Origin of the sequence: Acerihabitans arboris (genome assembly GCF_010131535.1) — a bacterium.
In the GTDB taxonomy this organism is placed as follows: domain Bacteria; phylum Pseudomonadota; class Gammaproteobacteria; order Enterobacterales; family Enterobacteriaceae; genus Acerihabitans; species Acerihabitans arboris.
Genome location: NZ_WUBS01000019.1, coordinates 55,707 through 113,377, shown reverse-complemented (window position 1 = coordinate 113,377; position 57,671 = coordinate 55,707). Strand labels below are relative to the sequence as shown.

Here is a 57,671-nt window from a genome sequence, read left to right as displayed (position 1 = left end):
TCAACGAGGCTTGGGAAAATGCCGCCAGCAGCTTATGGGTGGACTGGGTTTCAAAGATTACCTTGCCGGGTATGCGTTCCCCGCTCATACCGCTCTTGCCGCGGTAAATCGGGTGGAAATTGGTATAAGGCACCCAGGCGGAGTCAAAGTGAATCGAATGCACATCCAGCGTTTCTTTAATATATTGCGTGTTGTATAACAGCCCGTCATAGGTTGAATTGGTAATAACCGCATGCACCGGCCAAGTGGCATGGGGCGTTTGCGCCACTTTTAAGGCGATGCTTTCCCGGCTGAACTCGCGTTTGGGAATGCCGCCCAGGATGCCGTAGGCATTGCGGATCGGGCACAGGTAGATCGGCACGATGTCGCTCATCATCAGCAAGTGCGTCAGGGACTTGTGGCAGTTGCGATCGATCAGCACCGTGCTGCCGGAAGGCGCGGCATACATCCCCACCATCTTATTGGCGGTGGAGGTGCCGTTGGTCACCATATAGCTTTGCTCCGCGCCAAAGATGCGGGCGATAAACTCTTCCGCCTCAAGGTGCGGGCCGGAATGATCGAGCAGCGATCCCAGTTCGGTCACCGAGATCGAGACATCCGCTTTCAGGGTATTGGCGCCGAAAAAATCGTAGAACAGGCTGCCTACCGGGCTTTTTTGATAGGCGGTGCCGGCCATGTGGCCGGGGGTGCAAAAGGTGTATTTACCTTCTTTCACATAGTTGAACAGCGCTTTGGTAAACGGGGGAATAATAGCGTCGATGTATTCGTCGGTATATTGCCTTATGCGGATGCTGATATCGTCGGCTACCCCCAGCCCGTACTCAAAAAAGTACAGCACCATGCGCATCTCGTTCAGGCTGACGTCCAGCGACGAATGGGTGTTGATAAACGCGTAGAGCGGCAGGTATTCATTCAGTTCGTTGATCTCGATGCAGAGATCCATACTGTACTGATCCCAATCGAAAATCACCCCGCAAATACGGGGATTTTGCTCGATAAGCTTGACCAGATCGCCGCTCGAGGTGGGATAGACCAATTGAAAACCCTGGGTTTTCAGCGCTTCATCCAACTCCCGGATGGGTTCGTTTTTATAAAATACCCGCTCCGGACTTAATATTGCAATGATGTTCATTCAGCCGGTCCTTTTAGCCTAAGGCTGTTTCACTTGAAACGGTCGCTTAAAAAGTTCTCTCAAAATTCCCGCGGCATTTTTCCAGGAAATAACGCGGCCCATCAAGCCGCTACCTGTTAAGCATAGCCGACTTAGATGGCCGCCGTGCTCCACGCCAGCCATTGGCCGGGCGCGGCCCATGCAAAACACCCCGCGAGCAATACGCCCGCGGGGTGTTTGGGTATTAACAGCCCGACGATGGGGCCATAACGGCCGCCACAGGCCGCCGGGGCCGTGATGATATCAGCAGTAGCCGTAACTCATCAGACGCTGATAGCGCCGGTTCAGCAGCTCTTCCTCACTCATCTTGTCCAGCTCGGCCAGATCCGACAGCAGCTGCGTTTTTAATGACGCCGCGATAGCCAGGACATCACGATGCGCGCCGCCCAACGGCTCGGGAACGATGCTGTCGATAAGCTCCAGTTCCTTGAGACGCGGCGCGACAATGCCCATCGCCTCGGCGGCAATCGGCGCTTTATCGGCGCTTTTCCACAAAATGGACGCGCAGCCTTCCGGTGAGATCACCGAGTAGGTGCTGTATTGCAACATATTGACCTTATCACCGACGCCGATGGCCAAGGCGCCGCCGGAGCCGCCCTCGCCGATAACGGTACAGACGACCGGCACGCGCAACCCGGGCATTTCGCGCAGGTTGTGCGCGATGGCCTCGGACTGGCCGCGTTCTTCGGCGCCCACGCCCGGATAAGCGCCAGGGGTGTCGATAAAGGTCAGCAGCGGCAGGTTAAACCGGTCGGCCATTTCCATCAGCCGTAAGGCTTTGCGGTATCCTTCCGGCGCCGGCATGCCGAAGTTGCGCCGGATTTTTTCTTTGGTTTCGCGGCCCTTTTGATGGCCGATAATCATCACCGGCCGGCCGTCGAGGCGCGCCATGCCGCCGACGATGGCTTTGTCGTCGGCATAGGCGCGATCGCCGGCCAGTTCATCGAAGTCGGTGAAAATATGTTGGACATAATCCAGCGTGTATGGCCGGCGGGGGTGACGGGCCAGTTGGGCAATTTGCCAGGCCCCCAGATCGGAGAAAATTTTACGGGTCAACTCCACGCTTTTTTCACGCAGGCGCTGCACCTCTTCATCCAGATTAATATCTAATTTTTCGTCTTGACGGCTGACTGCGGTCAGCGAGTCAATTTTCGCTTCCAGCTCTGCAATCGGCTGTTCAAAATCAAGAAAATTCAGACTCATAGTATTCCTATATTAGTCAAATTCCAGTTCTACCTGTTCGTTGCCTACCAGGGTACGCAAATCATTCAGCAACCGGTCGGTCGGCGTGACACGCCATGTCGCGCCGAATCGCAACCTGGCGCGAGCATCTTCGCGTTGATAATAAAGATGCACTGGAATCGTCCCGGATCGATGTGGTTCCAACGATTGGCGGAGACGGTTTAAAAGCTGGTCATCAATTTGCCTGTCAGTCAGCGAGATAGCAAGACCTCGGGCATATTTTTCGCGTGCTTCGCTGATATCCATCAGTTCACGGGCGGTCATTTTAAGACCCCCGTTGAAGTCATCAAAGCTGACCTGTCCCAAAGCGATCAGGATACGGTCTTTTTCCAGCAAATGCTGGTATTTTTCCAGCGCGTCCGTGAACAGCATCACGTCCAGGCGGCCGGAACGATCGTCAAGGGTCAGCACCCCGATACGATTGCCCCGTTTGGTCACCATGATACGGGCGGAAAGCACCAGGCCGACCGCGGTAATCATCTTGCCGCGATCGGTGGGATGCATATCCTTCAGGCGTATGCCGCCGGCATAGCGCTCAATCTCGCGCAGATAACGCGTAATGGGATGGCCGGTCAGGTACAGCCCGAGGGTTTCGCGCTCACCGTCCAGCACCACATGTTCCGGCCAGGGCGGCACGGTGCTGTAGGACGCTTCCACCGCTTCCGGCGCGTCGGCCAGCACGCCGAACATGTCCCCCTGCCCGATGGCTTCCGCCCTGGCGTGCTGATCCGCCGCCTTGAGCGCATCGCCGAGGGAGTTCATCAACGCGGCGCGGTGCGGCCCGAGCCGGTCGAACGCCCCGGACATAATCAGCTTTTCCAGCATGCGGCGATTAAGCTTTTTAATATCGGTGCGGGCGCACAAATCAAACAGCTCTTTGAAATGGCCGTCCTGGTTGCGGGCGTCGATAATCGCCTCGATCGGCCCCTCGCCCACGCCTTTGATCGCCCCGATGCCGTAGACGATTTCACCTTCGTCATTGACGTGGAAATGATACTGCCCGCTGTTGATATCCGGCGGCAGCACCTTCAGGCCCATGCGCCAGCATTCATCCACCAGCCCGACCACCTTTTCGGTGTTGTCCATATCGGCGGTCATTACCGCCGCCATAAACTCGGCCGGATAATGCGCCTTGAGCCACAGCGTTTGGTAGGAGACCAGCGCATAGGCGGCGGAGTGGGATTTATTAAAACCGTAGCCGGCGAATTTTTCCACCAGATCGAAGATTTTCATCGACAGTTCGCCGTCGATACCGTTTTTTTCCGCCCCTTCCTTGAAAATGGAGCGCTGTTTCTCCATCTCCTCGAGTTTCTTTTTCCCCATGGCGCGGCGCAGCATATCCGCCCCGCCCAGGGTATAGCCGGACAGCACCTGGGCTATCTGCATCACCTGTTCCTGATAGAGGATAATGCCGTAGGTCGGCTCCAGCACCGTGCTCAGGGATTCATGCTGCCATTGGATATCCGGGTACGAGATCGCCTCGCGTCCGTGTTTGCGGTCGATAAAATTGTCCACCATGCCGGACTGCAGCGGACCGGGACGGAACAATGCCACCAGGGCGATCATATCCTCGAAGCAGTCGGGCTGCAGGCGCTTGATCAGATCCTTCATGCCGCGTGATTCCAGCTGGAATACCGCGGTGGTTTCCGAGCGCTGGAGCATATCGAAGCTTTTTTGGTCCTCGAGCGGGATGGCCGCGATATCCACCGGCTCCAGCCCGTGCCTGGCCCGGCGGGCGTTGATCATCTCCAGCGCCCAGTTAATGATGGTCAGGGTGCGCAGCCCCAGAAAGTCGAATTTCACCAGCCCGGTATATTCCACGTCGTTTTTATCGAACTGGGTGACCGGGTGATTGCCTTCGGCATCGCAATACAACGGGGCAAAGTCGGTGATCCTGGTCGGGGCGATAACCACCCCGCCGGCATGTTTACCGGCATTGCGGGTCACGCCTTCAAGCTTGCGCGCCATGTCGATCAGCGCCCTGACCTCTTCGTCGGCGTCGTAAATGGCCTGCAGCTGCGGTTCGGCGGCGAAGGCTTTTTCCAGCGTCATGCCCGGGTCGGGCGGCACCAGCTTGGAGATGCGGTCGACAAAACCATAGGGATGCCCCAGCACCCGGCCGACGTCGCGGATCACCGCTTTGGCCGCCATGGTGCCGAAGGTAATAATCTGCGATACCGCCTCGCGGCCGTAGGTTTCGGCCACGTGATCGATAACCAGGTCGCGTTTTTCCATGCAGAAATCGACGTCGAAGTCGGGCATCGAAACACGTTCCGGATTCAGGAAACGTTCGAACAGCAGATCGAACGCCAGCGGATCGAGATCGGTGATCTTCAGGGCGTAGGCCACCAGCGATCCCGCGCCCGATCCCCTCCCCGGACCTACCGGTACGCCGTTATCCTTCGACCACTGGATAAATTCCATCACGATCAGGAAGTAGCCGGGGAACCCCATCTGGTTGATCACCCCCAGCTCGATTTCCAGACGCTCATCATAGGGCGGCCGCTTCTCGACACGCACCTGCTCGTCCGGAAACAGGAATGCCAGCCGTTCCTCCAGTCCCTCATGGGAACGGGCCACCAGGAAATCCTCGGTGGACATATCGCCGGTGGGAAACTGCGGCAGGAAATATTCACCCAGCCGGATGGTGACATTGCAGCGCTTGGCAATCTCGACGCTGTTTTGCAGCGCCTCCGGCAGATCGGCAAACAGTTCGCACATCTGCTCTTCGCTACGCATAAACTGCTGCGGGCTGTAATTACGCGGCCGTTTGGGGTCGTCCAAGGTAAAGCCGTCATGGATCGCCACGCGGATCTCATGGGCGTCAAAATCGTCTTCGCTGATGAAACGCACATCGTTGGTGGCCACCACCGGCAGCCCGCGCTCGATGGCAATGGCCACGGCGGCGTGCAGGTAGCTTTCCTCATCCGCGCGGCCGGTGCGCGTCAGTTCCAGATAATAACGATCGGGAAAATACTGCTGATAAAACGCCAGGCACTGATCTGCCTGCGGCATATTGCCGCGGATAAGGAACTTGCCGACGTCGCCCTTGCGCCCGCCGGAAAGCAACAGCAGCCCTTCGTTATGCTTTATCAGCCAGTCCCGGTCGATTATCGGTCCGGCGGCGCCGTAGCCGCGCTGGTAGGCCTCGGAGATCAATAGCGTGAGATGCTGGTAGCCGACGTTGTCGGCCGCCAGGATGGTCAGTTCCGCCATCTCTTCGCCCAGCATATCGCTTTGCACCAGGACATCAGCGCCGACGATGGGCTTGACCCCGGCCCCGTGCGCGCTGCCGTAAAACTTCACCAGGCCGCACAGGTTCATGAAATCGGTAATCGCCAACGCCGGCATGTTCAGCGCCGCGGCTTTTTTAACCAGCGGGCCGATTTTGACCAGCCCATCGATCATGGAGTAGTCGCTGTGAACGCGAAGGTGAATAAAACGTGGTTCGGCCATTATCTTGCTACCAAAAGTTGGTTTTTGTGGTGAAGACCCGAATTCCGCCGGGGTACCGACCTTGTCATGCCAGTCCCAGTACCCGTTTTACCGGCGCGAAGCTTCGACGATGATGCACCGTGGCGCCGTGGAGCGCCAGTTTTTCCAGATGGAACGCCGTCGGATAACCTTTATGCCGGGCAAAGCCGTATTCAGGGAACTCGAGATCCAGCAAGGCCATCTCCCGGTCGCGCGACACCTTGGCCACGATGGACGCCGCGCTGATTTCCGCCACCCGGCTGTCGCCTTTGACCACCGCCAGCGCGGGCATGGACAACAGCGGGCAACGGTTGCCGTCTATTAACACATAGTCCGGCGGGATATTCAGCCCCAGGACCGCGCGCTGCATCGCCAGCAGGGTGGCATGGAAAATATTCAGCCGATCGATTTCCGCCGCTTCGGCGCGTCCCAGGCTCCAGGCCAGCGCCTTGTCGGTGATTTCGTCATATAGCGACTCGCGGCGTTTGGCGCTGAGCTTTTTAGAATCCGCCAGGCCGGCTATGGGGCGCGCCGGGTCAAGGATGACCGCCGCGGTCACCACCGCGCCGACCAGCGGGCCGCGTCCGACTTCATCAACGCCCGCGATGCGGGTCGCCAGTGGATAAATAAATAATTCCCTCATGATTTACCGCGACAGGACAGGTTGCGCGATGAGTTTCAGCACCGCCTGGGCGGCCTGCTCATCGGCGTTACAGCGAATCTGCCGATGCAGGTCGCGGAAAGTTTCTTTTAGCGTCTGGCTGTGAAAATCATTTTTTAACAAGGGCGCCAGCGCCGCGGCCAGCTTGTCCGGCACGCAATCTTCCTGCAGCAGCTCCTTGACCAGCTCACGCCCCGCCAGCAGATTGGGCAGCGAGACATAAGGCGTCTTCACCAGGCGCCGCGCCAGCCAGAAGGTGAAAGGTTTCATCCGGTACCCCACCACCATCGGACATTTGGCCAGCATGCACTCCAGGGCGGCGGTGCCGGAGGCCAGCAGGGCCGCGTCGCTGGCCACCATCGCCTCGCGCGCCCGGCCGTCGAGCAGGCGCACCCGAAGATCGGGCGCCACCCGGTCCTTGATGGCGCCAAACTGCGCGCGGCGGCGGGCGTTAACCAACGGCACCACGATGTCAAGGCCGGGATATTGGGCGCTTAGCAGCAGGGCGGTATTAAGGAAATCGGCGCTGAGCATCTCGACTTCCGCGCCGCGGCTGCCGGGCAGCAGGGCCAGGCAACGGGCATCCGGCGCAATGCCCAGATGTTGCCGGGCCGCCGCCTTATCCGGGTCCAGCGGCATGGCGTCGGCCAGGCTATGGCCGATAAACTGGCAGGGCACGTTGAACCGGTCGTAAAAGGCTTTTTCAAACGGCAGGAACGCCAGCACGTTGTCGGTGGCCCGGCCGATTTTAAACACCCGTTTCTGGCGCCAGGCCCATACCGACGGACTGACGTAATGGATGGTGCGGATACCGCGCTGCTTGAGCCGGCCTTCCAGGGTAATATTAAAATCCGGCGCGTCGATACCGACAAATACCGCCGGGCGCAGCGCGCTGAAGCGGCGGGTGAGATCGCGGCGGATTTTCAACAGCCGCGGCAGCCGCCCGACCACCTCGACGATCCCCATCACCGCCAGCTCTTCCATTTCGTACCAGGTTTCACAGCCCTCGGCCTGCATGCGCGGGCCGGCAACGCCGACAAAACGGGCGTCGGGCAGGTGCCGCCTGAGGGCGCGAATCAAACCCGCGCCAAGGACATCCCCTGATGCTTCGCCGGCCACCAGGCCGATAACCACCGGAGAGGCCTGCATGATCAGCGGATAATGCCCCGTTGCGAACGGGCCAGGAAATCGGTAAAGGCCGCGACCACCGGATGCTCGATCGCCATGGCGTCGAGTTCGGGTTTCACTTCGTCAAGGGTCTTTCCGCTGCGGTAAATAAGCTTATACGCGGCGCGAATGGCGTGCTGGGCTTCCTTGTCGAACCCCCGGCGCTTCAGGCCTTCGATATTGACGCCGAACGGAGTGGCGTGATTGCCCTGGGCAATGACGAACGGCGGCACGTCCTGGGCCACCCCCGAGCAACCGCCGACCATGACATGGGCGCCGATGCTGCAGAACTGATGCACCGCGGTCAGGCCGCCGATAATGGCGTAATCACCCACCGTCACATGCCCGCCAAGGGTGGCGTTGTTGGCCAATATACAGCGATCGCCGATGACGCAGTCATGGGCGATATGGGCATTGATCATCAATAAATTATCGTTGCCGATTTTGGTCACTTCCCCGCCCTGGGCGGTGCCGCGATGCACGGTCACGCTTTCGCGGATGCTGTTGCGGTCGCCGATTTCCACGCGGGTGGGCTCACCGGCGTATTTCAAATCCTGGTTGACTTCGCCTATGGAGGCGAATTGGTAAATCAGGTTATCTTCACCGATTTTGGTGATGCCGTTGATGACGATATGCGACTTGAGCACCGTACGGGCGCCGATTTCGACCCGCGGGCCGATAAAGCAAAACGGCCCGACCTGTACGCCGGCATGAATTATGGCGCCGTCTTCAACTATGGCGCTGGGATGGATAAAGGCGGATTGATCAATCACGTTTTCAGGACTCCCGACGACGGGCGCACATCATCGACGCTTCGCAAGCGATCTCGCCGTCCACCTTGGCAACCCCTTGGAAACGAGCAACTCCGCGGCGCTCTTTGATAAATTCGACTTCAAGGATCATTTGATCGCCGGGTTGCACCGGACGTTTGAAGCGCGCGTGATCCACTGCTGCAAAATAGTATAGCTCACCCGGTTCCAGCTTACCGACGCTCTTAAAGGCCAGGATACCCGTTGCCTGCGCCATTGCTTCCAGGATTAACACACCGGGGAAAATGGGTTTGCCGGGGAAGTGTCCCTGGAAAAACGGCTCGTTGAAAGAAACGTTTTTCACCGCGCGCAGGAATTTCCCCTTCTCGAAATCCAGCACCCGGTCCACCAGCAAAAAAGGAAAACGGTGAGGCAATAATTCTAATATCTCTTCTATCTGCAGAGTATGAGCATGAGTGTCAGTAGTCAAAATACTCTTCCTGTCTAAAAAAACGATGGCATTAACAACACGGCCTGCAACAATCCCATGGAGGATAATTTAGCAGGCCGCAAATAAAAAATGTCTTCATCAGGCTCAATGTGCCTGAACGCGCATAATTATCACTATCTGGCGAAGGCGATTAGTTTTTTGCCGAGTTTCGCTCGATAGCTTTCAACCGCTTGCTGATCTCGCTGATATTCATCACTAATGCTGCGGTCTTACGCCATACTTTATTCGGCTGCAACGGAATACCCGAAGAGTATACGCCTGGTTCAGTGATTGGCCTCATCACCATTCCCATGCCGGTGATCGTCACTTTGTCGCATATTTCCATATGGCCGTTGATAACGCTGGCGCCGCCGATCATGCAATAGCGGCCGATTTTCAGGCTGCCGGCCATGATGACGCCGCCGGCGACCGCGGTATTGTCGCCAATTATGACGTTATGCGCAATCTGGCACTGGTTATCGATGATAACCCCGTTGCCGATAACGGTGTCGTCCAACGCGCCGCGATCGATGGTGGTGCAGGCGCCAATCTCAACCCGATCGCCGATTTGCACCGTGCCCAGCTGCGGGATTTTTATCCAGTTGCCGCGATCGTTGGCGTAACCGAAACCATCGGCGCCGATAACGGTGCCCGACTGTATCAGGCACTTTTCACCGATACGGACTTCATGATAGACGGTGACGTTGGCCCATAACTGGGTACCCGCCCCGATTTTGGTATTTTTACCGATAAAACAGCCCGGGCCGATAACCACGTTATCGCCCAATACCACGCCGGATTCGATAACCGCGTTGGCCCCGACGGCCACCTGGCTGCCCAACCGCGCGGCGGCGGAAATCACTGCGCTGGGGGCGATATCTTGCGCGGCGGCGGGGGTGGTGTTCATCAGCTGCGCCATATAGGCGTAAGTCAGGTAGGGATTTTTGACCACCAGCGCGGCGCATTGGCAGTAGGGCAGGTCGGCTTCGGTAAGGACTACCGCGCCGGCCTGGCATGAAGTAAGTTTTTCACGAAAACGGCTATCAGCCAGAAACGTGATTTGGTCCGCCTTGGCGGAGCCCATGGAGGCAATGCCGGTGATGACGAGTGAGCCATCACCGTGCAATTGTGCATCCAACTGCTGCGCTAAATCAGCAAGTCGAATTGATGACATGACTTATTTAACCTGTTTTAACACATCGGCAGTAATGTCATTGGCAGAACCGGCATACGCCACGGCGTTGGCATCAATGACGATGTCATAGCCTTGCTTGGTGGCGACGGCTTTCACCGCATCCTGGATACGGCTCAGGATTTTATTGCGTTCTTCACCCTGACGGCGACGATTATCTTGTTCAAAAGCCTGTGCCTTACCGGAGAAGTCTTCACGTTGAGCCATCACGTCTTTCTCCAGACGGCTGCGGTCGGCGGCTTTCATGGTAGAGCCGTCACGTTGCAGACGCTGCATCTTAGTCTGCAAATCTCGTTCCTGGGCTTGCAGGTCCGTTGCACGGCCTTTGAACTCATTTTCGAGTTGTTTAGCGACAACAGCGCGCTGAGGAGACTGCTGAAAGATATTGGCAATATTGACAACAGCAATTTTATCAGCAGCTTGCACGCTGGCTGAGGCAGCCAATGCTAATCCGAGGCCCGCGGCATACAACCACTTTTTCACTATAAACTCCTTAACACTACATTTAAGTTTGAAAACATTTCAACGCGGCAGGAACAGATTCCAGTGCCGGCGGCATGGCCGCCGATACTCCTATTCAGGCCCTGTTCGCTGCCTTGCCAGGTGCCTGCGCTGTGAATCTAGGTAATGTTACCACGTTTTACCGATATTAAACTGGAACTGCTCCGCCTTGTCACCGTCATATTTTTTGACCGGCTGGGCATAGGAGAAGACCAATGGCCCGAGCGGCGACATCCACTGCAGGGCAAAACCGCTTGAAATACGGATATTGCCCGGGTTGCTGTAGTCGGGTATGCCGTATGCCCGCGTCTGGTCGGTGTTTTCCCATGACGTATCCCAAACGGTGCCGCTATCCACGAACAGCGAGGTGCGCACCGAGTTGGCATATTTCGGGCTGATAAACGGCGTCGGCACGATAAGCTCGGCGCTCAGCAACGCCATGGCGTTGCCGCCCACGGCGTCGCTGGATTTATCCAGCGGACAACCGCTTAACGAGGACTCGCTGCCGCCGCACTTATAATACGCCGCTTTCGGTCCGATGGTATTGGACCGGAAACCGCGCACGGTGCTGGAACCGCCGGCGTAGAAGTTATCGTAGAACGGCATTTCCTTGTCGCCGATGCCGTCGGCGTAGCCGGCGCGGCCCCGGCCCATCAGCACCCAATTGCCGGAATCGGTCAGCGGCAGGTAGCTGGTGGTATCAAAGGTCACCTTGTAGTATTCGTTATCCGAACCCGGCACGGTGACCTTACCGGTCAGGCTGGCGCTCGTACCCGAGGTGGGGAAATAACCCCGATCGAGATTGCTGTAGCTCCACCCGGTGGTCAGGAAGAAATCATTGGCGCTGAAATCAGCATCGTCGTCTTTATTTTCCCCGGCCACGACCTTCGGTTGGAAGCCGGTGGATTCCAGGTAACGCCACATGGCAATCTGCGGATACATATTCGACAGATCGTTATGGACATAATCCATACCCAGGCGCAGTGAGCTGGTTTCACTGATCGGGAAGCCGAGCGTGGTGCCCAGGCCATAACTCTTGTTGGTGTAATCCGACAGATCGGCGTTATCGGCGTCAAAGTTATTATAGAAAATACGCCCGCCCAGACTGACGCCGTCCACGGTGAAGTAGGGGTCGGTCATGGAGAGTTCGGCGTAGGTCTGATAGTCGTTCTTGGTGCCGCTGAAACCAACGGAATTACCGGTGCCCAGCCAGTTGTCCTGCTGTATGCCGAACTGGAAGCTGACGCCGCTCTCGGTGCCGAAGCCGACGCCGAAGTTGATGCTGCCGGTGTTGCGCTCTTTCACCTTATAGGTGACGTCCACCATATCGTCGGTACCGGCGACGCGCTGCGTATCCACGTCGACCGTTTCAAAATACCCCAGGCGGTTCAGGCGTTCCTTACCCTGGTCGACCAGGTTGCTGCCAAGCCAGGCGCCTTCCATCTGGCGCATCTCGCGGCGCAGCACCACGTCCTTGGTAATGTCGTTGCCTTCGAACTTCACATGCCTGACGTAATAACGGTTGCCCGCGTCTACGCTGATATGCAGCTTGACGGTTTTATCGGCATCGTTGATTTCCGGTTGGGTGACCACGCGCGGATACGCATAGCCGTAGCGACCCAGCAGTTGCTTGATGTCGTTTTCCATTTTGGTGACTTTGGCGCCGCTGTAGAGTTCGCCCGGCTTGACACGCGCCAGGGCATCGATTTCAGCGGAATGGCCGGCCAGGTTACCGTTGACCACGGTGCCGGACAGCTTGTACTGGGCGCCTTCGGTAATGTTCAGGGTAATATAGATACCCTTCTTATCCGGCGTCAGGCTCACCTGGGTCGAGTCGATATTAAAACGGGCATAGCCCCGGTCCAGGTAGAAGCTGCGCAGGGTCTCGAGATCGCCCGCCAGTTTCTGTTTCTGGTATTTGCGATCGCCCACCACGTTCCACCACGGCACTTCATCCCGCAGTTGGAAGCGCGACACCAGTTCATCGGTACTGAAGGCATGGTTGCCGACAATGTTGATCTGCTGGATCTTGGCGGAAACGCCTTCGGTAAACACCAGTTTCAAATCTACCCGGTTACGCGGCAACGGCGTGACAACGGCTTTCACCGACGCGCTGTATTTGCCGACGCTGTAGTAGAAATCCTCAAGCCCTTTCTCGATGTTGGAAATCGTGGTGCGGTCCAACGCTTCGCCGACGCGCACGCCGGAAGCCTCGAGATTCTGCTTGAGCATATCCTCCTTCACCGCCTTGTTGCCGGAGAAGGTGATACTGGCAATAGTGGGGCGTTCCTTAACCTGGACGAGCAGTGTGTCTCCATCACGCAGCACCCGGACATCCTCGAAGTTCCCGGTGGCAAATAAGGCGCGGATAGTATTGCCGATATCTTCATCACTGGCCGTGTCTCCGACACGAACCGGCATACTGAGTAACGCCGCACCGACGGCGACCCGTTGCAGTCCTTCGAAATGAATGTCCTTCACTACGAACCCGTCTGCACCGTATACGGTGGCGCTGCTAAGAAGCAGCGACGCTATGAGCAACTTTTTCATCGCCATCGTGGTTATGCGTTCTTCCTAACATAATCCCCGGCGCTAGAGCCGGGAGAAATCATTGAAAAGAGCAAGGCCCATTAACAACACCAGCAAAATCGAACCGATGCGATAACTGAAATCCTGCACTCGTTCGGAAACCGGCCCACCCTTAAGCTTTTCTATCGCCAGGAAGAGCAAGTGACCACCATCTAACACCGGTAACGGGAACAGGTTGATAATACCCAGGTTAACGCTGATCAGCGCCAGGAACATCAGGTAATAAATCAAACCATATTCCGCTGACATCCCCGCGCCCTGGGCTATTGAAATCGGCCCGCTCAGGTTGTTCAGCTTAACATCTCCCGTTACCAGTTTGCCCAGCATACTGACCGTCAATTTCATCAGTTGCCAGGTTTTTTCGCCAGCCTGCGTAACAGCGGGAAACAGGCCGTACTGGCGTATCGTTTTATATTCCTCGGGCAACGGCGTCACTTTCGGCACCACACCCGCGAAGCCTTCCACTTCGCCTTTACCTACCGACTTCTCGTCGGGAACCAATGTGACCGGCAGGCTTTCACCCTGCCGGTCAATTTCCAACGCCAGCGGTTTGCCGGGATTATCCCGCACCCGCATGACAAAGTTCTGCCAGCGGCCGATGGGTTGACCATCGACTTTAACGATCCTGTCGCCGGCTTGCAAACCGGCTTTCGCCGCCGCCGACGCGTTTTGCACCTCGGCCAGCACCGGTTCTATCTGCGGACCACGGGGAATAATCCCCAGCGCAATGATAGGATCCTGCTTATCCGGTTCAAAATTCCACGCGCGCAAATCGAGAATCTTCCGTTCTACATGGGAAGAACCGAAGGGCGCGACGCCGACGCTGGTCTGGCTGTCGCCGATCTTGCCGATCAGCTCAAGCCGCACCGAATCCCAGTCAGGCGTTTCGATGCCGTCAACCGACTTAAGTTCCATGCCGGGCGAAATTTCCGCCTGCGCGACGATAGAATTGGGCGTGACCTCACCGATAACCGGGCGAAAACTCGGCACGCCGATTAAAAATACCAGCCAGTAGGCAAACACCGCAAAAATAAAGTTGGCGATGGGGCCGGCGCTAATGATGGCGGCGCGCTGCCAGACCTTTTTGTGGTTAAATGCCTCGTGCCGGCGTTCGGGCGCCACGGTATCCACCCGTTCGTCCAGCATTTTCACATAGCCCCCGAGGGGGATTGCCGCGATGACATATTCGGTGCCGCGTTTATCCCGATGCCGCCACAGCGCGCGGCCGAATCCGATGGAGAATCGCTCCACCGTCACGCCGCAGCGGCGGGCCACCCAAAAATGGCCGAATTCGTGCACGGTGATCAATATACCCAACGCAACGATAAACGCGGCGAGACTCCAGAGAAAGTGCAACATGATAACTCCTGGCCCCTCGATTAAATAGCTCTAAAAATCAGCAGCATTAAACAGGCGAAAACCGGCACCGCGGCGGTCAGGCTATCGATGCGATCCAAAATGCCCCCGTGCCCCGGAATCAGGTGCCCGCTATCTTTAATGCCGGCCTCGCGCTTGAACATACTTTCGGTTAAATCGCCCAGCACCGACGCCAGCGCCGCAATGACCGAACAGGCCAGCAGGCTTAACGGCAACGCATCCAGCGGGGCGTATTTGCCGAACAGCCAGGAGATGACGGCCGATGTCACCAGGCCGCCTATCAGGCCTTCCCAGGTTTTGCCGGGCGAAACCTTCGGCGCCAGTTTATGCTTGCCCAACGCGCGGCCAAAGAGATAGGCGCCGGAATCCGCCCCCCATACCAACAGCATCACATACAACAGCCACCAGGCGCCGGTAAAATGATTCACCGAGTAATGATATTGGCGCAGGGTGAGCATACCCCAAAAAAACGGCATGATGGTCAGTATGCCGAACAGCAGCCGCAGCGTGCATGAATGGCGCCAGAACGCGGCGGAGCGCGGGTAGAACAGCACCAGCACCAACGCGACGGCCCACCAGGCCAGCGAGGCTCCCAGCGCGTATTTCACGATGGCGGCCGAGGCGAACGGGTGGTAATCCGGAATCGTGAACATCATCAACGCCAGCAGCAGCCCGCAGAGGATGGACAGCCAGATGCGCTGGCTGCGGGTCGCCAGGCCGGCAAGCTGCCCCCACTCCCACGCCGCCAGCATGCAAACCGCAAGCGTAACCAGCGCGAATCCCACCGGGGGAAGTAAAAAGAGCGCGGCGATAACCACGGGTATCAGGATAAAGGCGGTAATCAAGCGAGACTTCAGCAAAAATCCCCCCTAGGACGCGTTGGCATCATTAGGCGTAGTTCCCCCGAAGCGCCGCTCCCGTTGAGCAAAAGCATTCAGCGCACCTTCAAAAACGTCTTCGTCGAAATCCGGCCACAGCACATCGGTAAAATAGAGTTCGGCATAGGCTATCTGCCATAATAAAAAATTACTGATGCGATGTTCTCCGCCGGTGCGAATCACCAAATCTACCGGTGCAAGCTCGTTGAGGCAGACATGCCGGCACAGGGCGTCCTCATCAATCTGATCGGGACGTAAGATCCCTTCCTGCACGTCCTCGGCCAGTCGCTTCACGCCCTGAATAATATCCCAACGGCCGCCATAATTCGCGGCAATATTAAGAGTTAATCCGTTGTTATTTTCCGTCAGGGCTTCGGAGCGGCGGATTCGCTCCTGCAAACGCAGGCCGAAACGGCTGGTATCGCCGATAATACGTAAACGGACGTTATGTTTATGCAGGCTTTTTACTTCGCTGTCCAATGCCCTGACGAATAATTCCATCAGCGCGGACACCTCCTGGGTCGGCCGGTTCCAGTTCTCGCTGCTGAAGGCGTAGAGCGTCAGCGCATCGAAATGATGGCTTACGGCAAAACTGACCGCGCGACGTACCGACTTCACTCCCGCTTTATGGCCGAAGATGCGTAATCTTCCCCGGCTTTTTGCCCAACGGCCGTTGCCATCCATAATGATGGCCACGTGGCGGGGGGTGGATGATGACAGAATAGTAGCCTCGTGCTGATTTTCGGACGACATAACGCTTACGTGTTTCCTCAATAAGAATACAACCGTCTTTCCGGAACAGTAGGCCCCGAATGCGCAAAAAAGCCGTGTACTTACACGGCTCACTCCGGATTTCTTATGGCCAGCGATCATCCTGCAGACAATTGGCGCTGACTATACCATTTCAACAGCGGCGGAACAAATCAGGTAACAACCCGGTCAGCTACCCGCTCCGGCTGATTTTTAGTGAATAATAGACTCGATTTCGCGCTCCGCCACGCTCCTGGCCTCGGCGTCAATCGCCAAGACGTCGTCCACGCTGCGGGGCTCCGTCAACACCATACGCGCCAGCGTATTGCGGTTGACGGCGGCAATATCGGTAAAACGCACCACGCCGCGCAAAAACGCCGCCACCGCCACTTCATTGGCCGCGTTAAGCGTCGTGGTGGCCGCCTGCCCGACATCGCAGGCGTCAATCGCCAATTGCAGGCACGGGTAGCGCTCTTCGTCCGGCCGTTCGAAGGTCAGCGCCCCGATGCGGAAAAAATCGAGCGACTCCACCCCGGCCACCACCCGCTCGGGGTACGCCATCGCATGGGCGATGGGGGTGCGCATATCCGGCGACCCCAGCTGCGCCAGCACGCTACCGTCCCGGTAACGGACCATGGAATGGATAACCGACTGCGGATGCAATATCACTTCCATTTGCTCCGCCGAGGCGTTGAACAACCAGCGCGCCTCGATATATTCCAGCCCTTTATTCATCATCGTCGCCGAGTCCACGGATATTTTACGCCCCATCGACCAGTTGGGATGGGCGCAGGCCTGGTCCGGCGTCATGGCGACCAGTTCGGACAGGGCCGTGGCGCGAAACGGACCGCCCGAGCCGGTGAGGATAATGCTTGATACGCCGTGCGCCTCTAAAGAAGCGTACCCCAACTGGCGCTGAAATGGTTCGGGTAAACTCTGAAAAATCGCATTATGCTCACTATCTACCGGTAATAGTTGCGCTTTGCTCTGGCGGACCTCGTTCATAAACAGCCGGCCGCAGGTGACCAGCGCCTCTTTATTGGCCAGCAGCACCGATTTGCCGGCGCGAATGGCCGCCAGCGTCGGCAGCAGGCCGGCGGCGCCCACGATGGCCGCCATGACCAGGCTGACCCCGTCGAGGGCCGCCAGCTCGCAGGCGGCCCGCGGCCCAGCCATTACCTCGATGTCGACCCCCGCCCCATGCAGGCGGCGTTTAAGCTCGCGCGCCGAGGTTTCATCTGCCATGCACGCATACGCAGGCCGGAAGGCCAGGCACTGCTGGAGCATGACATCAATATTTTTGCCGGCCACCAGCGCGCGCACGGCAAACTGTTCCGGATTTTGCTGAACAACGGCCAGTGTATTGGTTCCAACCGAACCAGTGGAGCCGAGAATCGTCAAATATCTCATGAGGTACTCAGGACAACCGCGTGTCAAAAGAAATGAAGTAAGCACAGTAGTCTGGAACGTTGCGCAACGTTTGTCTATGGCGTTACCGACAAAAAAAACGCCGCGGCGGACAAACAATGAATTGATTGGCCGCTGCGGCGTAATTGTCGTGGCGGCGCGATGGGCACGCCCTGCCGGCCGGCAGGGCGTGCCTGGCGCCGTCGGCTTAAATTTCCATTAACTCGGCTTCTTTATCGGCCAGGGCGCTGTCGACTTTTTTGATGAAGGCATCGGTCAGCTTCTGGATATCATCCTGCGAACGACGATCCTCGTCCTCGCTGATTTCTTTATCCTTGAGCATGGCTTTGACTTTATCGTTGGCGTCACGGCGCACGTTACGTACCGATACCCTGCCCTGCTCCGCCTCCGCGCGCACCACCTTGATCAAATCGCGGCGGCGCTCCTCGGTCAGGGGCGGCAGCGGAACGCGGATCACGGTGCCGGCGGACGAGGGATTCAGGCCCAGGTCGGACGCCATGATGGCTTTTTCGACCGCGGGACTCAGGGAGCGATCGAATACGGTAATGGCCAATGTGCGTGAATCTTCGGCCACGACGTTCGCCAGTTGGCGCAGCGGCGTCGACGTTCCGTAATATTCGATCTGAATACCATCAAGCAGGCTCGGAGACGCTCGGCCGGTACGGATCTTGCCGATGTGGTTTTTGAATGCGTCTACGCATTTTTCCATGCGTTGTTCTGCATCTTTGCGGATTTCATTAATCACGTTGCGAACCCTTGGAAACTGGTTATCCGGGCGGGCTTAAGCTTACGTCAAGCCCGTGATAGTCTGACCAGCCGCAGCCAGTCATGTCCATTATTGCCGTCAGCACGGCATGATACTGTAACCTGGCGGGCAAATGCTACTTGGTAATTAGCGTGCCTTCCTTCTCGCCCATCACCACCCGCCGCAGCGCGCCGGGTTTATTCATATTAAATACCCGGATAGGGATATTATGATCCCGGGCCAGGGTGAACGCCGCCAAATCCATCACCTTGAGCTCTTGCTCCAGCACGTCCTGGTAACTGAGCTGTTCATAGAGTGTAGCATCGGGATTTTTCACCGGATCGGCGGAATATACGCCGTCCACCTTGGTGGCCTTCAACACCACGTCGGCTTCGATTTCAATGCCGCGCAGGCAGGCGGCGGAGTCGGTGGTAAAGAAAGGGTTGCCGGTACCGGCGGCGAAAATCACCACCCGGTTGTTGCGCAGCAGGCTGATGGCCTCGGCCCAGCTGTAATTATCGCAAACGCCGTTGAGCGGAATGGCCGACATCAGGCGGGCGTTAACGTAGGCGCGGTGCAACGCGTCGCGCATCGCCAGCCCGTTCATCACCGTCGCCAGCATGCCCATATGGTCGCCGACCACACGATTCATGCCCGCCTGGGCCAGTCCCGCGCCGCGAAACAAATTGCCGCCGCCTATCACCACGCCGACCTGGATACCCAGTTCGACCAGCTCTTTCACTTCCTGGGCCATGCGATCCAGGACGCTAGCGTCGATACCAAAACCTTCTGCGCCTTGCAGGGCTTCACCGCTCAGTTTGAGCAGGATACGCTGGTATACGGGTTTTGCATTGGTTGCCATTTGTTCTGTTCCTAAGCAGCGGTAACGAGATGGGCGGATCCGACTTCTGGACCGCGCGATGCAGTTTTTATGCGGCAAAAGTCCCCTGACTTTATTTCAGCTCATAAAAAGGAACCGCCTGATGGCGGTTCCGGAAGATACAATTTAAGACTGTTTGCTCATGGCGGCAACTTCCGCGGCGAAGTCGACTTCCGCTTTTTCGATGCCTTCACCCACTTCAAAGCGGATAAAGTCAACCACGGCGGCCTTGTGCTCTTCAAGCAGCTGGCCCACGGTCTTGCTCGGATCCATCACGAAGTGCTGGCCGGTCAGGGAGATTTCGCCGGTAAACTTGCGCATACGGCCCTCAACCATTTTCTCGGCGATTTCACGCGGCTTGCCGGATTGCATGGCGATATCCAGCTGAATCTGGTGCTCACGGGCCACTACGTCGGCCGGTACGTCTTCGGCGTGGACATATTCAGGCTTGCTGGCGGCAATATGCATGGCGATATGCTTGACCAGTTCTTCATCGGCGGCGGACGCTGCAACCATGACGCCGATACGCGCGCCGTGCAGGTATGTGCCCAGCACGTCGCCTTCCAGCGCGGCTACGCGGCGAATATTGATGTTTTCACCAATCTTGGCGACCATCGCGGCGCGCTGATCTTCAAATTTGGCTTTCAGCGCTTCGATGTCGGTGATGCGGTCGGCCAGCGCCGCGCTTACCACTTCGTCGCCGAAGGCTTTGAATCCGCCGTCTTTGGCCACGAAATCGGTTTCACAGTTCAGCTCGACGATGACGCCGTATTTGCCGTCCTGAGCGATTTTAGTCAGGATGATGCCTTCAGCGGCAACGCGGCCCGCTTTTTTGGCGGCCTTGGCCTGACCGGATTTACGCATGTTGTCGATAGCCAGCTCGATATCGCCCTGAGCTTCAACCAGCGCTTTTTTACATTCCATCATGCCTGCGCCAGTACGTTCACGCAGTTCTTTCACCAGGGCGGCGGTAATATCAGCCATTATCTTTTCCTCGTTATCCCATGAGGGGGGATAGGTAAAAAAGAGGGCCTGAAGACAGGCCCTCTAACCAACATATTTAAAACTTGGTTAATAAGGGCTCAATAAAGAGCATGCCTTATTATTCAGTTTCCACAAAGCTTTCTTCGGCCTGTTCAACCAGGTCCTGAGAGCGGCCTTCGCGAACGGCGGTGGCTACGGCGGTCAGGTACAGGTTGATGGCGCGGATGGCATCGTCGTTACCCGGGATGATGAAGTCCACGCCGTCCGGATCGGAGTTGGTATCAACGATAGAGAACACCGGGATGCCCAGGTTGTTCGCTTCTTTGATAGCGATGTGCTCGTGCTCGGCATCGATAACAAACAGCGCATCAGGCAGGCCGCCCATGTCCTTGATACCGCCCAGGCTGTTTTCCAGCTTGGCCAGTTCGCGAGTGCGCATCAGCGCCTCTTTCTTGGTCAGCTTTTCGAACGTACCGTCCTGGGACTGGGTTTCCAGATCCTTCAAACGCTTGATGGACTGACGAACCGTTTTCCAGTTGGTCAACATCCCGCCTAACCAGCGATGATTCACGAAGAACTGATCGCAGCTGTTGGCAGCTTCTTTTACCGCTTCACTTGCCGCGCGCTTGGTGCCGACAAACAGGATTTTACCTTTGCGGGAGGCGATTTTATTCAATTCAGCCAGGGCGTCGTTGAACATCGGTACCGTTTGCTCAAGGTTGATGATGTGTACTTTATTACGCGAACCGAAGATGAAAGGCTTCATTTTCGGATTCCAGTAACGGGTCTGGTGACCGAAATGTACACCGGCCTTGAGCATGTCACGCATGGAAACAGTTGCCATGATTAAACCTCTTGTTAAAGTTTGGGGTTATGCCTCCACGTATCCCATACGACCGACCCCGCCCTACTGGCCAAGGCACCCCGGCGTATGTGCCGACACGTGTGTGTAATTACACAATTGAGTTTAGTTGATCTAGACGACGCATAGGACCAAAATACTCTACGCCGATCGTCGGCGCGCTTTATACCATAATCCGCGCCCGGACTCCACTCTTTGTTCAGTTCCCGCACCGGCATCAAATGATAATTTGGCAGTCTTACGGCAGGACTGGTAACATTATCCTCTACTTAAGCTTAATCATAATATTGTCGACATTCACGCCGACGGTGGATCTATTCATGGCCATTCCAATTAAAAATTCCGACGATATCGTCAAAATGCGCGTTGCCGGCAAACTTGCCGCCGAAGTACTGGAAATCATCGAACCTCATGTGGTGCCCGGCGTCAGCACCGGTGAACTCGATCGCCTGTGCCATGAGCATATTACCGTGCATCAGCACGCCATTTCCGCCAGCCTGGGCTATCACGGTTATCCGAAGTCCGTCTGCATCTCCGTTAACGAAGTGGTCTGCCACGGCATTCCCTCGGACGAAAAAATACTTAAGGACGGCGATATCATCAATATCGACGTAACGGTCATCAAGGACGGCTTCCACGGCGACACGTCCAAAATGTTCATCGTCGGCAAGCCGACCATCCTCGGCGAGCGCCTGTGCCGCATCACCAGGGAGAGCCTGTACCTGGCCATCAAGATGGTGAAACCCGGTATTCGCCTGCGCACCCTGGGCAAGGCCATCCAGCAGTTTGTCGAAGCCGAGAATTTCTCCGTGGTGCGCGAATATTGCGGCCACGGCATCGGCGAGGGTTTTCACGAAGAGCCCCAGGTCCTGCACTACGATGCCGATGACGGCGGCGTGATACTGCAGCCGGGCATGGCGTTTACCATTGAGCCCATGGTCAACGCCGGCGATTACCGCATCCGCACCATGAAGGACGGCTGGACGGTGAAGACCAAGGATCGCAGCTTGTCGGCGCAGTACGAACATACTATTGTTGTCACCGATAATGGTTGTGAAATAATGACCCTGCGCAGCGACGACACCCTGCCGACGGTAATTACGCATCCGGCCTGATGTTAACCGCGCAGCGTCCGCCCACCGGCGGCGACTCGCGCGCCATGTCTTATCCTCTCGCGGGTAGTCCGGGGTCGATACGCCCCTCCCCGGACCTGCCTGCTTTACTTTGGGTCATCTATGCCGGATAAAATCCTGCTGTACGCCGATAAGCCCCCCGCCATCGCCCTGCCGGCCAAGCCCGCGTCGCCGCTGACCTGGCCCGACGATGCCCTGAACCGTACGTTTCTCAAAAGCCGCCTGGATGATTTCCAGGCCTGGCTGGCGGAGGCGTTTAACGCCGGGGTGCCCGCGGAAACGCTGATCGACGCGCGGGCGCTGTATATCGACCAGTTGCTGCGGCAGCTGTGGCGGTTGTATGGTTTCGGCGCGGTGCCGGAAACGGCGCTGGTGGCGGTAGGCGGTTATGGCCGCGCGGAGCTGCACCCATTGTCGGATATCGACGTGCTGGTGCTGAGTCAGGCCCCCTTGTCGTCCGGGCAGGCCCATGCCGTTAGCGAACTGCTGACGCTGCTGTGGGATTTAAAACTGGAAGTCGGCCATAGCGTCCGCACCCTGGAGCAATGCCTGCAGGAAGGACTGGCGGATTTAACCGTCGCCACCAATTTGATTGAGTCGCGGCTGATCTGCGGCGACGTGGCGTTATTCCTGAAACTGCAAAAAAGCATTTTCAGCGAGGAATTCTGGCCTTCCGGCCAGTTTTTCCCGGCCAAGCTGGCGGAGCAGGAGGAGCGGCACCAGCGCTACCACGGCACCAGCTACAACCTGGAGCCGGATATCAAAAGCAGCCCTGGCGGCCTGCGGGATATCCATACGCTCTTGTGGGTGGCCCATCGCCATTTCGGCGCCACGTCGCTTGATGAAATGGTCGGTTTCGGCTTCCTCACCCAGGCCGAGCGCGATGAGCTCAACGAATGCCAGAGTTTCCTCTGGCGCATCCGCTTCGCGCTGCACCTGGTGCTGAACCGGTATGACAACCGGCTGTTGTTCGACCGCCAGCAAAGCGTGGCGCAAATATTACGCTATCGCGGCGAGGGCAATGTGCCGGTTGAGCGCATGATGAAGGATTTTTTCCGCGTCACCCGCCGCGTCGGCGAGTTAAACCAGATGCTGCTGCAACTCTTCGACGAGGCCATCCTGGCCCTGGGGCCGGACGACAAGCCGCAGCCGCTGGACGCCGACTTCCAGCTGCGCGGCAGCCTGATCGACCTGCGTGACGAAACGCTGTTTGCGCGCGAGCCGGAAGCCATACTGCGGATGTTCTACCAGATGGTGGTGCACCAGAAAATCACCGGCATCTACTCCGCCACGCTGCGCCAGCTGCGCTACGCCCGCCGCCACCTGGGCGAACCGTTGTGCAATAACCCCAAGGCCCGCCAGCTGTTCATGGCCATCCTACGCCATCCGGGCGCGGTGCGGCACGCCCTGCTGCCAATGCATCGCCATAGCGTGCTATGGGCCTATATGCCGCAGTGGAGCAATATTGTCGGGCAGATGCAGTTCGATCTGTTCCATGCCTATACCGTCGACGAACACACCATCCGCGTACTGATGAAGCTTGAGAGCTTTGCCGACGAGCAGGTGCGCCCGCAGCATCCGTTATGCGTGGAGCTGTTCCCCCGCCTGGCGCACCAGCATCTGCTGCTGCTGGCGGCGCTGTTCCATGATATCGCCAAGGGCCGCGGCGGCGATCATTCCCAACTGGGCGCCAAGGACGCGCTGGAATTCGCCGAGCTGCACGGCCTGCACTCGCGGGAAGCCCAACTGGTGTCCTGGCTGGTGCGTTACCACCTGGTGATGTCGGTCACGGCCCAGCGGCGGGACATCCAGGATCCGGACGTGCTGCGGGAATTTGCCGCCGAGGTGCAGACCGAAAGCCGGCTGCATTACCTGCTGTGCCTGACGGTGGCCGATATCTGCGCCACCAATGAAACCCTGTGGAACAGCTGGAAGCAAAGCCTGCTGCGCGAACTGTTTTTCGCCACCGAGAAACTCCTGCGCCGCGGCATGCAAAGCGCGCCGGATATGCGCGCCAGGATCCGCCATCACCGGATGCAGGCGCTGTCGCTGCTGCGCATGGAAAACATCGACGAGGAGGCGCTGCACGACATCTGGAACCGCTGCCGCGCGGATTATTTCCTGCGCCACTCGCCGAACCAGCTGGCCTGGCACGCCCGTCATCTGCTGCGCCACCATTCCAATGAACCGCTGGTGTTAATCAGCCCGCAGGCCACCCGCGGCGGCACCGAAATCTTTATCTGGAACCAGGATCGTCCTTATCTGTTCGCCGCCGTGACCGGCGAACTGGACCGGCGCAACCTGAGCGTGCACGACGCGCAGATTTTTACCAACCGCGACGGCATGGCGATGGATACCTTTGTGGTGCTGGAGCCGGACGGCAGCCCGCTGGCGCCGGATCGCCACCAGGTTATCGGCCAGGCGCTGCTGCAGACGCTGCAGCCGGGCAAATACCAGCACCCGCGCGTACGCCGCCCGTCGCCGAAGCTGCGGCATTTCAACGTCGCCACCTCGGTGGTGTTCCTGCCGACCCAGTCCGACAGGCGCAGCTACCTGGAACTGACGGCGCTCGATCAGCCGGGCCTGCTGGCGCGGGTGAGCGAGGTCTTTGTCGATTTAGGCGTATCGCTGCACGGCGCCCGGATTTCCACCATCGGCGAGCGGGTAGAGGATTTATTTATCCTGGCCGGCAGCGATCGGCGCGCGTTAAGCCCGGAAATCCAGCATGAACTGGAGCAACGCTTGACAGAGGCGCTCAACCCAAACGATAAAATATGATACAAGTAATAGGCGGACGGCAACGCCGCCGCGCTAAATTTATTTCATTCGACAAGACACGGGACACAGACAGGATGCAGCAATTACAACAGATCATTGAAAACGCCTTTGAGCGCCGCGCGGACATTACGCCGGCCACGGCCGACGGCGTCACCATCGATGCGGTGCAGCGGGTTATCAGCCAATTGGACAGCGGCGCGCTGCGCGTGGCGGAAAAAATCAATGGTGAATGGATCACCCATCAATGGCTGAAAAAAGCGGTATTGCTGTCATTTCGCATCAGTGACAACCAGGTCATGGAAGGCGCCGAAACGCGCTATTTCGATAAAGTGCCGATGAAATTCGCCGGCTACGACGCCGCGCGTTTCCAACGCGAGGGGTTTCGCGTCGTGCCGCCCGCCAGCGTGCGCCAGGGCGCGTTTATCGCCCGCAACACCGTGCTGATGCCGTCCTATGTGAATATCGGCGCCTATGTCGATGAAGGCACCATGGTCGATACCTGGGCGACCGTGGGATCATGCGCGCAGATCGGCAAGAACGTCCACCTGTCCGGCGGCGTCGGCATCGGCGGCGTGCTGGAGCCGCTGCAGGCCAACCCCACCATTATCGAGGACAACTGCTTTATCGGCGCGCGTTCGGAAGTGGTGGAAGGCGTGATCGTCGAGGAAGGCTCGGTGATTTCCATGGGCGTGTTTATCGGCCAGAGCACCAAGATCTATGACCGTGAAACCGGGGAAGTCCACTACGGCCGCGTGCCCGCCGGCTCGGTGGTGGTTTCCGGCAACCTGCCGTCGAAAGACGGAGGCTACAGTCTGTATTGCGCGGTGATCGTCAAGAAAGTCGACGCCAAAACCCGCGGCAAGGTCGGTATCAATGAGCTGTTGCGCACGATAGACTAATATCTTTAGTGGCGAAAGCGTTAGCCGCCCGGATATTTGGCTGCAAATTCAGCCGTTAATCACATTTTATGGCGCCTGAGGGCGTCATAATCATCCCGGAAACCCGGCATCACATACCAGAGGTAGCGCTATGTACGATAATCTTAAAAGCCTTGGCGTTAATCATCCGGACGATATCGACCGATACAGCCTGCGTCAGGAAGCCAATAACGACATTCTGAAAATTTATTTTCGGCGGGATAAAGGCGAGTTTTTTGCCAAGAGCGTTAAATTTAAATATCCCCGGCAGCGCAAGACCGTCGTTTCCGATAACGCTGCCGAGGGTTATCGGGAAATCAACGAGATCAGCCCAAACCTGCGCTATGTGATTGACGAGTTGGATCAGCTTTGCCTGCGCGACCAGACCGAGGTGGATTTAAAACATAAGATTCTGGAGGATTTGCGCCATCTGGAAAGCGTGGTATCCAATAAGATCGCCGAGATCGAATCCGATCTGGAAAAGCTGACCCGCAACAAATCCTAAACCCTGCGGGGCGCTTTCCCGTTAACGCAGGGTGTTCGACATAGGTGATAGCGGGACCGGCATGCCATGGGGCATTCCGGCGGCCTGGGAAGGCCGCGTCGACCCCATTGGCACGCGATCCCTTGAGGCCTGCCTTGGGTGCGGTGGCGGCGGGACTAGCGAGCCGTAGGGTACTCGCTCGGGCATGCCATGGGGTGCCTGGGTGTTAAGCCTTGATTAATTCGGCCCAGCTATTGACCCAGGGGCTGGAGACCACTTCCGGTTCCGGATGCGCCGATGCATCGATTTCCAGCAGTTCCCCTATCCTGACGGCGCCCTGTTCCTGCAACAGCGCGTCAAACGTATGGCCTGCGCCGCAGAAATTATCATAGCTGCTGTCGCCCAGGGCTATCAGTCCATAGCGCAGCTCCGGCTGGTAACCGACGTGATCCTTCACCGCCTGGAACAGCGGCGCGATGGAGTCCGGGAAATTGCCCTGGCCGGTAGTGGAAGTGATGACCAGCACATAGTGGTGACGATAGTACTGCCAGGACTCCAGCGTGCCCTCGTCAAACAATTTCACCTCGTGGCCCTGTTCAGCCAGGATGGCTTCCGCTTCTTCGGCGACCAATAAGGCATTACCGTAAACGGTGCCGACAAAAATACCCACTTGGGCCATTGCTTTGACTCCCTTTTATTCGATAAGCAGAGAAGATGCCATATCCTGACCCGATGCCCCGGGAAACTCAACCCTTTCATATTCAGGGATAATACCCGTCCAGCCGAAGCGGATCATCAGATCCTGCCAGACCCGATCCCAGCTCGCGTTGATTTTTAACGCTTTACCGGTGACCGGATGGGTTAACTCCAGGCAGCTGGCGTGCAACATCAAACGCGCGCAGTCAAAAGTGCGGGCAAACCCGCGGTTCTGGCGCAAATCGCCGTGGGTGGAGTCGCCGATAAGCGGGTGGTGCAAATGGGACATATGGCGGCGCAGCTGGTGTTTGCGGCCGGTTTGCGGCAACAGTTCCATCAGGCTGTAGCGGGAGGTGGGGTAACGGCCAATAGCCACCGGCATTTCCACCCGGGCCAGCGCGCGGTAACGGCTTACCGCCGACTGCGGCGCTTTGTCCGGCTGGGCGAATTTGTCGGCTATCTTGTCCAGTTCCTGGGTCAGGGCATAATCAATCACGCCCTCGCCTTCCATATAACCGCGCGCCACCGCATGGTAGGTTTTCCTGACCTGATGCTGCTCGAACTGCCCGGATAAACTGCGCGCCACCTCGCTTGACAGCGCCAGCAACAGCACGCCCGAGGTGGGACGATCCAGGCGGTGGACGGTAAAGACATGTTGCCCCACCATGTCGCGCACCGTTTGCATCACCACCACTTTTTCCCGGCGATCCAGCCAGCTGCGGTGCACCAGCCACCCCGCCGGCTTATTGACCGCCACGATATATTCATCCTGGTAACATATTTCAATCATGCTGGATTTCCGGCGCCTTGGGGTGGGGATCCGGGTCGGGATCGATGTTAAGTAAGTCGTCAAGCCGCTGCAAAGCGCCGAGCAACCGCGTGGCGTGGGGCAACGCCTCTTCGAAATAGGGGGTGATGGCGAAGCGCCGCGGCAGCGCCGCCCGCTGGTCCAGCAGGGCATGCATTCGCGGCAGCAAAATCCATTGCAGCCACTGCTCGGGCCGCATGGTATCGATACAGAACGGCTCCGGACTGTCGAAGGCGTCCCGCGCCGGCGGCAGCGGCTGCCAAATCGATAACGCGCGCATCGCCTGTTCGACATCAAACAGCCGTTGGCGAACCTGTTGGTGGAATTCCATCGTATGCTCCCCGCTGAAGGCTTGCTGCGCCCGGTTTTACAAAACGGCAAAGCATAGCACCGAACCCTGCCCGGGGCTAATTATGACATATCCCGCCATCGGGGGTTTTACCCATAATGGGATCGGCGGCCGGCGCGGGGCGATGGAGCGGCATGGCATGGCGCGGAAAAGAAAAGGGGGTACTGTAGCTACAGTACCCCCGGTTCGTTTATAGCAATCCCGCTATTGTTGTGCTCCCTGCATTCATCCATGATAAGCGTTATATTCACGATAACTTTGCAACACTCCGTGTCGGCAATCTCCGTCCTTGAAAGCCGCCTACGTTGTCTAACGTATTTCCATCAGGCATTCCCGCCCCGCTGGTGATCCCTGACCCGCTCACATTCTCCATCCTGGAGGTGTCCCGATCATCATCCTGAATCGTCCGGGCCTCTTCATGAAGCCATCCCTGTTACAGTTCATCCTGAACCCTTCCCTATGTCCGGCCCGGCACGACCGGCGTTTGCCGCGTCCCGAACCGAATGGTAAGATCGCTTAATCGAACCGCTTATACAAGACGGTTACTGCTTATAGTAAACATTGTTTACTGCCGCACTGTTAATTATGTTAATTAATCTATTGATTAAATTAGTTTAATTTCGATTATTAGCGAAAAATAAACATGAAATACTAGCATTATCTCACAAGCAATGTGCGAGATCTCTTACAAGCTTTTCAACGAATTCGCCAGAGTTTTTCATGTTACACAGGGATCCAGCAGCGATAAGAAGTCTTGGAGGCTGGGCGCCAGGACGCTACGTTTTTTACGGCCGACCTCCTCGAGCAGGATTTCGCCGGTGAGGTTGGACAGTGAAATCAGGCTCAGTTCGGAGTCGGTGGTGGCGATAAACAGGGTGGGCGGCAGCTTAAGCCTTTTTTGCATCAGCAGGTGGCCGATTAAATTCTCCTGGATGCGCACCCCGTCCGGCTCGCTCCAGACCTGCAGCAGCTCAAGGGATTGTCCCTGGAAACGGGCGGACATATCGCCGGCAAGCTGGCTACAGTAAAACGCCCAGGCCGCCGGTTGCAATTGCAAGTCCATCGCCCGTTCGACGCCCGCGAGCGTCAATGCCTCCACCGGCTGGCGGGGTTGCCAGAATACCTGATGATCGTCCTCGCCGACGACGCAGGGCGAAGGAACGCCAAACAACGCCCGGCTGGCGGGCGCATGGCCGGTGAGAGACTGCCAGTGGTGCTGATAACGGCGGGTAAAATCCTCTAGTGCCCGTGACACTTGGTAATCCATATTCTCTCTCATCTTACGACTCTCTACGTTACACTAAGCCCATTGCAATACGGAACATTTAGGTTGATACAATATGTCCATTAACGAAGATCGCCGCACCCTGGACCACTTGACGCTGGGCAAACCCACCGCCTATCACGACAGCTACGACGCCACGCTGCTGCAGGCGGTGCCGCGCTCGCTCAACCGCGATCCGCTGGGCATCACTTCCGCCGCGGACACGCGGGCGCTGCCGTTTCACGGCGCCGATATCTGGACGCTGTACGAGCTGTCATGGCTCAATGAAAAAGGCTTGCCCCAGGTGGCGGTGGGCGAAGTCAGCCTGGATGCCAAAAGCCTTAACCTGATTGAATCCAAGAGCTTTAAACTCTATCTTAACAGCTTCAATCAAACCCGGTTTGCCGACTGGGCCACGGTGCGGGAAATATTAATCCGCGATCTCGCCCGCTGCGCCGCGGGCGAGGTGGACGTAACGCTGTTCAGGCTCGGTGAGCTGACCCAGCAACCGATTGTCGATTTTGCCGGCGAGTGCATTGATGAGCAAGACATCAGTATCGATGAATATGCCTTCAGCGCCGATTGGCTGAGACATGCCGTCGGGGATAACGCCGGCAATCACCCCGCCGTCAGCGAAACCCTGGTCAGCCATGTGCTGAAATCCAACTGCCTGATTACCCACCAGCCCGACTGGGGATCCATACAAATCAGCTACCATGGCCCGCGTATCGATCGCGAAGCCCTGCTGCGCTACCTGGTGTCGTTCCGCCAGCATAATGAATTCCACGAGCAGTGCGTGGAACGGATTTACACCGACCTGATGCGTTTTTGCCGGCCCGAACGCTTATCGGTTTACGCGCGTTATACCCGGCGCGGCGGGCTGGACATTAACCCCTGGCGCAGCAATACCGATTTTGCGCCGGTCAAAAGTCGCCTGGCGCGGCAATAATGCGCGCGGGCGCGCAACTCAGGCGTATTTCGTCACGGCCGGTTGGTAAAACCGCCCTGGCATTATTATTGTTAACTTAACAACAAAGAAGCGAACGCGGCGCCACCGGGCGCATCGGTGGCCAGTTCGACTGTCTAATGTTTTTGTGCCGAGTCGCACAACAAGGAGTTATATTGATTACCCATATCAGCCCCCTTGGCTCAATGGATTTATTGTCGCAACTTGAAGTCGATATGCTCAAGCGTACCGCCAGCAGCGATCTTTACCGGCTGTATCGCAACTGCTCGCTGGCCGTGCTCAATTCCGGCAGCCAGACCGACAGCAGCAAGGAGCTGCTGGCCCGCTACCAGGATTTCGAAATCAACGTGCTGCGCCGCGAGCGCGGCGTCAAGCTCGAGCTGGTCAACCCGCCTGGGGAAGCTTTTGTCGACGGCCGCCTTATCCGCTCGCTGCAGGCCAACCTGTTCGCGGTGCTGCGCGATATCCTGTTCGTCAGCGGCCAGATTGTCAGCGCCGGCCATCACCAGCGCCTTAACCTGCAAAACCCGGCTCATATCACCAACCTGGTGTTTTCCATCATGCGCAACGCCCGCGGCCTGCACGTGGGCGAGGCGCCGAACATGATTGTCTGCTGGGGCGGGCATTCCATCAACGAAACCGAATATCTCTATGCGCGCAATGTCGGCAGCCAGCTGGGCCTGCGCGAGCTGAATATCTGCACCGGCTGCGGACCGGGCGCCATGGAGGCGCCGATGAAAGGCGCGGCGGTGGGCCATGCCCAGCAGCGCTACAAGGAAGGACGGTTTATCGGCATGACCGAACCGTCGATTATCGCCGCCGAACCGCCGAACCCGCTGGTCAATGAACTGATTATCATGCCGGATATCGAAAAACGCCTCGAGGCCTTCGTGCGTATCGGCCATGGGATCATCATCTTCCCCGGCGGCGTCGGCACCGCCGAAGAGCTGCTTTACCTGCTGGGCATCATGATGAACCCGGAGAATAAAAATCAGGTACTGCCGCTGATCCTGACCGGTCCCGGCATCAGCGCCGATTATTTTCGCGTGCTGGACGAGTTTATTGTCAGCACGCTGGGCGAGCAGGCCCGCAGGTATTACACCATCATTATCGACGATGCCGCCGAAGTGGCCCGGCGCATGAAAAAAGCGATGCCGGAAGTTAAGGAGAACCGCCGCAATACCGGCGACGCCTACAGCTTCAACTGGTCGCTGCGCATCGCGCCGGACCTGCAGCATCCGTTTGACCCGACGCACGAGAATATGGCCAACCTGAACCTGCATCGCGACCAGCCGGCGGAACTGCTGGCCTCGGCGCTGCGCCGGGCCTTTTCCGGCATTGTGTCCGGCAACGTCAAGGAAAACGGTATCCGTCTTATCGAACAGTACGGGCCCTACAGGCTGCATGGCGACCCGGCCATCATGAAACGCATGGATACCCTGCTGCAGGGTTTTGTCGCCCAGCACCGGATGAAGCTGCCCGGCAGCGCCTATATCCCCTGCTACGAGATATGTATATAATCCCGCGTCCCACCACCCGGCACGGGCAGCACCACGGCTTGCCGGCGCAGGCCCCGCCGCCGCGCCGGTAAATTATCAGGACGGTATGCCATGTCGGTTCACTTATTGATTGTCGATGCGTTAAACCTGATTCGCCGCATCCACGCGGTGCAGGGCGCGTCATGCGCTCCCGCCTGCGGCCATGCGTTGCACCAATTGCTCATGCACAGCGAACCGACCCACGCGGTGGCGGTATTTGACGACGACGAGCGCCACGACAGCTGGCGCCATCAGCGCCTGCCGGGATATAAGGGCGGGCGTTCACCGATGCCCGACGATCTGCACGCCCTGCTGCCGGTTATCAAGCAATCCTTTGCCCAGGCGGGGGTGCCGAGCTGGCAGTTGGCGGGCTACGAGGCGGACGATATCGCGGCGACGCTGGCGCGCAAGGTGGCCGTTGCCGGCCATCGCGTGACGCTGGTTTCCACCGACAAGGGATATTGCCAGCTGTTGTCGCCGTCGATTCAAATTCGCGATTACTTCCAGAAGCGCTGGCTGGATTTGCCGTTTGTGACCAACACCTTCGGCGTCCAGCCGCAGCAGCTTACCGATTATTGGGGCCTGGCCGGCATCAGCGGCAGTAAAATCCCGGGCGTCACCGGCATCGGTCCAAAAACCGCCGCCCAGCTTATCGGCCAGGCCGGATCGTTAACCGCGCTGTACCAGCAGTTGGATCAGGTGGGCAAGTGGCGCGCCCGGCTGGAGCAGCAGCGGGAAATGGCGTTTATCTGCCAGCAGGTGGCGACGCTTGATACCGGCATCCACCTGGCTGGAAATTTGCAGCAATTAAGATTGCCCGCGGCCGGTTGATGCGCACCGGCAAGCGTCGGTGGGTCGGTGGAAATACAGTCCCGCTTTATTATGTATTAAGGTTCGCTGGTACCAGCGTATCAGGCCTGAAAATAGTATACGGGCTAAAACGGGCCGCAACGGTCATCCGTTCCCAATTGTTCTTTGTGATTAAACCCACCCATTAAAAAAGATAACTCACCGGTTCATTATAAAACGCGATAATAATTAATAGGGCATTTTCAGGTCGAATAATACCATCCAGACAGAATGTATTATTTAACAAAAATAACAATACTAACCTATTAATGGCAGTTATTAATCTCCGCATTGCGCAGCCAGAGAATAATAGCGTTGGAAACACCTTATTATTCATTAAAACATTTTATAATCAGAGAGTATTTATCGGCATCCTGCGGGTATGGAAGGATAGATCAAAATAGCGGGTTAAAGCCTTAACGGCTTTGCCGCCGAACGATAATGATGATATCGATCGGCGGCCAGGACTAGCGTTCGTCCCGTCGTCCCGGCACCGCGCTCCAGAACCGGCGGATATGCACCGTCACTTCTTCGCGATCGTGGTAAAGCTGCTTGGCATGCACCTCGGAGTGAATATCGTTTTCCTTCAGGGCGTCCCGCAGCAGCGCCAGGTTTTGGCTGACTTCCTCATAGCGTTTTTTCATCGGCAGCTTGAGGTTGATGATGGCCTCGCGACACCAGCCCTTAACCACCCAATCGGCGGCCAGCTGCGCCACCCGCGCCGGTTTTTCCACCATGTCGCATACCAACCAGTACACGTTGTTGCGCGGCGGCTCGAACCGGAATCCGTCCTCGCGATGATGGATCACCTGCCCTGTCGCCATCAGGCTTTCGGCCATGGTGCCGTTGTCCACCGCGTGCACCATCATGCTGCGCTGTACCAGTTGATAGGTCCAGCCGCCGGGGCAGGCGCCCAAATCCACCGCGTACATGCCGCTGCCCAACCGTTCATCCCATTCATCGCGGGGGATAAAGACATGGAAGGCTTCCTCTAGTTTCAGGGTTGAACGGCTGGGCGCCTCGGACGGGAACTTCAGGCGCGGGATACCCATATAAAACGGCGAATTGTTATTGCTATAGGAATAACCGACATAACAGCAGCCGGGCGCAATAAAGAATACGTGGATAACCGGACGGAACGGTTCTTCGCGCACGGCGAGAATTTTCTGCGCGCGCAGCGCTCCGCGCAGCGGCACGGTAAATTTACGGCAGAACTTCATCAGCTCTTTGCTTTCATTGGTATCCGGCACTTCCACCCGCAAATCGCCGGCGCCTTTAACCGCGCCGGTCAGCATGCCGACTATCGGCGTGATGCGGTCGTCCATCGGCAAATCGCGCAGCAGTTCCCCGGTCAGCAGCATCTGCCGGGCAAAGATTAAGTCGGAAAACGGCAGTTCGCGGATCAGGCGGTCGGCTTCCTCATGCTGATAGCATTCGAAAATAACGTAGCCGCTGTTATCCTTGACCCGCACAAAACCATAAATTTCCAGCGCGCCGGCTTTTTCGGTAATCTCCGACGCACACTCTTTTTCAAATCCTGGTCGGCAATATAAAATGACTTTATTCACGGCGATCGGCCTTCTTTTTCAGACGCAATGCGCCAATTAACATTAAAATCCATCCCGCCAGAAAGCAGGCTCCGCCTATCGGCGTGATATAGACCCACAGGCGTAAATGCGAAAGCGCCAGGCAGTAGAGGCTGCCGCTGAACAAAACGATGCCGATGGCGAGCAGCGCCCCGCTCCAGTAAAACCATACGCTGGCGTTACGCTGCATGGCGACCGCCAGCGCCATCACGGCCAGGGTGTGAAATCCTTGATATTCCAGGCCGGTTTTCAGCCAGGCCAGCTCCAGCTCGCCCAGCGTCTGGCTAAGGAGATGGGCGCCGAAAGCGCCGAGGGCGACATAGATTAAACCACTGACGGCGGCAAATACCAACATAGCGCGACTACGCATCTTGTTAATCCTGATTATGACGTTGTTATTGTGATAGTTATTCGGATTCAACCGTATGACCGTTATTATAACGGAAACGGAATTTCTCTTGCTCGCTGGCCGCGCGCCCGATGATCCATTGCCGAAAGGCGGCTATTTTACCCACTTCCGCCTGGCTGTCATGACAAACCAGATAAAAAGCGTTTTTACTCACCAATACATCATTAAACGGACAGGCCAGCCTGCCCGCTTCGATTTCCGTCTGCGCCATGACATTATTGGCTAACGCGACGCCCTGCCCATGGATAGCCGCCTGCAAAACCATGGCGCTGTGGCTGAAAATCGGTCCCTGCTGCACATTGATATGATTCAAACCCAACTGCCGGGTATATGCCTGCCAATCCCGGCGCGACGCGTCATGCAACAGGGTATGATGAGCTAAATCCTCCGGTGTCTTCAGCGGATGCGCCCCACTCAGCAGCGCGGGCGCGCAGACCGGCAATAAATACTCCGCATAGAGTTTTTCCACCCGCAGGCCGGGCCAGTTGCCGCGCCCGTAAAAGATGCCGACGTCAACGTCATCGGCCAGTTTATCCTCTTCACGATCTACCGCCTGGATCAGTACGTCAATACCCGGCCATGCGGAGTTAAAACTGGATAAACGCGGCACCAGCCACTGGATGGCGAAACTGGGCAACAGGCTGACGGTTAACGCGCCCTTGGCGCTGCGTGACTGCAGCCGGCGCGTGGCGTCGACGAGGGACGAGAAAATTTCCTTGATATCCAGATAGTAGCTCTGTCCCTCTTCGGTTAGCAGCAGGGATCGGTTGCGACGGCGAAACAGTTTTAGCCCAAGGAAATCTTCCAGGGATTTAATCTGGTGGCTGACGGCTGCCTGGGTAACAAACAGCTCCTCGGCCGCCTTGGTAAAGCTTAGATGACGTGCGGCCGCATCGAACACCCGTAGGGCATTCAGCGGCGGTAAGCGTTTAGACATGAGCAGGACACTTTTCTCTACCGATGGAGGGCAAGATGAGCACGAATGCTTAACCTATTAGTTTTTTTTATCCGAGGCATTATAATTTGTCCGTTGTGGATGCACCAGCAAATACCTATAGTAATGCTCTCGCGCGCGGGCCGGAACGAAAAGCGGGTTTGGATTTTGCGATTCAGACGTGCTTTTGGCCTGTGGTGTGATGTTGTGTTTGCCAATTTTGACCTTGTCTTAAGGTCTGTAGCTTTTTGCGGTAGCCTGATGCGGTTATTTGAAACAGAGGCGCTGCAGCTGTACTTTTTCAGCCTTACTGAACATTTCTCTGTCTGTCCAAAAAGCGAAATATGCAGCACCGCGTAAAGCGGTGCTTTTTTATGCGTTTAAATAACTGGGGCGTTTATTGCGCTTCCATCATTTCTTTTACATCGGAACGGTTGATCTGCTGTTCGGTTCCGTTCGCGTCTTTATAGCCGATCATGCCGGTTTCATCATCGACCTTCGGTTTTCCGGAAGTCATGATGGTCCGCCCGTCGTTGGTATGCAAAACATAATTACTTGAGCATGCGCTCAATGTCAGGGCAATCAGAAAGGCGGATATCACTGCGGCTGTTTTCTTCATTTTTGACTCCTTGCAGATATAAACTTGCAGATTGAATTTTTATATTGGGCTTGCGGGGAAGCAGGTATTTTTCCTGCCTAATGCTAGTTAGCTTAACAAGCATTCCCGTTTTTTCCACAAAATGGCAGTAAATCCTGTTACTTATCCCCTTAACACGGCGATAATAGGATAAGTCTGTAACGGTATTTCGTTAAACAGAGTATATGAGGGGATCCATGACCGAATTTGACTGCGCCGCTTTCCGGCGTCATTTCCCGGCGCTAAATAACGACTGGGTTTATCTGGACAGCGCCGCCACCGCTCTCAAGCCCAACGCGGTCATCGATGCCACCGACGCCTTTTATCGCCATGGCACCGGCAATGTCCACCGCGGCCAATACCCCGGCGCCATCTCGCTGACCGCCCGTTATGAACAGGCACGGATCGACACGGCCGTCTGGATAAATGCCCCGGCCGCCGCCATCGTCTGGACCCGGGGCACCACCGAGGCGATTAACCTGGTGGCGCAAAGCTATGCCCGGCCCCGCCTGCGGCCGGGAGACGAAATCCTGGTCAGCGAAGCCGAGCACCATGCCAACCTGGTTCCCTGGCTGATGGCGGCGCAGCAAACCGGCGCCCGGGTGATCAGGTGGCCGCTCGGGGACGATCTGTTGCCGGACCTGGCGCAGTTGGAAAGATTGATGAACGGCAACACGCGCATCGTGGCGTTAACCCAGATGTCGAACGTCACCGGCGGCTGTCCGGATCTGGCCGCCGTCATAGCCAGGATCCGTCGCTACCCGCAGGCGGCAATCATGCTGGACGGCGCGCAGGGCGCGGTGCACCGCCCCATGGATGTGCAGGACGCGGATATTGATTTCTACGCCTTTTCCGGCCATAAACTCTATGGCCCGACCGGTATCGGCGTGCTCTACGGCAAACCGGCGCTGCTCGAACAGATGCCGCCCTGGCAGGGAGGCGGCAAGATGCTGACCGGGGCTGGTTTCGACGGCTTCCTTCCCCAGGCGGTACCGATGCGCTTTGAGGCCGGCACGCCCAATATCGCCGGGGTACTGGGGTTAAGCGCCGCCCTGGACTGGCTGCGCACGCAAGACCTGGGCGCGGCGGAGCGTTACAGCGCGGGGCTGGCCCGGCTGGCGGCGGAGCGCCTGTCGGCGCTGCCGGGGTTTCGCGCGTTTCACGCGCCGGGGTCCAGCCTGTTATCCTTTATATTTAGCGGCATTCACCATCAGGATATCGCCATGATCCTGGCGCAGGACGGCATATCCCTGCGCGCCGGGCAGCATTGCGCCCAGCCGCTGATGGCGGCATTGGGCGTATCCGGCACCCTGCGCGCCTCTTTTGCGCCCTATAATACCCGCCAGGATGTCGACCGGCTGGTGGCGGCGGTTGAAAAAGCCTTATCCCTGCTGCGGGATTGACTCCTGATTTGGATGGATTGATGACAGAAACATTAACCGGCGACCATCCCTTCGGTCGTGAGCTCGATATGCGGGAATTAGCGCGGCGCTTTGCCGGCTGCCGGCAGTGGGAAGATCGCCTGCGGCAGATAATCATGCTGGCCAAGGCGCTGCCGGCGCTGCCGGAAGCGCTGAAAACGCCGGAATCGTTGTTGACCGGCTGCGAGAACCGGGTCTGGCTCGGTTATCAAAGGCTAAGCGACGGCACGCTGCATTTTTTTGCCGACAGCGACGGGCGCATCGTCAAGGGGCTGCTGGCCATCGTACTGGCCGGTGTCGAAGGCAAAACCCCGCAACAATTATATCTGCGGGATCCACTGGCGCCGTTCGACGATCTGGGGCTGCGCGCCGAACTCAGCGTCAGCCGCGCCAGCGGGCTGGCGGCGATTGCCGGACGGATTAACGCTATTGTCGCGGCATCCAACGCTGAATGAAACCGGGGGCCGGGCACCTATGCGCCCGAGCTCAGAGGCTGTCTTCCTGTGCTTGCGCGGCAGCTTACGCCGCAGCTTTCACCTGCCGCTTGCGCCCGCCATTTCGCCGGCCAACAGCGCATGCCGCTAATCACGCGCGGCGTTTAACGCCGTTAGCGCGTCGTCGGCGCTGGCGGGATCGCGCCGGGCTGGCGGGGCGCCCTGCCGGGCCGCCCTGGCGAGCATCTTTTTCAGCGCGTGGGATACGGCGATAAAACCGAAGCTGGCGGTGACCATGGTCGCCGCGCCGAATCCCGAGGCGCAATCCATGCGCTTAGGTCCTTCAGCGGTGGAAGGCGACGCGCAGACCGACCCGTCCGGCTGCGGGTAAACCAAATGTTCGGTGGAATAAACGCAGTCGATCCCTAATTTGCCCTTACTGTTTTTTACCACGTTAAAATCATGCTTTAGCCGCTCGCGCAATTTTGCCGCCAGCGGGTCCTGAATGGTTTTCGCCAGATCGGCCACCGCGATGCGGGTAGGATCGATTTGACCGCCGGCGCCGCCGACGGTCACCACCGGTATCTTGTAGCGTCGGCAATACGAGAGCAACGCCGCTTTCGGCCGCACGCTGTCGATGGCGTCGATGACGTAATCGAAACCGCGATCCAGCAGGGCCGCGACGTTATCGGCATTGATAAAATCATCCACGCAGGTCACCACGCACTCCGGATTGATCGAGGCGATGCGCGCGGCCATCACCTCGGTTTTCGGCTGACCCACCTGCTCGCGCAGCGCGTGGATCTGGCGGTTGGTGTTGGTGACGCAGACATCATCCATATCAATAAGCGTTATGGCGCCGATGCCGGTGCGCGCCAGCGCCTCCGCCGCCCACGATCCCACCCCGCCGATGCCTATCACGCAAATATGGGCACGATAAAACACCTCAAGCGCCTGCCGGCCGTATAACCGGGCGGTGCCGCCGAAACGCTGCAGGTATGCGTCTGAATAATGCCCGTTCATCTTGCTAACCTTGTTGAATTCGCCAACATCCACTAATTGTCGTAGGTCACCTGCACCTGCCCGGTACCGGTTTGGGTTGTCATGCCGCTGCCCGCGATTAACGGGCCGTTGTCCTGCATCCCTTTCAGTACCCAGACCCGGCCATAGTGGTTGTAATAACCCGCCGCATGGCCGGCATCGGGACCGATGCCCTGGTAGATATCAAAATGCTGTCCTTTAATGGCGCCGCCCACGTCCAGGGCCACCATCAGGCGCATCTCATATTTGCCGGTAAATTTACCGGCGTTGTCCAGCAGCGGCACTTCCGCCAGCAGAGTGGTGCCGGCCGGTATCAGCGAGCGGTCCGACGCCACCGACGCCTTGGCCACCAACGGCACGGCGCTGGCGCCTTTTACCGGCGCAAAAGGCACCGGTTTGAAGAATACATAAGATGGATTCTCCTCGAGCAGTTCGCGTACCTGCGCCTCGCTGTGGCCGGAAGCCCACTGCCGGATCGCCTGCATCGACATATCCTCGCGCGCCACGTCGCCCCGATCGATAAGTATTTTACCAATGCTGCGATAGGGATGACCGTTTTTGCCGCCGTAGCCAAAGAAGGTCATCGGCCTGCCGTCGCCGTAATCGACATAGCCGCTGCCCTGGACTTCCATCATGAAATTATCCATCAGCGAATTGCTGTAGCCGATGGCCAGGTTGCGGCCCTCAAGGGCGCCGGCGTTGATGGCCGCCCGATCGGGCAGACGGTTCTTGCCCCGGGGCGGCATGCGGTACAGCGGATACTGGAACTCGCCCTGGCGGGTGTAGCGGGCCTCTATCACCGGGGTATAATAGCCGGTGAACTGCACGTTGCCGTAATTATCCACCCCTTCCATCTGGTAGGCCTTGATACCGAACTGGCTAAGCTGCCGGGTATCGGCTCCCGCCATGGCCCAGCGCTTGACGGCGTTGAAATTGCCGCTGTTGCGGCCGTAGAGTCCCGCCGCGGCATATTGCGTTTCGGTTACCTGATCGGCGTAATCCTTGGCGTTGACCGGCCGGCCCTTGGCATTGGGTTCATTCACCAGCCCGAACGGCTGGGTAAGAAGACCATCTTTATATTGTTGTCCGCGATCGGTGGGCCGCGACGAACATCCGGCCAGAATGGCGAGAATCAGGCCAATGAAAAGATAGTGTGCCCATTGTTTGTTCATAAAGTTCTCATGCCGGTTCCATTTGCCTAAGTATCAACGGCGAACGATAGCAAAGGCGGTTCAATAGATAAATGTATTATTGCAAAAACAACCGCCTGTTTTGATTATAAAACAGGCAAAAAAACGCCTCTTTAAACAAAAATCATGATAGTAGGCGATTAATCACAAAAAGGGGTTGCATCAGATGCTGTCCGGAGTATAGTGCGCTTCCACGGACGCGGGGTGGAGCAGCCTGGTAGCTCGTCGGGCTCATAACCCGAAGGTCGTCGGTTCAAATCCGGCCCCCGCAACCAATTAAGCAGTAAAAACGATGTAAAAAGAAAAGAATTAAAAAAAACAGTAAATGAAGCAAGCATCTGACTGCTCACAGATGTAGTATATCGGACGCGGGGTGGAGCAGCCTGGTAGCTCGTCGGGCTCATAACCCGAAGGTCGTCGGTTCAAATCCGGCCCCCGCAACCACTTCTTGAAAGCCGACAGGCTAAAGCGCTTAACCCACTCTACGGTGGGTTTTTTGTTATCCGTCTCCCGCAAAACGATTTCACTCACCGGCTCGATATGACCCCACCCGATGCAAAGTAGGCCTTGATACCCGCCAGGATGGATTGGGCCACCTGCTGCTGGAAATGCGGGGTGCGCAAACGCCGCTCCTCTTCCACATTACTGATAAACGCCGTCTCCACCAGGATCGAGGGGATGTCGGGCGCCTTGAGCACGGCAAAACCGGCCTGATCCACGCTGCGTTTATGCAAATGCGCCACCTTGCCCAGATGATTCAACACCGCCCCGCCAAACTTCAGGCTATCGTTGACGGTGGCGGTCTGCACCAAATCGAACAACGTATGATCCAGGTAGCGGTCGCCGCTCTTGCTTACCCCGCCGATATCATCGGCGGCGTTCTGGGTTTGCGCCAGGAAACGGGCGGCCGCGCTGGTCGCCCCTTTGGTGGACAAGGCAAAGACCGACGCGCCCCGGGCCGCGCGGTTGGTAAACGCGTCGGCATGGATGGAGATAAACAGGTCGGCACGCTGTTTACGGGCCTTGGCCACCCGCACCTTCAGCGGTATAAAGACATCTTCGTTGCGCGTCATATAGACCTTCATATTCGGCTCGCGGTCAATAAGCCCGCGCAGATGGCGGGCAATCTTCAGCACCACATCCTTTTCGCGGGTACGAAATTTGCCGATGGCGCCCGGGTCCTCCCCGCCGTGGCCGGGATCGAGCATAATGATAATCGGCCGGTCGCGGCCGGCTTTACCGGCCCGCGGCGCTTGTGATTCGGGCGGCAGGCTGCGCGCCAGATCGCCCTGGTTATAATCCTCCAGCAGCGCCAGCAGGGGATCGTCCTGCAGTGCGGAACGGCTGCCGGCCAGCGGGTAAAGATCCATGACCAGGCGGTTTTTAAATCCGGCCACCGGCGGCAGTTCCAGGAAGCGCGCCGCCACCGGCTGCTTAAGGTCGATAACCAGCCTGGCGGTATGGTTATCAAACTGGCCGGCCCGTACCCGGCCGATATAGGGATCCTGCGCCTTTACCAGCTGGCCGACGCCGTTAAGCACCGAATTGAGCCGTGTGCCCTGGATATCCACCACCAGCCGGTCCGGGTTACCCAGGGTAAAATGGCGATATTGCAGCGGCGCATGGGATTCGAGGGTCATACGGGTATAACTGGCGGCGGGCCAGATGCGCACGGCCAGCACCAGCGGCGGCGCCGCCGTTCCGATCCGGCTGAGACTCAACAGCCAGGCGGCCGCGGCTCCCTGCAGCAGCCGGCGGCGACCCGTATGATAATGTGAATCCGACATGTCCCCTCTGCGTAAAAGCTAATATAATGAAAAAACAGTCATTTTTTGTTAATGGCGAAAACTTTAGCGAATCCGCCGGTGTCTGTCATCCCAAAAAGGCTCTATGCTTAGTGCTTCGGGGTTTATTTTCGATTCTTTACAATGAAAAATGACGGAAATTGCTGCTTGCCATCGCTACATTAATAGAATAAAAATACACAAAATCAGAATAATCATTCACAGAGGATTTGCCGTGAAGGAACGTAGTACTGAACTGGTCCAAGGCTTTCGTCACTCAGTTCCCTATATCAATGCGCATCGAGGCAAGACGTTTGTCGTCATGTTGGGCGGCGAGGCCATCGAACATGAAAACTTCGCCAACATCGTTAATGATATCGGCCTCCTTCACAGCCTGGGCATCCGCCTGGTGCTGGTCTACGGCGCGCGGCCGCAGATCGATGCCAACCTGTCGGTGCATCATCTGGAGCCGATTTATCATAAGAATACCCGCGTTACCGACGCGCCGACGCTGGAACTGGTCAAGCAGGCCGCCGGCCTGCTGCAGCTGGATATTACCGCGCGGCTGTCCATGAGCCTGAACAATACCCCGCTGCAGGGCGCGCATATTAATGTGGTCAGCGGCAATTTTATTATCGCCCAGCCGCTCGGGGTCGATGACGGCGTGGACTATTGCCACAGCGGACGCATTCGCCGTATCGACGACGAGGCCATCCATCGCCAGCTGGACAGCGGCGCTATTGTCTTGCTCGGACCGGTGGCGGTATCGGTTACCGGCGAGAGTTTTAACCTGACCTCGGAAGAAGTGGCCACCCAGCTGGCGATAAAACTGAAGGCGGAAAAAATCATCGGTTTTTGTTCGTCGCAGGGAGTGTTTGACGATAAGGGTGAGATTATTTCCGAACTGTTTCCTAACGAAGCCCAGCTGCGCATCGACGCGTTGGAAAAAAAAGGCGACTACCATTCCGGCACGGTACGGTTTTTACGCGGCGCAGTGAAAGCCTGCCGCAGCGGCGTGCGCCGGTGCCACCTGATAAGCTATCAGGATGACGGCGCGCTGGTGCAGGAATTGTTCTCCCGCGAAGGCATCGGCACCCAGATCGTCATGGAAAGCGCAGAGCAGGTCAGGCGCGCGACCATCAACGATATCGGCGGCATCCTGGAGCTGATACGCCCGCTGGAGCAGCAGGGCATTCTGGTGCGCCGCTCGCGTGAGCAGTTGGAGATGGAGATCGACAAATTCACCATTATCGAACGGGATAACCTGACCATTGCCTGCGCCGCGCTGTATCCGTTCCCCGAGGAGCAGTTGGGCGAGATGGCCTGCGTGGCGGTGCATCCCGATTACCGCAGTTCCTCGCGTGGGGAAATGCTGTTACAGCGCATTACCCAGCAGGCGCGCCAGATGGGGTTGAAGAAGCTGTTTGTCCTGACCACGCGCAGCATCCACTGGTTCCAGGAGCGCGGATTTACCCCGGCGGAAGTGGAAGTGCTGCCGCAGCAAAAGCAGGCGTTGTATAACTACCACCGCCGTTCCAAAATATTGGTGGCGGATCTTACCGGGCAATGACCGTCCCGCGCCGTCGGGCGGGCGGCTTATCCCTTCAGCAGCAGATCCTTTAGGCCGCTGCGCCGCTCGGTCGGCGTGGCGATGGCCTGGCTGAGCACGTCATCGTTGGCATACACCGACAGCCGCTGGCGGGCGCGGGTGATCGCCGTATAGACCAGTTCGCGGGTTAATACCGGCAGGAACTGGTTGGGCAGCACCAGCGCCGTATGGGTAAACTCCGACCCCTGGGATTTATGCACCGTCATGGCGAACGCCGTTTCATGGTCGGGCAGGCGGCTTAAGGGAACGGCCTTAATGGTGCCGTCAGGCAACGGAAAGCAGACCCGCAGCTCGGACTGCCCATTAAGCAGCATAATGCCTATATCGCCGTTATACAGCCCTAGCGCCGGCGCATTACGGGTGATCATCAGGGGTCGCCCCGCATATCCCCGCGCGGAGGCATCGGCCGGGCGCTTAACCAGCCCCGCCTGGGCCAGCGCATGTTCAATACGCGCGTTCAGGCCGGCGACGCCAAAAGGCCCCTCGCGCAGCGCGCACAGCAGGCGGTACTGGTTAAAGGCCGTTAAAATCGCGACTGGCCCGGCGCCGGCCCGCACCAGCAGGAGATACTGCCGGTAGCCCGCCACGCAGCCGGCCAGCAGCCGCAGATAGTCATCACCGTCGCGCACCGGCGCGTAGTCCACGTCAGCCTCTTTCGCCGCCTTCAGCAACGCCAGCGTGCCCGGACTGTCGCCGCGGTTGACGGCATCGGCCAGCCGGCCGATGCCCGAACTGTCGTCAAAACGGTAGCTTTTACGCAGCAGGCACAGGCTGTCCCCCGCCGCGTGCCCGGGCACGGGGGTGCCCGCCGGCAGGTCGCAGCCGGTCAAGCGCCGCAGCTGGGCATTGCGTTCCGGGCTGTAGCCGTTTTCCGCGTAAAAACAGATATCCCCCAGCACCGCCCCCGCCTCCACCGACGCCAGCTGGCAGCGATCGCCTAAAAAAATCACCTTCGCCCGCGGCGGCAGCGCGGCGATCAGGCTGGCCATCATCGGCAAATCGACCATCGAGGCTTCATCGATAATCAGAATATCCACATGCAGCTGATTGCCCTGATGATAACGCATGCGTTGGCTGTTGGGCTGCGCGCCCAGCAGACGGTGCAGCGTCACGGCCTCCGCCGGAAACAGCCGCCGCTGCCGCTCGTCAAGCCCGAGCGCCGCCAGCGCCGCGCCGAGGGATTCGCTCAGGCGCGCCGCCGCTTTACCGGTCGGCGCCGCCATCTGGATACGCAGGCGGGCATCCCCGCCCAGCACCACCATGGCGGCCAGCAGCTTCGCCACCGTCGAGGTCTTGCCGGTGCCCGGGCCGCCGGAAATCAGCGCCACCTGATGGGTGATGGCCACCGCCGCCGCGACCTTTTGCCAATCCACCTCATTGCCGGCGGTGGGGAAAAAACGCTCCAGCACCTGGCTGATAAGCGCTTCATCCCCCACCGGCTGTGGCCGGACGTCGTTAAAAAAATCGGCCACCCGCCGTTCGTTTTGCCACATGCGCTGCAAATACAGGCGGCCGTTTTCCAGGACCAGCGGCGAGGGACTCGAGCCGTCGCTGACCGCCGGCGAAGCCCGTAGCAAACGCGGCCAGTCATCAAGCGTGGGTTTGCCGGCCAGCCGCCAGGCCTGCTCCGCCAACTGCGGATGGCGGCCGTTGAACAGCCCGGCGGGGCTCAATAGCGCCAGCGGCAGGCAGACATGCCCGGCGCCGGCATCGGCGCTCAGGCAGGCGCAGGCCAGCATCAGGGCCGGCTCGTGCGGGCCGGCCAGCATACGGGCAAACTGGATATCCAGCGGACGCCAGAGCCTCAGCTGTTGCGCCTGCTCAATCAGAACGTCCATTAAACCGCCTTATCCTCGGTGTTGGCCATTGCGCCCCGGCTGAATAACGCATCCAGCCCGTCGATCAGGCCCGAATCGGGACGGCAGGAAAAGATGCCGTTGCCGGGGTTATCGGCCGCGACGCCGCGCAGGAACAGGTAAAAGACCCCGCCGAAATGACGCTGGTAATCATAATCCGCCAGGCGATGGCGCAGATAACGGTGCAGGGCCAGCGTATACAGCTGGTATTGCAGGTCGTAGCGGTGTTCCGCCATGGCCCGCGCCATCGCCTCGGGCGTATAGGCGGCGTTATCCTCGCCCAGCCAGTTGGATTTATAATCCAGCAGGTAATAACGGTCCTGCCAGCAAAATACCAGATCGATGAACCCTTTCAGCATCCCCCGCACCTGGGGGAAATCAAGCGGCGGACAGCGCGCCGACAGCGGATCGAATTGTTTGCACAACGCGTCCAGCGCCCCGGCGGTGACCGTGGCGTCAATCGGCAGGTAAAACTGCAGTTCGGCCTGCTTACGGCCCGGTTCCAGATCCGAGAGCCGGACGCCCGACGCGTCGAGCGGGGCGTTGAGTACCCGCTCCAGCCACTGCCCGATAACCGGTTGCCAGATGTCATCAATCCCGTTTTGCGCCAGTTGGCCGCTTAACCATTGCCTATCCAGCGGCTGGGTAAAATCCAGCGACTCGAACAGGGAATGCAAAAAGGTGCCGGGCGACGCCCCGCGCGCAAAGGCATGGGGCGACAGTTCGGGTTCGGCAATCTGCCGGCGTTCACCGACGGCGTCCACATCAAGCCGTGGCAGCAGCTCCGTCAGCCCCTGGCCGCCGCCATGCTGCTGCAGGCCCGAGTAGCTGGTAAGGCGCCAGTGGTCCTGCGTCCGCTGCGGGCGGCGCCGGGCGGCGAGGGCATGTTGCCCCTCGGCGGCCGGCTGCCAGGGCCTTCCCTGCGGCTGGCCAATCGGGTCCAGCGCAATATCCGCGCCGGACAACTGCTCAAGGCGGGAGCGCAGCTGCGCTGCGTCGCCTGGCCGGCCCCGCTGGATCAGGTAGCCCAACGCGCTTTGATGCACATCGGTATCGCCGCTTTTGGCGCGGCCGCCGCGAAACAGCGGCGCAATGCCGATGCAGCACTGATAAATGGAACGGGTCAGCGCCACGTACAGCAGGCGCAGATCTTCCGCCAGGCGCTCCTCTTCCGCCAGTTCGAGGCTCTCGTCGGACGCCGACAGATCCAGCCAGGCCTGGAAATCATCCCGGTCATGGTACAACGGACGCTTTTGCTGGCGAAAATCGGCGACAAACGGCAGGAACACGACGGGAAATTCCAATCCTTTGGACTTATGCACCGTGGTAATTTGCACCAGGTGACGGTCGCTTTCCAACCTCAGCTGCTGGTTATCGGCCTGCGTATTCGGCAATTCGATCTGCAGTGCCAGCCAGCGCACCAGGGCATGCTCATTTTCCAGCTGCGCCGAGGCTTCCTGCAGCAGTTCGGCCAGATGCAGCAGATCGGTCAGCCGGCGCTCGCCGTTGGCGCTGGCCAGCAGGTTCTCCGCCATCTGGTGCCGGACCATGACCTGGCGCAGCATCGGCAGCACGCCGCGCTGCCGCCACAGCAGGCGATAGCCGGCAAACTCGTCCACCAGCGTATCCCAGGCCTGCCCATCATGGTTAAACGCCTCGATATCCCGCGCATCCAACCCCATCAGGCTGGTGGCCAGGGCGCAGCGCAGGGCGCTATCCTGTCCCGGGATCAGGATCGCCTGCAACAACCACAACAGCTCGCGCGCCTCAGGGGTTTCGTACACGCTGTCCCGGTTGGACAGATACACCGCCGGAATCGACAGCGCGCTTAACGCGTCGCGCACCAGCGACGCTTCATTACGGTTGCGCACCAGCACCGTCATATCCGAGGCCTGCAACACCTCGCGGCCCGTGCGGCCGTTAAACCAGGCGCGCCCGTCCCGCCCCGCGGCCAGCAGGTCGCTGATGGCCGCGGCGCACTGGCGGGCCATTAAATGTTGGTACTCACTTACGCCAGCCCCGTCGCCCGATTGTAGCCAGAACCGCAGCGCCGGCTGGACCTGCCGATCAACCATCAGCGACAGCCCGCCGTTGCCCGCGGCCGCGCCTACCGGCAAAAAGGGAATCTGTTGAAAAATAAACGGCTGGGGAAGCGATTGGAACAGCTGGTTTACCGCCCCGATCATGGCGGGGGAAGAACGCCAGTTGGTGTCGAGCGTATAGTGGGCGCTAACTTCACTTCTGGCGCGCATATAGGTGAAGATATCCGCGCCGCGAAAGGCATAAATCGCCTGTTTGGGATCGCCAATCAGCACCAGCCCGCAGGTGGGTTGCCCGCCGTAGATACGGCGAAAAATGCGGTATTGCTGGGGGTCGGTATCCTGGAATTCATCAATCATCGCCACCGGATAGCGCCTGCGCACCGATAGGGCCAGCGCGTCGCCGCCCTCCCCCCGTAAGGCCTCGTCAAAACGGCTGAGCAAATCATCAAAACCCATTTCGCCGCGCCGGCGTTTTTCCTGTTGCAGCGCAAGGCGCATTTCATCGAGCGCCAGCACAAAAATCAACTCGCGCAACGTCAATGCCTGCTCGAAAAACCGGTCTATCTCATCGAACAGGGCATGCTCGGGAGGCGCGCCCTTGGTGGTTTTGGCGCGCAGCGCCGATTGGCGAAAGCGTTCAAGCTCTTTCGGCACCGCGTAATCATCGGTCGGCGCGGCGGCCCAGGCCGCTATTTTATCCAGCCACAGGGGCAGGTTTTTGCTGCTGTATGAGCGCTTATCCACCCCCGAGCCGCCCACCAGGTCCGGCAACAGCCCGGCAACCTGCCGCCACTGCCGTTTAAGGGCATCGGTGCGGGCGATGATGCGTTCGTGGCGCTGCGGGATAGACTCGGTTTTATCCGGCGGATTGCGTACCACCGGGGCCTCGCCCTGCATATAGGGCAATAATTCCGCCAGCAATTTTTCCGGCCCGTCCCACTCCTGGTTGATGACCCGGGCAATGGCGTAAGGCAAGGGATAGCAGTGGCGCCGCCAGAAATCAGCACAGACCTGGCGCCTTAGCGCCGACTCGTCCTCCACCAGGGTCTGCTGGAACAGCATGCCGGATTCTACGGTGTTCTGGCCGAGCATCCGCTGGCAAAAACCATGAATGGTATAAATCGCCGCTTCATCCATTTGCCGTTCGGCCGCCAGCAGCAGCCGGGCGGCATGGTCGGCATCGGCGATCTGCGAGAGCAGCTCCCCGAACAACCCATCCTTGCCTTGACCGGACATGGAAGGACCGCGCACGCAGGCCAGCCGCAGGCGATGGATATTTTCCCGGATACGTCCGCGCAGCTCGTCGGTGGCCGCCTCGGTAAAGGTCACGACCAGGATCTCTTCCACGCTGAGCGGACGGGGGTAAGCCGCCTGTTGGCCCAGACCCAGCAGCAGCCGGAGATAAAGCGCCGCCAGCGTGTAGGTTTTGCCGGTACCCGCCGACGCTTCGATAAGGCTTGCGCCCTGGAGCGGCAGCGTCAGCGGGTTAAGTGTCTGCGCGGTCAAGAATGCTGTTTTCCTTTACTGATGAGGAAGCACGGATAACGTCTTTTGCAGCGCCGAGGCATTGGGATAAAGCTGCCATCCCGCAGGCGCGGCATACTCCGTCCCGGCATCACCGTCACCGCCGATCTGGGACAACAACGCCAGTCCGTTGGGCTCAATCACCGCCTGATGGAAAAAATCAGCCAGTTGGGTTAACGTCAGCTGCCGCAGCGCCGCCACCACTTTAGCACGGGTATCGAAGGACGGGTTATCGCGCTCTATATCATCGGTATATTGCCCCACCTCTTCGGCCAGGGTTTGCGGCTGCTGGAGCAATTGGCTGATGATGCCTTGTTTATACTGCTCGAAATCCGCAGGCGCCAGCGCGCGCAGCCGCTGCTCCGCCTGCGGGAAAAACCCCTGGTAGCGTTGGTAAAGATAGGCGGGCTGGCGGGTGCCGCTTTGCAGCACAAACCCGATCCCGCCCTGGTCGCCGACAAATACCGGCACCATAAAGATGGCATATCCCAGCTGTTCCTGGGTCCTGAGCTGCTGGTAAAACCACGATTCCACGATCTGCGACAGCATATAGCCGTTGGCCATGCCCTGCGCCCGATCGTAACCGGTGGGGATATATACCGCGGACAGCGCGGCGTCCGAACTGCCGCCCCGTTTTTGTATCACCGCCAGCCGTGGCCCGGCGATCCGCACTTTGTCGGCGCGCCGCCACTGCGTGCCCGTCCAGCCTATCTGCTTTTTCAACCGAGCCGACAGGTCGATGACCTGTTGCCCGGTCATATTGCCCACCACCAGCATATCCAGCGCGGTGGGTTTGAACAGGGTCTCGCGATAATCGATCAGATCCTGCACCGTCATGCCGTCGATCAGCGCGCGCCGCTCATCCCGTTCCACATACGGCAGCGCCGACAGCACCTTGGCCGGGATCATCGCCTGCGCGTAGGGTTTTTCTTTTTCCGTGCCGTCCAGCTGTTCGCGATACCAGCTCTTGGCCTGTACCAGCTGGTCCACCGTAGGCGTAAACGTAGCGTAACGCTCCACCAGGCTGAGCACCAGCTGCGGCAGACGCTGGGTATACCCCGAGGCTTTGAGGGTCAGTCCGTCATTTTCATAGGTGGAGAAGCTGATGCCGCCCACATAAGCCTGATTGCTAAGCTCGGCCAGATCCTGGCTGGCGATGTAATCGTTCAGGGAATAGAGCACCTGGCTACGGGCGGAGGCCATGATGGCGGGATTACGGAAGTTCAGGGTGATATCCGCCCGCGGCTCGTCGGCAAAATACCGGCTGGGCATATAGCGCAGCCGCAGGCCCGGCTCGTCGATAAGCATTTGTGGATAAGCGGGAGCCGTCGTGGGTTTTATCAATGAAAAATCACTGGCAATATAAGGGTTGAGCGCCGGCAGCGACAGCCGGATGTGCTGGCGGGTCTGCCGCCATAACGTCAGTTGCTCCACCGGGATCTTCCCGACCTGGTAAGGCGCGTTGACAAAATAAGCGCTTTTATTATGCGGCTCGTCCGGGCTGATAAACCAGATGCGGGCATTGTCCGGCGTCATGCTGTCAAGACGTGCGGCGATGGCTTTTGGATCGTAGCGATCCGCCAGGTAGGAGGCGTCGAGCACATGCTGCACCGGTACCCTCAGCATGGCGTCCACCAGCCATTCGATATAATCCATATTGCGGGTAATGACCGGATAACGGAAATCCTGATCCAGCACATGGGCGATTTCATCAAAATATTGCCGCTGGATCCCCTGTTCGCGCAGGGTTTTCAGGTAACTGAAGATGGCCGCGACCACTTCGTCCCGTTGCCGGAGTCCCTTATCGCTCAGGGATGTGGCGATAGCGAACACCCCGCCGTTGCGATCGACCATGGGATCGGCGCCGGCGTCTATCGCATCCGCCAGCCCCTGTTTCTGTAACCAGTCCGCCAGGGTATTCGGGCTGCGGTTGCCGATCAGGTAACTGATATAGGTATCGCTTTTGCTGCGAAAAGCCTGGCTGTTATTGGCGATGGGAAATTCAATGCGCAGCATTTTCTGCGGCTGCACCGGCTGGTAATGGATCAGGACGCCGGTCTGTTCTTTGGTGACCGCCGGTACGGTTATCTCGGGGACGGCGGCATGACGGTTGGCCACGCGCCCGTAGCTATCGACCGCGATTTTCGCCAGCTCGGGCAACGGCCGGTTGCCGTAGATCACCGCCACCATCAGGTTGGCCGAATAGTAGCGATGATAAAACGCCTTCAGCGCCTGATGCAGGTTGCTGCCCGGCTTGTCGCGCAGGGTGTCGAGGTTGCCGCCGGAGAACCGGGAGCCAGGATGCGCGGGATTCATGGTTTCGGCGCGGATTTGCGCCATGCGTAAGCCGTCGTTGGCGCGGGCCATGGTTAATTCGGCATTGACCGCATGGCGCTCCTTGTCGGCATTGCCGGGATCCAGCAGGGGTTCGGCGATGGCGTCCGCCAGGCGATCGATGGCCGGTTCCAGGGCGTTGTTCTCGACCTCGAGGTAAAACGCGGTGCGGTAGGAGGCGGTGCTGGCATTATGATCGCCGCCGTGTTTTTTCAGGAATTCCGACAGATTTTCCGGCTGTGGGTATTTTTTCGATCCCATCAGGATCATATGTTCGAGATAATGAGCCAGGCCCAGTTGGTTATCGGGATTTTCCAGCGATCCCACCGGCACCGCGATGGCGGACAATGACTTGATCGCCTGCTTATCGCTGACCAGCAGTACCGTCATGCCGTTGGCCAGCCGGATGGCCTGGTACTGGCGCACGTCCTTGCTGCTTTTGCGGATGGTCTCTTTTATCGGTTGCCAACCGGCGGTAACTGCCCCGACCGGCTCAACGCTGAAAAAACACAGTAAAACAAAGCTGAACAACCCAACGACCAATCTACGCATTCCACTCTCCAACAACCCCTGAAGGGCCGGCCATGGCCTCTTCGCTTTAAACCACGATATGTAGACCGGCTATTGCCGGTTTTGTTAGCTTAACGTGCTTTTTTTTCCCCGTCGTGCTTTTTCCGCTTCCGCCAGGTTGCGGCTGAACGGAGGCAGCAGATAGGTTTGCGCCGCCAGGATAATTTCCCCGACGCGCTGCTGGTCCAGCTGCCGCATCAGCCGTTGCAGGTAGGGGTCCTGCCCCTCACCCGGCGTGTAACCGTCTCCCTGCCAGGCTTGCATCAGCTTATCGCGCGCCTGCAGCTGGCAGGACTCGCTCCAGTCGATGGCGCCGGTGTCGCGGTCATAGCTTTGATTCAGCCACGCGCCTCCGGCGCGGTTCAATAATAACAGCGGCGTGGCCATGCCCTGGCAATAGCCCGATACCAGCGCAAGCAAAAACGCTTTAGCCTGCTCCGGCGCCAGCGGAGCAAAACGCCACTGGCCCTTGGTGCCGAACATCCGGCTTTCGCCGCTGCCGCCCACGGCGCACCATGCCAGGTGCTCCAGCCACAGCGCCATGCCATCCTTCATCGATAAGACGCCCGGACGCCAGCGCAGCAGGCCGTCGCTTTGCACCTGGGGCAGCCAGCCGCTCAGTTCGGTATCGCCCAGCATCAGGCTTATCTCGATACTCTGCGCCCCGTCCCGGCGCTGTTCGCGCACCGTTTCAGCCAGCAGGGCCATTTCATCGCGCTGTTTGGCCCAATACAGTTCGCCGAAGGCGCCATAGGGCAGGTAACCGGCCGCCCGGAATGTGCGGTAGAGCCGGTCGGGATCCTCTTCGGCGATAAGCGTATTCAGCAGTTGGTCGTTAAGCTGATAGCGGTCCAGCCCTTCGACCACAAACGGCTCGTCCGCGACCAGTTCGGTTTCCTCCAGCCGGAAATATACCCCCAGTCGCTGCTGGAAATAGGCGCGCACCGGGTGGCCGTAAAAACGTTTCAAGGCATCAAATGCCAGCATGCCCACCGGCTGCGGGTCCAGCGGGCGGGTGAATTCGGGATGGGGCTTGCCGCCCGCGCTGGCGGCGGGCAGCCACTCGGCGGCGAAGCTTTGCTGTTCGGTATCATTGATAAAATTCTCGGCCGCGAACGGCATGCGGCTGTGCCATTGGCACAAATGCGCGCTGATCCGCGCGGCGCTGGTATCCACATCCGCCGTTTCATCACCGGGCAGATAAAAGCTTTGCGCGACATATTCGATCAATTCGCTGACCAGGACCGACGGATACCGCCGGCTGTTATCCTGGATCGACCTGCCGATAAAACTAATATAAAAGCGCTGCTGGGCCGATAGCAAGGCTTCCAGGAACAGGTAGCGGTCATCGTCGCGGCGGCTGCGATCGCCCCGCCTCGCCTGCCCGGCCATTAAATCGAACCCCATCGGCGGCAGCGAACGCGGATAAACGCCGTCGTTCATGCCCAGCAGGCACACCACCTTGAAGGGAATCGATCGCATGGGCATCAGCGTGCAGAAATTGATGGTGCCGGCCAGGAAACGCTGGCTGATGCGCTGCTGATCCAGCCGGGCGGACAATTCGTCACGCAGCAACGTCACCGGCAACGGCTCGTCATAGGACGCCTGCAGGCCGAATTGCAGGATCTGCCGCCACTGGGTTTCCAGCAGCGCCAGCGCGGCTTCGGTATCGCTGTCCGGCAGGAAAAAGTCCGCCGCCAGTTCCCGGCAGCAGGGCAGCCATCCTGACAAGGTGCGCGGTTCGCGCAGGATATCCCGCCAGCGGCGAAGCTGCGCCAATAATTCCGCCAGGTTGCCCACCAGCTCCGCAATCAGGCCGCTGGATTCGTCATAAGGCAGGATGCCGCCCCAGTCCCCGGCATGGCTGTCCATGGCGTACCCCAGCAGCATGCGGGTAAGCCCGAATTGCCAGGTATGCTGGCCGGTGGCGGGCAGCATCAGCTCGCGGATGTTATCGTCGTCCAGTCCCCAGCGGATGCCCGACTCGGCCACCCATTGCCGCAGCAGTTTCTGCCCGTCCTCATCAATTGAAAAACGCGCCGCCACCGCCGGGACCTCCAGCAGCGCCAGCACCTGCTCGGCGGCAAAGCGGCTTTGCGGTAACTCCAGCAGGGTGAGGAACGCCGGCAGCGCCGGATGGATATGGCGCGCGCGCCGATCGGAAATGGCAAACGGCAGGTAGCGCCCCGCGCCGACATTGCCGAATACCGCCTGGATAGCGGGCGTATAGCGATCGATATCCGCCACCATGACAATGATATCCCGGGGCGACAGATCGGGATCGTCGCCGATCATCGCCAGCAGCCGATCGTGCAGCACCTCGACTTCGCGCTGCGGGCTGTGGCAGACGTGCAGGCTCAGCGACCGGTCCGCCGGTTGCAGCAGGCGTTTTGCCCGGCTGTGCTCCAGGGTCTCGCGGGTCATGCCGACCACCGCGTGATCCTCCAGCTCCAGGATGTCGCGCTGCAGGGTCGATAGCAGGCCGTTGTCGGGCGGATCGACAAACGCATCCACTTCCTGCGCGCCCTCAAGCTGGGCCAATAGATACAGGTTATCGCGCCCTAGCTTGCCCCAGGAAGCCAGCAGGGGATTGCCGACCTGCTGCTCGCCCGCGTCGTTGAACAGCGCCGCGGCCTGCGCCGGCCGACGGAAAAGGTCCTGTTCGCGCGGCTCCTGGTAATGGGCGCGCTTGCGGTTTTGCAGTTTGGCCAGGAAGGCGTAGTCGCGGATATCGCCCCAATAATAACGGCAGGGGTTGGTGAACAGCAGATGGATGTCGATGTGCCGTCCCAGCGCCTGCAAAGCCTGCAGATAGGTGGGCGGCAAGGCGGAGATACCGCAGATAAAGACGCGCTCCGGCAGGCCCGGCGGGCAGTCGGTCGCCTGCTCGAGCGTCTGGATAAACCGCGTATAAAGATTGGCGCGGTGCCAGGGCGACTGCCCGGCCCGCCCGGTAAACGCCACCAGCGCCCGCCACAGCGGCGCCTGCCAGGCCTGGGCGTCGCCCAGATCCGCCACCCGTTCGCCGCGCTGCCAGCTTTCCAGCCAGTCCGGACGGAAAACCAGGTACTGATCGAAGAGATCCGCGATGCGCGCGGCAAACTGAAAGCATTTGCGCCGATCGCCGTCGTCCTGCAAATACTGGCAAATCACCTCAAATCCCGGTTGTTCGCAGAGCCCGGGCAGCAACGCCATCAGTTTCCAGGTCATGGCGTCCTTGGAAAAAGCGCTCTCCTCGGGAATATCCGGCAGCACGCGGGTAAACATTTGCCAGATAAAGCTGGCCGGCAAAGGAAACTCGATATTGGCGGCAATGCCGAAACGCGCCGCCAGCTCCATTTGCATCCACTGGGCCATGCCGGTGCTTTGCACCAGGATCACCTCCGGCTGGAACGGATCGCGCAGCGGCCGACCCTCGATCAGCGCGGCGGCCAGCGCTTTAAGCAAATCCAGCTGGTTTGAATGGTAAACCGTAAACATGCCGCCCCCGTTGCCTGCCCTTCCGGGCGTTATTCATGTCGACACTCTAGCGGGATCTACGCTGAAAACAAGCGTTGATCGGCCGTTATCAACCGCGTCGTCCTTGCCCCGCTGCGCTTCACCGGGCGCGCAAAACCATTCACCCAGCGTAACCCGTTGCCCGCGCGCGGTGCTTACCCCGGCGCTGACCCGCGCGCAGCCACCGCCCTGCGGCTGCGCGCTGAGATCAAGCCGCCAGCCGGCGGGCAGGACAAGGGTATCCGCCAACCGATCGCGCAACCCCGGCAGGCGATAGATCTCCAATGCCTGGTGGCTGAACGCCAGCGCCAGCCGGTACTGGCGCATATCCTCCTGGCGGTACGCCAGCCGTTGCAGGTACTGGAGCATGCACAGCGCCACCACTGAAAACAGCAGTACCGCCATCAGCGCTGCCGGCATGCCGTGCCCGCGCTGGCGTTGAGTCCTCATCACACCCCTTATAACACCCTGTCATGACATCAATTCATAACATAACGTTATGTATCCCCGGCGATCCTGGTTTAAGCCCTCATGCCAACCCCGGATGATAACGCGGCCCTCTCCCGGCCGGCCTTTATCCCGGAGGGTAGTCCAGCCAGCCGCCGGGCTGCGGCGTCAGGCACCACGGCGCGCGGTCGCCCCGCCCGAAATCCGCCCGGCGCGCCGTTACCCGCTGATACAGATACAGCGGCTCGGCCAGGCCGTCGCCGCTACCCTGGCCGCGCAGGATCCACCCGCCGGCCGCGCCGCCGGCCAGCAGGCAAGCCTGCAAGTCCTCTCCCGGAGGCTTCAGGCACTGCCCCGGCTCCCCCTGCCAGCGCTGGCTCGCGCCCCATGACAGAGCGGATTCAGCCTGATGGAAAGCGCTCAGATAACGCTGTTCATCACCGATCATTGCCAGGGAGGCATCCATAAACCGCTGCCACCCCGCCAGGGCCGCCAACCCGATAAATAGCACCGCCAGCAGCACCGCCAGGGATCCACTGCCCCGCTGCGCCTGGTTATTCATCCATTACGCCCAACCAGGATCCGGCTGGCCCGATACCCGATGTCCGGACGATCGCTTAAACATCCGAGCAGGGTAACCCGCCAGGCATTTAGCGCCACCGGTTCGAACCTGACCTGTTTTATTGTCAGCTGACGGGGATCGTGCATGTTCGCCCAACCCGGCTCGTTGCAATGCAGCGCGCCCCGCTGGGTTTCCAACGCGCCCCGGCGCAGGCGGTAACCAAAAGTCTCGTTGGCTAAACGGCCGCCCGGCGCCCTGGCATCGGTGGGATAAAAAGCATAACTGACAATAAGGCAGGAGTTTTCACGCTCGCCGCGCCGCTGCCCGAGAATGACGGCCGGCCGCGCGCAGGGCGTCTTGCAATGGCCGGCGCGGCGCAGGTCTTTTTCAATGACAAGCAGGCTGTGATCCAGCTGCCTCGCCAGCCTGGTCTGTTGCATGCCGCCGTGGCTTTGGCGATGCAATAGCGGTAAAAACCGCAGGCCGGCCAGCAGCAGCAGGGACATCACCGCCAGGGCGCATAAGGTTTCCACCAGGCTCGACCCGCGCTGTGCCCGGTTCAACATGGCGCGATGCCCGCCCAGCGGCCACGTTCGCCGCACATGCGTATCCGGCCTTTGCCCGAGAGGATTATCTTGATCCGCCCCGCCGGGTTGCTGAGCGTCAGGTGCGCCGGCGTGGCGGTATTGCGCAGGCCGGCCAGGATAAGGTAACCGGGCGCGGAAATATCCAGCCGGATATCGTCAGCGGCGGCATGCAGGCGCCAGGAAACGGCCGGACGGGGCGAAAAACGCAACTCCGTGGCGATGGCCAACGACCAGTCCAGGCCCGATTGTACCGTTATCCGGTAGTGATGATTGCCCCAGGCGG

The 57,671-nt window shown here is 58.8% G+C and carries 47 protein-coding genes and 2 tRNA genes (2 of these 49 cut by a window edge); 12 read left to right on the top strand and 37 right to left on the bottom strand.

Annotated features, from left to right (window positions below; all coding sequences use genetic code 11):
- The 18 genes from GRH90_RS22815 to rpsB form a co-directional block, all read right to left on the bottom strand.
- A protein-coding gene (locus GRH90_RS22815) for a lysine decarboxylase LdcC (protein ID WP_162368277.1) crosses the window boundary here: on the bottom strand, positions 1-1,132 show its 5' portion. Its footprint begins 1,016 nt before the window's first position; only the first 1,132 of its 2,148 coding nucleotides appear in the window; the start codon lies at positions 1,130-1,132; the stop codon falls past the left edge of the window.
- Between the two features lie 282 nt (positions 1,133-1,414).
- Positions 1,415-2,374 (bottom strand): acetyl-CoA carboxylase carboxyl transferase subunit alpha, encoded by a 960-nt coding sequence (gene accA, locus GRH90_RS22810; protein ID WP_162368276.1) that lies wholly within the window; start codon positions 2,372-2,374, stop codon positions 1,415-1,417.
- Between the two features lie 12 nt (positions 2,375-2,386).
- Positions 2,387-5,869, bottom strand: coding sequence for a DNA polymerase III subunit alpha (gene dnaE, locus GRH90_RS22805; protein WP_162368275.1), 3,483 nt, complete (start codon positions 5,867-5,869; stop codon positions 2,387-2,389).
- A gap of 64 nt (positions 5,870-5,933) precedes the next feature.
- Complete coding sequence (gene rnhB, locus GRH90_RS22800) at positions 5,934-6,530, bottom strand: ribonuclease HII (RefSeq protein WP_162368274.1); 597 nt, start codon at positions 6,528-6,530, stop codon at positions 5,934-5,936.
- Between the two features lie 3 nt (positions 6,531-6,533).
- Complete coding sequence (gene lpxB, locus GRH90_RS22795) at positions 6,534-7,697, bottom strand: lipid-A-disaccharide synthase (RefSeq protein ID WP_162368273.1); 1,164 nt, start codon at positions 7,695-7,697, stop codon at positions 6,534-6,536.
- A gap of 2 nt (positions 7,698-7,699) precedes the next feature.
- Complete coding sequence (gene lpxA / locus GRH90_RS22790; RefSeq protein WP_162368272.1) at positions 7,700-8,488, bottom strand: acyl-ACP--UDP-N-acetylglucosamine O-acyltransferase; 789 nt, start codon at positions 8,486-8,488, stop codon at positions 7,700-7,702.
- Positions 8,489-8,492: 4 nt separating this feature from the next.
- The gene (gene fabZ, locus GRH90_RS22785) at positions 8,493-8,954 is read right to left on the bottom strand and encodes a 3-hydroxyacyl-ACP dehydratase FabZ (protein ID WP_162368271.1); all 462 of its coding nucleotides are present in this window, start codon (positions 8,952-8,954) and stop codon (positions 8,493-8,495) included.
- A 151-nt stretch (positions 8,955-9,105) separates the two neighbouring features.
- Complete coding sequence (gene lpxD, locus GRH90_RS22780; RefSeq protein WP_162368270.1) at positions 9,106-10,128, bottom strand: UDP-3-O-(3-hydroxymyristoyl)glucosamine N-acyltransferase; 1,023 nt, start codon at positions 10,126-10,128, stop codon at positions 9,106-9,108.
- Between the two features lie 3 nt (positions 10,129-10,131).
- Positions 10,132-10,629, bottom strand: coding sequence for a molecular chaperone Skp (skp, locus tag GRH90_RS22775; RefSeq protein WP_162368269.1), 498 nt, complete (start codon positions 10,627-10,629; stop codon positions 10,132-10,134).
- 147 nt (positions 10,630-10,776) lie between these two features.
- Positions 10,777-13,203, bottom strand: coding sequence for an outer membrane protein assembly factor BamA (gene bamA, locus GRH90_RS22770; RefSeq protein WP_162368268.1), 2,427 nt, complete (start codon positions 13,201-13,203; stop codon positions 10,777-10,779).
- A 36-nt stretch (positions 13,204-13,239) separates the two neighbouring features.
- The gene (rseP, locus tag GRH90_RS22765; protein WP_162368267.1) at positions 13,240-14,595 is read right to left on the bottom strand and encodes a sigma E protease regulator RseP; all 1,356 of its coding nucleotides are present in this window, start codon (positions 14,593-14,595) and stop codon (positions 13,240-13,242) included.
- Positions 14,596-14,615: 20 nt separating this feature from the next.
- Entirely contained in the window at positions 14,616-15,473 is an 858-nt protein-coding gene (gene cdsA, locus GRH90_RS22760) for a phosphatidate cytidylyltransferase (protein WP_162368266.1), read from the bottom strand.
- Between the two features lie 9 nt (positions 15,474-15,482).
- Positions 15,483-16,244 (bottom strand): (2E,6E)-farnesyl-diphosphate-specific ditrans,polycis-undecaprenyl-diphosphate synthase, encoded by a 762-nt coding sequence (ispU, locus tag GRH90_RS22755; protein WP_162368265.1) that lies wholly within the window; start codon positions 16,242-16,244, stop codon positions 15,483-15,485.
- 210 nt (positions 16,245-16,454) lie between these two features.
- Entirely contained in the window at positions 16,455-17,651 is a 1,197-nt protein-coding gene (gene ispC, locus GRH90_RS22750; protein WP_162368264.1) for a 1-deoxy-D-xylulose-5-phosphate reductoisomerase, read from the bottom strand.
- A gap of 205 nt (positions 17,652-17,856) precedes the next feature.
- Positions 17,857-18,414 carry a ribosome recycling factor gene (gene frr, locus GRH90_RS22745; RefSeq protein WP_162368263.1) on the bottom strand — a complete coding sequence of 186 codons (558 nt, stop codon included), beginning with the start codon at positions 18,412-18,414 and terminating at the stop codon, positions 17,857-17,859.
- 136 nt (positions 18,415-18,550) lie between these two features.
- The gene (pyrH, locus tag GRH90_RS22740) at positions 18,551-19,276 is read right to left on the bottom strand and encodes a UMP kinase (RefSeq protein ID WP_162368262.1); all 726 of its coding nucleotides are present in this window, start codon (positions 19,274-19,276) and stop codon (positions 18,551-18,553) included.
- A gap of 144 nt (positions 19,277-19,420) precedes the next feature.
- A complete protein-coding gene (tsf, locus tag GRH90_RS22735; protein WP_162368261.1) occupies positions 19,421-20,278 on the bottom strand; it encodes a translation elongation factor Ts in 858 nt (285 codons plus the stop codon).
- A 118-nt stretch (positions 20,279-20,396) separates the two neighbouring features.
- Positions 20,397-21,122, bottom strand: a complete 726-nt coding sequence (gene rpsB, locus GRH90_RS22730; protein WP_162368260.1) for a 30S ribosomal protein S2 — start codon at positions 21,120-21,122, stop codon at positions 20,397-20,399.
- 338 nt (positions 21,123-21,460) lie between these two features.
- Here rpsB and map point away from each other — a divergent pair, with 338 nt between their 5' ends.
- From map to GRH90_RS22710, 4 genes are all read left to right on the top strand, one after another.
- Positions 21,461-22,255, top strand: a complete 795-nt coding sequence (map, locus tag GRH90_RS22725) for a type I methionyl aminopeptidase (protein ID WP_162368259.1) — start codon at positions 21,461-21,463, stop codon at positions 22,253-22,255.
- Positions 22,256-22,375: 120 nt separating this feature from the next.
- Positions 22,376-25,051 carry a bifunctional uridylyltransferase/uridylyl-removing protein GlnD gene (gene glnD, locus GRH90_RS22720; RefSeq protein ID WP_162368258.1) on the top strand — a complete coding sequence of 892 codons (2,676 nt, stop codon included), beginning with the start codon at positions 22,376-22,378 and terminating at the stop codon, positions 25,049-25,051.
- Between the two features lie 74 nt (positions 25,052-25,125).
- Positions 25,126-25,950, top strand: coding sequence for a 2,3,4,5-tetrahydropyridine-2,6-dicarboxylate N-succinyltransferase (gene dapD, locus GRH90_RS22715; protein ID WP_162368257.1), 825 nt, complete (start codon positions 25,126-25,128; stop codon positions 25,948-25,950).
- Positions 25,951-26,080: 130 nt separating this feature from the next.
- Positions 26,081-26,473 (top strand): DUF3461 family protein, encoded by a 393-nt coding sequence (locus GRH90_RS22710; protein WP_162368256.1) that lies wholly within the window; start codon positions 26,081-26,083, stop codon positions 26,471-26,473.
- A gap of 205 nt (positions 26,474-26,678) precedes the next feature.
- Here the strand turns inward: GRH90_RS22710 and GRH90_RS22705 are convergent, their stop codons facing one another.
- From GRH90_RS22705 to syd, 4 genes are all read right to left on the bottom strand, one after another.
- Positions 26,679-27,131 carry a flavodoxin gene (locus tag GRH90_RS22705; RefSeq protein ID WP_162368255.1) on the bottom strand — a complete coding sequence of 151 codons (453 nt, stop codon included), beginning with the start codon at positions 27,129-27,131 and terminating at the stop codon, positions 26,679-26,681.
- A gap of 15 nt (positions 27,132-27,146) precedes the next feature.
- Positions 27,147-27,938, bottom strand: coding sequence for a tRNA pseudouridine(65) synthase TruC (gene truC / locus GRH90_RS22700; RefSeq protein ID WP_162368254.1), 792 nt, complete (start codon positions 27,936-27,938; stop codon positions 27,147-27,149).
- A complete protein-coding gene (locus GRH90_RS22695; protein ID WP_162368253.1) occupies positions 27,931-28,287 on the bottom strand; it encodes a YqcC family protein in 357 nt (118 codons plus the stop codon). Before GRH90_RS22695 ends, truC begins: the two co-directional genes overlap by 8 nt.
- A 736-nt stretch (positions 28,288-29,023) precedes the next feature.
- Positions 29,024-29,572 carry a SecY-interacting protein gene (syd, locus tag GRH90_RS22690; RefSeq protein ID WP_162368252.1) on the bottom strand — a complete coding sequence of 183 codons (549 nt, stop codon included), beginning with the start codon at positions 29,570-29,572 and terminating at the stop codon, positions 29,024-29,026.
- 73 nt (positions 29,573-29,645) lie between these two features.
- Here syd and queF point away from each other — a divergent pair, with 73 nt between their 5' ends.
- From queF to xni, 3 genes are all read left to right on the top strand, one after another.
- Positions 29,646-30,518, top strand: a complete 873-nt coding sequence (gene queF, locus GRH90_RS22685; protein WP_162368251.1) for an NADPH-dependent 7-cyano-7-deazaguanine reductase QueF — start codon at positions 29,646-29,648, stop codon at positions 30,516-30,518.
- A gap of 173 nt (positions 30,519-30,691) precedes the next feature.
- Positions 30,692-32,056, top strand: a complete 1,365-nt coding sequence (ppnN, locus tag GRH90_RS22680; protein WP_162368250.1) for a nucleotide 5'-monophosphate nucleosidase PpnN — start codon at positions 30,692-30,694, stop codon at positions 32,054-32,056.
- Between the two features lie 90 nt (positions 32,057-32,146).
- Entirely contained in the window at positions 32,147-32,905 is a 759-nt protein-coding gene (gene xni / locus GRH90_RS22675; protein ID WP_162368249.1) for a flap endonuclease Xni, read from the top strand.
- A 485-nt stretch (positions 32,906-33,390) separates the two neighbouring features.
- Here xni and rlmM read toward each other — a convergent pair whose 3' ends face one another.
- The 4 genes from rlmM to GRH90_RS22655 form a co-directional block, all read right to left on the bottom strand.
- Positions 33,391-34,491: a 23S rRNA (cytidine(2498)-2'-O)-methyltransferase RlmM gene (rlmM, locus tag GRH90_RS22670; protein WP_162368248.1), complete on the bottom strand. Its 1,101-nt coding sequence runs from the start codon at positions 34,489-34,491 to the stop codon at positions 33,391-33,393.
- Complete coding sequence (locus GRH90_RS22665) at positions 34,484-34,879, bottom strand: DUF423 domain-containing protein (protein ID WP_178113337.1); 396 nt, start codon at positions 34,877-34,879, stop codon at positions 34,484-34,486. Before GRH90_RS22665 ends, rlmM begins: the two co-directional genes overlap by 8 nt.
- 37 nt (positions 34,880-34,916) lie before the next feature.
- On the bottom strand, positions 34,917-35,855 hold the full coding sequence (locus GRH90_RS22660; protein WP_162368247.1) for a transcriptional regulator GcvA: 939 nt from the start codon (positions 35,853-35,855) through the stop codon (positions 34,917-34,919).
- A gap of 394 nt (positions 35,856-36,249) precedes the next feature.
- The gene (locus GRH90_RS22655; protein ID WP_162368246.1) at positions 36,250-36,471 is read right to left on the bottom strand and encodes a YgdI/YgdR family lipoprotein; all 222 of its coding nucleotides are present in this window, start codon (positions 36,469-36,471) and stop codon (positions 36,250-36,252) included.
- 215 nt (positions 36,472-36,686) lie between these two features.
- Between GRH90_RS22655 and csdA the strand changes: the two genes are divergently transcribed.
- Both csdA and csdE read left to right on the top strand, forming a co-directional pair.
- Positions 36,687-37,892, top strand: coding sequence for a cysteine desulfurase CsdA (csdA, locus tag GRH90_RS22650; RefSeq protein WP_162368245.1), 1,206 nt, complete (start codon positions 36,687-36,689; stop codon positions 37,890-37,892).
- A 20-nt stretch (positions 37,893-37,912) separates the two neighbouring features.
- Entirely contained in the window at positions 37,913-38,365 is a 453-nt protein-coding gene (gene csdE, locus GRH90_RS22645; protein WP_162368244.1) for a cysteine desulfurase sulfur acceptor subunit CsdE, read from the top strand.
- Between the two features lie 126 nt (positions 38,366-38,491).
- Here csdE and tcdA read toward each other — a convergent pair whose 3' ends face one another.
- Positions 38,492-39,367 (bottom strand): tRNA cyclic N6-threonylcarbamoyladenosine(37) synthase TcdA, encoded by an 876-nt coding sequence (tcdA, locus tag GRH90_RS22640; protein ID WP_162368243.1) that lies wholly within the window; start codon positions 39,365-39,367, stop codon positions 38,492-38,494.
- A gap of 32 nt (positions 39,368-39,399) precedes the next feature.
- A complete protein-coding gene (gene mltA / locus GRH90_RS22635; RefSeq protein WP_162368242.1) occupies positions 39,400-40,557 on the bottom strand; it encodes a murein transglycosylase A in 1,158 nt (385 codons plus the stop codon).
- 216 nt (positions 40,558-40,773) lie between these two features.
- On the opposite strand from mltA, the gene GRH90_RS22630 reads away from it, so the two are divergent.
- Together GRH90_RS22630 and GRH90_RS22625 are read left to right on the top strand one after the other, a co-directional pair.
- Positions 40,774-40,850: transfer RNA gene (locus tag GRH90_RS22630), tRNA-Met, on the top strand.
- 92 nt (positions 40,851-40,942) lie between these two features.
- A tRNA-Met gene (locus tag GRH90_RS22625) sits at positions 40,943-41,019 on the top strand.
- Between the two features lie 83 nt (positions 41,020-41,102).
- On the opposite strand, the gene amiC is transcribed toward GRH90_RS22625, so the two are convergent.
- The gene (gene amiC, locus GRH90_RS22620) at positions 41,103-42,362 is read right to left on the bottom strand and encodes an N-acetylmuramoyl-L-alanine amidase AmiC (RefSeq protein WP_162368241.1); all 1,260 of its coding nucleotides are present in this window, start codon (positions 42,360-42,362) and stop codon (positions 41,103-41,105) included.
- A gap of 232 nt (positions 42,363-42,594) precedes the next feature.
- On the opposite strand from amiC, the gene argA reads away from it, so the two are divergent.
- Positions 42,595-43,929, top strand: coding sequence for an amino-acid N-acetyltransferase (argA, locus tag GRH90_RS22615; RefSeq protein WP_162368240.1), 1,335 nt, complete (start codon positions 42,595-42,597; stop codon positions 43,927-43,929).
- Positions 43,930-43,955: 26 nt separating this feature from the next.
- Here argA and recD read toward each other — a convergent pair whose 3' ends face one another.
- From recD to GRH90_RS22575, 8 genes are all read right to left on the bottom strand, one after another.
- Positions 43,956-45,806 (bottom strand): exodeoxyribonuclease V subunit alpha, encoded by a 1,851-nt coding sequence (gene recD, locus GRH90_RS22610; protein ID WP_162368239.1) that lies wholly within the window; start codon positions 45,804-45,806, stop codon positions 43,956-43,958.
- Positions 45,806-49,372, bottom strand: coding sequence for an exodeoxyribonuclease V subunit beta (gene recB / locus GRH90_RS22605; RefSeq protein WP_162368238.1), 3,567 nt, complete (start codon positions 49,370-49,372; stop codon positions 45,806-45,808). Before recB ends, recD begins: the two co-directional genes overlap by 1 nt.
- A 15-nt stretch (positions 49,373-49,387) precedes the next feature.
- On the bottom strand, positions 49,388-52,276 hold the full coding sequence (ptrA, locus tag GRH90_RS22600) for a pitrilysin (RefSeq protein WP_162368237.1): 2,889 nt from the start codon (positions 52,274-52,276) through the stop codon (positions 49,388-49,390).
- An 84-nt stretch (positions 52,277-52,360) separates the two neighbouring features.
- A complete protein-coding gene (recC, locus tag GRH90_RS22595) occupies positions 52,361-55,774 on the bottom strand; it encodes an exodeoxyribonuclease V subunit gamma (protein WP_162368236.1) in 3,414 nt (1,137 codons plus the stop codon).
- A 33-nt stretch (positions 55,775-55,807) separates the two neighbouring features.
- Positions 55,808-56,242, bottom strand: a complete 435-nt coding sequence (locus tag GRH90_RS22590) for a prepilin-type N-terminal cleavage/methylation domain-containing protein (protein WP_162368235.1) — start codon at positions 56,240-56,242, stop codon at positions 55,808-55,810.
- 124 nt (positions 56,243-56,366) lie between these two features.
- Positions 56,367-56,801, bottom strand: a complete 435-nt coding sequence (locus GRH90_RS22585) for a DUF2509 family protein (protein ID WP_162368234.1) — start codon at positions 56,799-56,801, stop codon at positions 56,367-56,369.
- Positions 56,798-57,367 carry a prepilin peptidase-dependent protein gene (locus GRH90_RS22580; RefSeq protein WP_162368233.1) on the bottom strand — a complete coding sequence of 190 codons (570 nt, stop codon included), beginning with the start codon at positions 57,365-57,367 and terminating at the stop codon, positions 56,798-56,800. Before GRH90_RS22580 ends, GRH90_RS22585 begins: the two co-directional genes overlap by 4 nt.
- Positions 57,361-57,671: the 3' portion of a prepilin-type N-terminal cleavage/methylation domain-containing protein gene (locus GRH90_RS22575; protein ID WP_162368232.1), read on the bottom strand. 181 nt of this gene lie beyond the right edge of the window; the window shows 311 of its 492 coding nt (coding positions 182-492); its start codon lies beyond the right edge, outside the window; the stop codon is at positions 57,361-57,363. Before GRH90_RS22575 ends, GRH90_RS22580 begins: the two co-directional genes overlap by 7 nt.

Excerpts from the sequence above, each read along its gene's own strand:
- xni (WP_162368249.1), top strand. The coding sequence starts at position 32,147 with ATGTCGGTTCACTTATTGATTGTCGATGCGTTAAACCTGATTCGCCGC.
- mltA (WP_162368242.1), bottom strand. The coding sequence starts at position 40,557 with ATGAACAAACAATGGGCACACTATCTTTTCATTGGCCTGATTCTCGCC.
- GRH90_RS22580 (WP_162368233.1), bottom strand. The coding sequence starts at position 57,367 with ATGTTGAACCGGGCACAGCGCGGGTCGAGCCTGGTGGAAACCTTATGC.
- recC (WP_162368236.1), bottom strand. The coding sequence starts at position 55,774 with ATGTTTACGGTTTACCATTCAAACCAGCTGGATTTGCTTAAAGCGCTG.
- GRH90_RS22660 (WP_162368247.1), bottom strand. The coding sequence starts at position 35,855 with ATGTCTAAACGCTTACCGCCGCTGAATGCCCTACGGGTGTTCGATGCG.
- GRH90_RS22590 (WP_162368235.1), bottom strand. The coding sequence starts at position 56,242 with ATGAGGACTCAACGCCAGCGCGGGCACGGCATGCCGGCAGCGCTGATG.
- GRH90_RS22695 (WP_162368253.1), bottom strand. The coding sequence starts at position 28,287 with ATGGAATTCCACCAACAGGTTCGCCAACGGCTGTTTGATGTCGAACAG.
- ptrA (WP_162368237.1), bottom strand. The coding sequence starts at position 52,276 with ATGCGTAGATTGGTCGTTGGGTTGTTCAGCTTTGTTTTACTGTGTTTT.
- csdE (WP_162368244.1), top strand. The coding sequence starts at position 37,913 with ATGACAGAAACATTAACCGGCGACCATCCCTTCGGTCGTGAGCTCGAT.
- glnD (WP_162368258.1), top strand. The coding sequence starts at position 22,376 with ATGCCGGATAAAATCCTGCTGTACGCCGATAAGCCCCCCGCCATCGCC.
- amiC (WP_162368241.1), bottom strand. The coding sequence starts at position 42,362 with ATGTCGGATTCACATTATCATACGGGTCGCCGCCGGCTGCTGCAGGGA.
- lpxD (WP_162368270.1), bottom strand. The coding sequence starts at position 10,128 with ATGTCATCAATTCGACTTGCTGATTTAGCGCAGCAGTTGGATGCACAA.
- tsf (WP_162368261.1), bottom strand. The coding sequence starts at position 20,278 with ATGGCTGATATTACCGCCGCCCTGGTGAAAGAACTGCGTGAACGTACT.
- rpsB (WP_162368260.1), bottom strand. The coding sequence starts at position 21,122 with ATGGCAACTGTTTCCATGCGTGACATGCTCAAGGCCGGTGTACATTTC.
- GRH90_RS22665 (WP_178113337.1), bottom strand. The coding sequence starts at position 34,879 with ATGCGTAGTCGCGCTATGTTGGTATTTGCCGCCGTCAGTGGTTTAATC.
- GRH90_RS22710 (WP_162368256.1), top strand. The coding sequence starts at position 26,081 with ATGTACGATAATCTTAAAAGCCTTGGCGTTAATCATCCGGACGATATC.
- ispC (WP_162368264.1), bottom strand. The coding sequence starts at position 17,651 with ATGAGATATTTGACGATTCTCGGCTCCACTGGTTCGGTTGGAACCAAT.
- GRH90_RS22585 (WP_162368234.1), bottom strand. The coding sequence starts at position 56,801 with ATGAATAACCAGGCGCAGCGGGGCAGTGGATCCCTGGCGGTGCTGCTG.
- tcdA (WP_162368243.1), bottom strand. The coding sequence starts at position 39,367 with ATGAACGGGCATTATTCAGACGCATACCTGCAGCGTTTCGGCGGCACC.
- ispU (WP_162368265.1), bottom strand. The coding sequence starts at position 16,244 with ATGTCGTCCGAAAATCAGCACGAGGCTACTATTCTGTCATCATCCACC.
- csdA (WP_162368245.1), top strand. The coding sequence starts at position 36,687 with ATGACCGAATTTGACTGCGCCGCTTTCCGGCGTCATTTCCCGGCGCTA.
- bamA (WP_162368268.1), bottom strand. The coding sequence starts at position 13,203 with ATGGCGATGAAAAAGTTGCTCATAGCGTCGCTGCTTCTTAGCAGCGCC.
- map (WP_162368259.1), top strand. The coding sequence starts at position 21,461 with ATGGCCATTCCAATTAAAAATTCCGACGATATCGTCAAAATGCGCGTT.
- dapD (WP_162368257.1), top strand. The coding sequence starts at position 25,126 with ATGCAGCAATTACAACAGATCATTGAAAACGCCTTTGAGCGCCGCGCG.
- GRH90_RS22655 (WP_162368246.1), bottom strand. The coding sequence starts at position 36,471 with ATGAAGAAAACAGCCGCAGTGATATCCGCCTTTCTGATTGCCCTGACA.
- truC (WP_162368254.1), bottom strand. The coding sequence starts at position 27,938 with ATGATTGAAATATGTTACCAGGATGAATATATCGTGGCGGTCAATAAG.
- rnhB (WP_162368274.1), bottom strand. The coding sequence starts at position 6,530 with ATGAGGGAATTATTTATTTATCCACTGGCGACCCGCATCGCGGGCGTT.
- GRH90_RS22705 (WP_162368255.1), bottom strand. The coding sequence starts at position 27,131 with ATGGCCCAAGTGGGTATTTTTGTCGGCACCGTTTACGGTAATGCCTTA.
- pyrH (WP_162368262.1), bottom strand. The coding sequence starts at position 19,276 with ATGGCAACCAATGCAAAACCCGTATACCAGCGTATCCTGCTCAAACTG.
- recD (WP_162368239.1), bottom strand. The coding sequence starts at position 45,806 with ATGGACGTTCTGATTGAGCAGGCGCAACAGCTGAGGCTCTGGCGTCCG.
- syd (WP_162368252.1), bottom strand. The coding sequence starts at position 29,572 with ATGGATTACCAAGTGTCACGGGCACTAGAGGATTTTACCCGCCGTTAT.
- dnaE (WP_162368275.1), bottom strand. The coding sequence starts at position 5,869 with ATGGCCGAACCACGTTTTATTCACCTTCGCGTTCACAGCGACTACTCC.
- rseP (WP_162368267.1), bottom strand. The coding sequence starts at position 14,595 with ATGTTGCACTTTCTCTGGAGTCTCGCCGCGTTTATCGTTGCGTTGGGT.
- queF (WP_162368251.1), top strand. The coding sequence starts at position 29,646 with ATGTCCATTAACGAAGATCGCCGCACCCTGGACCACTTGACGCTGGGC.
- accA (WP_162368276.1), bottom strand. The coding sequence starts at position 2,374 with ATGAGTCTGAATTTTCTTGATTTTGAACAGCCGATTGCAGAGCTGGAA.
- lpxB (WP_162368273.1), bottom strand. The coding sequence starts at position 7,697 with ATGCAGGCCTCTCCGGTGGTTATCGGCCTGGTGGCCGGCGAAGCATCA.